Origin of the sequence: Stutzerimonas tarimensis, from assembly GCF_042648805.1 — a bacterium.
GTDB classification, from domain to species: Bacteria; Pseudomonadota; Gammaproteobacteria; order Pseudomonadales; family Pseudomonadaceae; genus Azomonas; species Azomonas tarimensis.
In genome coordinates this window covers 57091-110426 of the sequence record NZ_JBHRXZ010000029.1, presented here as the reverse complement: position 1 = coordinate 110426, position 53336 = coordinate 57091, and the positions used below count along the sequence as shown (strand labels likewise).

The window sequence follows — 53336 nt, the reverse complement described above, 5'->3', positions numbered from 1 at the left end:
GTTGCCGGGAAACAGCGAGGCCGTGTGGCCGTCCTCGCCCATCCCCAGGATCACCACATCGAAGGGACGGCGCAGGCTGGCCAGCGCATCCGAGGCCAGCGAAACGGCCTCCTCGATCACATCCGCCGGCTGGTAGAGGCCGACCATCTGCGCCGTCGCGGCCTCGTTCTGCAACAAATGCCGACGTACCAGCCCTTCGTTACTGGCCGGATCGTCGACCGGAACCCAGCGTTCGTCGGCCAGGCAGACCTGCACCCGACTCCAGTCCAGCGTCCGCCGTGACAGGGCCTCGAAGAAGGGAATGGGGCTACGCCCGCCCGACACCGCCAGGCTTGCCGAACCGTCGGTCTGCACAGCAAAGGACAAGGCCTCGGCAACCCTGTCCGCCAGCGCCTCGGCCAGACGCTCGGCGTCGGCCAGGCTGTGCGCGACGACGCCCGTGGGCAGTTCGAGTTCAGAGATCGCCATACCAGGACCTCCCGTCACGGGTGATGAGGGCAATGGAGGCTACCGGCCCCCAGGACCCTGCAGGATAGATCTTGGGGCGATCGCCGAGACGCGACCAGCCCTCTATGAGCTGATCGCACCATTGCCAGGCGTATTCGATTTCGTCCTTACGCACGAACAGGTTCTGGTTGCCCTGCATGACCTCCAGCAATAGCCTTTCGTAGGCATCGGGGATCCGCGAACTCTTGTAGGTTTCGGAAAAGTTGAGCTGCAAGGGCCCGCTGCGCAAATGCATGCCCTTGTCCAGGCCCTGTTCCTTGGTCATCACCTGCAGCGAGATTCCTTCTTGCGGTTGCAGGCGGATGATCAGCCGATTGGTGATCAGCGAGCGTTGCTCGGGGGCGAAAATGTAGAAGGGCGGCTCCTTGAAGTGGATCACGATTTGCGACAGCTTCTGCGCCATGCGCTTGCCGGTCCGCAGATAGAAGGGCACTCCTGCCCAGCGCCAGTTGCAGATGTCTGCACGAAGGGAAATGAAGGTCTCCGTACTGCTCTCGGGATTGGCGTTTTCTTCCTCGAGATAGCCGGGCACCGGCTTGCCACCGCTGTAGCCCGATCCGTACTGGCCGCGCACCACGCGCTGACTGATCTGCTCGCGGGTGATGGGCGCCAGAGCCTTGAGCACCTTGACCTTCTCGTCGCGGATGCTGTCGGCGGCCAGGTCACTGGGCGGGTCCATCGCAGTCAGGCAGAGCAGTTGCAGCAGGTGATTCTGCAGCATGTCGCGCAATTGCCCGGCCTGGTCGAAGTAACCCCAGCGGCCTTCGATACCGACGGTCTCGGCCACGGTGATTTCCACGTGGGAGATATGGTTGTGGTCCCACTGGGTCTCGAAAAGGCTGTTGGCAAAACGCAGGGCGATGAGGTTCTGAACCGTTTCCTTGCCCAGATAGTGGTCGATCCGGTAGACCCGGGTTTCCGGGAAGAAACGTGCCACGGCTTCGTTCACCACCTTCGACGAGGCGAGGTCATGACCGATGGGTTTTTCCAGTACCACACGGCTCTGCTCGGCAAGACCGGCGCCCGCCAGGTTTTCACAGATCGCGCCATAGACCGCCGCGGGGGTGGCGAAATAGGCGATGAGCGGCCGGTCCGGGGCGACCCGCTCGGCCAGGGATGCGTAATCCTCGGCGCGACGGAAATCCATGGCCAGGTAGTCCAGGCGGCCGATGAATCGCTGCATCACGCTTTCGTCGACCTCTTCGGCTGCAATGCGGGCGCGCACCGCCTGCTCGATACGCGCCAGCTGCGCTTCGGGCGGCGCCGCTTCGCGGGCCAGCGCCAGGACACGCGTCTGTTCGTTGAGCAAGCCGGCACGATCGAGCTGGTAGAGGGCCGGAAAGAGCTTTCGGGTCGAGAGGTCACCGGTGGCGCCAAACAGCGCAAAGGTGACGGCTTCTACGATTATGGCGGGCATAGTCTCCACATGTCGCTGTTGGCCATGGCCAGCAATGCCGGCTGGAATGAAAAGATTACCGAACCGCTCGGCGCTGGCAGGCGTGCTCGGGATGGGCACCTCGTTCGACTGTCCCCTGCCAGGGCTGTTCCGGTCAGCCGTCCTCGAGCAGCTGTTCCAGAGCCACTCCCGCACCGGTCAGACCGGGATAGTCCGCGGTGACCAGCCACACCGGGACGGCCTCCAGAAAGCGGCTCATCCTGCCCTTGTCCCTGAAGGCGTCGAGAAATCCGCTGGCCAGGAAAAAATCGACGAAGCGAGGGATCACGCCTCCAACGATGTATACACCACCGCGGGCGCCCAGCGTGAGAACGTTGTCGCCGACGATGCGGCCGAGCCAGGCACAGAACTGCTCCAGCACGCCGGCTGCGTAGGCGTCACCGGCGAGTGCCGCCCCGGTGATCTCGGCAGGGGACTGCAGCACGGGCTCCACGCCGTCCAGCGAACAGCACGCGCGATAAAGCGTCAGTAGTCCGCGACCGCTGAGTACCGACTCGGCCTCCACATGGTCAACCTGCTGACTGAGGTACTGCCACAGCGCCGCTTCGCGGGCCGAGCCCACCGGCACGCAGACATGCCCCCCCTCCCCTGGCAAGGCCCGCCAGCCGCCGCCCTTGAGCGGCAGCAGCCCGGCGACGCCCAATCCGGTACCGGGACCAATGACCAGGCAGGGGCTATCCGGATCGGCCTCACCCTGGGCCACGACTACCCTGTCCGCGAGATCCAGCCGGGTCATGCCCAGTGCCATCGCCGCGAAATCGTTGACCAGTTGCAGGTGCCTGAGTCCCAGCTCTGCCGAGAATGCCCGGCGGCTGATCCGCCAGTGGTTGTTGGTGAAGCGAAACTCGTCATCCTGAACCGGCCCGGCACACGCCAGGCACACCGAGTCCAGCGCTTCGACCGGCTGGTTCAGGCCGGCCAGGTAAGTCCGAATGGCATCGGCCGGGGTCGCATAGTCCACGGTCGGCAGCACCCGTACCGCACTCAACTGGCTGTCCCGCCAGAGCGCCAGGCGAGCATTGGTGCCACCGATATCCCCCACCAGCGCCAGCGTCATTGCAACTCATCCAGCGCTGCGGTGAAGGCGCTGGCCCCAAGCTCAGCCGAGCTGAACGAATGACGCATGAAGGCGAAGAGCTCACGACCGTAACCGATGCCCTGCCCCGGCGGCGGGGAAGCCGGCTCGCGGCGCGCCAGTTCGTCGGCAGCGACCCGCACGGTCAGCTCGCCAGTCTCGCTGTCGACGCGGATCACATCGCCGTCGCGGACCTTGGCGATGACGCCGCCATCAAGCGCTTCCGGCGAGACATGGATGGCGGCGAGCACCTTGCCCGATGCACCGGACATCCGCCCGTCGGTGACCAGCGCGACGCGATAGCCTCGGTCCTGCAGCACACCGAGAAAGGGCGTCAGCTTGTGCAGTTCGGGCATCCCGTTGGCCTTTGGCCCCTGGAAGCGGACGACCGCCACGAAGTCGGTTTCCAGTTCGCCGGCCTTGAAGGCCTCGGCCAGTCCGGCCTGGTCATGGAAAACCCGAGCGGGCGCCTCGACCACCCGCTGGTCCGCGACGACCGCGGAAATCTTGGTCACGCTGCGCCCGAGATTGCCTTGCATCACCCGCAGGCCGCCTTCGGGCGAAAAAGGCCGCTCCACCGGGCGCAGAATACCCTCGTCAAGGCTGTTCATCGGCGCGTCACGCCAGGCCAGGCGGCCATCCTCCAGATAAGGTTCGCGCAGGTAATGGCGCAGCCCCTGCCCCATCACGGTGTAGACGTCCTCATGCAAGAGCCCGGCGTCGAGCAAGGTGCGAACCAGGAAAGGCACCCCGCCGCAGGCATGGAAGTGGTTCACGTCGGCATTCCCGTTGGGATAGACCTTGGCCAGGGTCGGCACCACCGCCGAGATGTCCGCCATGTCCTGCCAGGTCAGCTGGATGCCGGCGGCGCGGGCAAAGGCCGGGATATGCAGGGTGTGGTTGCTCGACCCGCCCGTGGCACACAGCGCCACCACCGAATTGACGATCGTCTTCTCATCGATTACCCGAGAGAGCGGAACGTACTGGCCTGCCTGACGGGTCAGCCTCGTGACCTGCCGGGCCGCCTCCCTGGTCAGCTCGTCACGCAGCGGCGTGTAGGGGTTGACGAAGGACGATCCAGGCAGCTGCAGGCCCATCATCTCCACCACCACTTGATTGGTGTTGGCCGTGCCGTAGAAGGTGCAGGTGCCCGGACTGTGATACGACTTCATCTCCGACTCCAGCAACTCCTCGCGGCTGGCCTTGCCTTCGGCGTAGCGCTGGCGCACCTCGGCCTTTTCCTTGTTCGGGATGCCCGAGGGCATGGGCCCGCCCGGCACGAATACAGTCGGCAAATGGCCGTAGCGCAGCGCCCCGATCAGCAGACCGGGAACGATCTTGTCGCAGATACCCAGACACAGTGCCGCGTCGAACATGTTGTGCGACAGCGCGACGACCGTGCTCATGGCGATCACCTCGCGGCTCGCCAGGCTCATTTCCATTCCAGGCTCGCCCTGGGTAACCCCGTCGCACATGGCCGGGACGCCGCCCGCGAACTGGCCTACCGAGCCCAACTCGCGCAGGGCCTCCTTGAGGATCTCGGGGAAGTGTTCGTAGGGCTGGTGAGCTGAAAGCATGTCGTTGTAGGAGGAGACGATGCCCACGTTGACCTCGTTCATCAGCCGCAGCCGCTGCTTGTCCTCCTCGACGCCGCAACCAGCCACGCCATGGGCGAAATTGGCGCACTGCAGCTTGCCCCGATGAGGCCCGTCGCTGGCCATCGAAGCCATCAGCTCCAGGTAGCGCGCGCGGGTGCTCTGGCTGCGCTCGACCAGTCGCTCGGTGACTTCGAGAATTCGCGGATGCATGTGTTCACTCCTGCTAAAGACCGGATATCGATTAGGTTAGCGCATCAGAACGGGTGGCCAGAGTAGCCTTTCTGGCAGTTTGGTGAGCAAAAGCGCCACTGAAGTTCAGCCCCGCCTTGACGCTCGGCCATTGCCCGTCAGGGTTCGGACGACCGGGGCGGTGGCAGCTCGGTCGGCTCGGGCAGATCGGCGAAATCGGTCTTGAGTCCTCGCTCCATGCCATCGAGTTCCGCCAGCAGACTGCGAAAGCTGGTCTGCTCCGCCGGCTCGGCGGCAGGCTGCGCGACCGGCGCTTGTGGCGAGACGTCCTCCTCCAGGGAGGCCGGGCCGATCTCCAGCTCGCGCAGCACCGCCAGAGGCGGTAACTCATCGAGGCTTTTCAGGTTGAAATGATCGAGGAAGCCACGGGTAGTGGCGAACATCGCCGGCCGTCCCGGAACCTCGCGATGGCCCACGACGCGAATCCACTCGCGCTCCTGCAGGGTCTTGACGATCTGGCTGCTGACCGCGACGCCACGAATCTCCTCGATCTCGCCGCGCGTGATCGGCTGCCGGTAAGCGATCAACGCCAGGGTTTCCAACAACGCCCGCGAATAGCGCTGTGGTCGCTCCTCCCATAGCCGACCCACCCAGGGTGCGAATTCGCGGCGCACCTGCAGGCGATAACCACTGGCCACCTCGCGCAACTCGAAGCCGCGCCCCTCGCAGGACTGCTCCAGCACCGCCAGCGCCTGGCGCAGCAGCGCCGGCTCCGGTCGTTCGGCATCCTCGAACAACTCGGCCATGCGCTCCAGCGGCAGCGGCCGGCCCGCGGCCAGCAGGAAGGCCTCCAGAAGCGCGGCGAGATCACGGGGTTCGGTCAGGTTCATCAGTCGACTCGGGCTCGGACGTGAATCGGCGCAAAGGGCTCATTCTGCACCAGCTCGACCAGGGACTCCTTGATCAGCTCGAGCACCGCCATGAAGGTGACCACCACGCCGAGCCGCCCCTCCTCTGCCTGGAACAGCTCCACGAAGGCCACGAACTCGCCGCCCTTGAGACGCTCCAGCACTTCGCTCATGCGTTCCCGAGTTGACAGTGCCTCGCGGCTGATCTGATGGCGCTCGAACATGTCGGCGCGCCTGAGCACCTCCGCCATCGATAGCAATACCTCTTCCAGGCTCACCACCGGCAACAGCCGCCGCGCTCTCGCCTCTGGCGCCTCCAGTCTCGGCACCTGCAGTTCGCGGCCTACCCGCGGCAAGGCATCAATGTCCTCGGCAGCCTGCTTGAATCTCTCGTATTCCTGCAGCCGGCGAATCAGCTCCGCGCGGGGATCGCCCTCGTCCTCTTCAAGCGCTGTCGAGCGCGGCAGCAGCATGCGCGACTTGATCTCCGCCAGCATCGCGGCCATGACCAGATACTCGGCTGCCAGCTCAAGGCGTACCGCTTTCATCAGCTCGACGTACCCCATGTACTGGCGGGTGATATCAGCCACCGGAATGTCGAGAATGTCGATGTTCTGCTTGCGAATCAGATACAGCAGCAAGTCCAGCGGCCCCTCGAAGGCTTCGAGAAAGACCTCCAGCGCATCTGGCGGGATGTACAGGTCCTGCGGCAGCTCGTTGAACGCCTCGCCATAGACCAGTGCCAGCGGTAATTGCGCTGCGGCTTCCAGGGTGGGCTCCGATGTCATGAGGGCTCGGCTGCGCTCAGCGATATTGCAGGCCCATCGCCTGACGGACCTCCTGCAGCGTCTCACGCGCCTCGTCGCGGGCATGGTCGGCCCCTTCGGCGAGGATGCTGCGCACCAGATCGGGACTCTGCTGGTAATCCTCGGCACGCTCCTGGATCGGCGCCAGCTCGGCCCGGACCGCGTCGATCAGCGGGGCCTTGCACTCCAGACAGCCGATACCGGCACTGCGGCAACCTTCTTCAGCCCAGGCCAACACCGCTACCTCGCTGTGCACCTGATGCATCTGCCAGACCGGGCAACGGGTCGGCTCGCCCGGGTCTTCGCGGCGTACGCGAGCCGGGTCGGTAGGCATGCGCCGGATCTTTTCCTCGATTACCTGCGCAGAGTCACGCAAATGGATGGCGTTGCCCGCCGCATTGGCCATGCGCAAGCCGTCCAGGCCGGTGATCTTCGGCGTGTCGCTGAACAACGCCTGCGGTTCGGGAAGCAACAGCTTGCTGATGCCTTCCAGGTAGCCATAGAGCCGCTCCTGGTCACCAAGGGTGATGGTCTGCTGCTCCTTGACCAGCGCCTGCGCCGTACTCAGCGCTTCGAGGTCGCCCTGCTCCTGATAGGCCTTGCGCAAGCTCACGTAGAGCTTGCCGGTCTTGCGCCCGAGCTTGCGCACGGCCGCTTCGGCCTTTTGCTCGAAGCCCGGCTCGCGGCCATAGAGGTGATTGAAGCGCCTGGAGATGTCCCGCGCGAACTCGACGTGCAGCATCTGATCAGCCCCCACGGGTACCAGGCCGGCACGATAGAGCAGGATGTCGGCTGCCTGCAGCAGCGGATAGCCGAGAAAGCCGTAGGTGTTGAGGTCGCGGGTCTGCTGCTCCTGCTGCTCGCGAAACGAGGGCACTCGCTCGAGCCAGTTGAGCGGGCAGATCATCGAGAGCAGCAGGTGCATCTCGGCATGCTCGGGAACCTGGGATTGCACGAACAGCGTTGCCGAGCTCGGACTCACGCCGGCGGCCAGCCAGTCGACCGCCATGTCCATGACATGCTGCTCGATATTCCCGCTCGACTCGTAGTGGGTGGTCAGCGCATGCCAGTCGACAATGCAGAAATAACATTCGTGCTCGTGCTGCAGGCGGATCCAGTGCCTCAGCACGCCATGATAATGCCCGAGGTGCAGCGGCCCGCTCGGCCGCATCCCCGAAACGACACGGCGCTGGGAGTCGAAAGCGCTCAAAGGGGGTGTCCTTGCTTGGCTGTCCTGGACGTGACACGGCTCATGCCGACGCACCGAAAGGCGCCGGGTCGCCACAGCCGACCCGGACGATTTCCGGATCACCTTCCACCAGGCTGATCACGGTCGAGGCCTCCATGCCGCCATAACCACCATCGACGATCAGATCGACATGGTGTTCCAGCGCATCGCGCATCTCGTAAGGGTCACTCAGCGGAAGCGTCTCGCCTGGCAGGATGAGACTGACACTGAGCAGCGGCTCGCCGAGTTCGGCGAGCAGCGCCTGGGCGATGGGCTGCTCCGGCACACGGATTCCGATGGTTCGCCGTTTCGGATGCAACATGACCCGTGGCACATCACGCGTGGCGTTGAGAATGAAGGTGTAGGGCCCTGGCAGATAGGTGCGCAGCAGGCGGAAGGTCGCGGTATCGACCTTGGCGAAAGCCCCCAGCTGTGACAAATCGCGGCAGACCAGGGTGAAGTTGTGCTTGTCGTCCAGTTGCCGCAGCCGCCGTATGCGCTCCAGCCCCGCCTTGTTACCCATCGCGCAGCCCACAGCGTAGGACGAATCGGTCGGGTAGACGATGATGCCGCCGCCCCGGATGATCTCGACCGCCTGCTTGATCAGTCTTGGTTGCGGGTTATCGGGGTGGATCTGGAAAAACTGGCTCATGCAGGGCCTTCGGCATTGCGGATGGTGGGGTCATTCTGCCGGAAGTGCCGCCAGACTGGCGACAAATCCTCGGGTAACGCGCGGTACAAGCCAAGCTCGGACCACTCGGCAGGCGCATGGAAGTCGCTGCCGGCACTGACCATCAGGCCGAATTCCCGCGCAAGAATCGCCAGGGAGCCGACCTGCTCGGCGGGCTGCATACCGTTGACCACCTCCAGCGCATGGCCCCCGCCCTGGGCAAAGGCGGCAACGAGCTTGCGGCGTTTGCTGCGGGTGAAATCGTAATACCAGGGATGCGCCAGGCTGATCCAGGCACCAGCCTCGCGAAGCGTGGCCAGAGTGTCGTCGAGCTCGGGCCAGTGCTGCTTGACGTCGCCAAGCTTGCCCGCGCCCAGCCACTTGCGGAACGCTTCCGAACGATCCCGGACGTACCCGGCCTGGACCAAATAATCGGCGAAGTGCGGTCGGGCAGGGGCGTTCTCGCTGCTGCCCAGTGCGCGCTGAATCGACAGAGCGCCTTCGAGCGCATCGCCAATGCCCTTGGCGGCCAGCCGTTCGGCGATGGTCTCGGCGCGTCGCCAGCGCCCTTCGTGCAGTCGCTCAATCGCTTTGCCAAGGGCCTCGGAGGCAAGCGGAAAACCGTAACCCAGCACGTGGATGGTCGTTCCACCCCAGACACAGGACAACTCGACGCCGTTGACCAGTTGCACACCCAGCCGGGTCGCGGCGGCATGCGCCTCCTGCAGCCCCTCGAGGGTGTCGTGATCGGTCAGCGCCAGCAGGGTGACGCCTCGCTCGTAGGCACGCTCCACCAATAGCGTCGGCGTCAGGGCGCCATCGGATGCTGTGCTGTGGCAGTGCAGGTCAACCTTCAATCTTTGGCTCTCTTTAGCTGGGTCATGGCTTTCAGACCGTGGGCAGGCTCCTCGGTGCCTGCCGTTCAAGCCACGGCCCGGTTTGATATTATGCCTGTCTCCACCAACCTCGCGCCCGACAATCGTAAGCGCGGGACGGTCACGCCACCATGAGGTCTGCATGCTCTACGCCATCATTGCCACCGACGCCGCCAACTCCCTCGAAGCCCGCCTGGCCGCCCGCCCGGACCACATCGCCCGCCTCGAAAAACTCAAGGACGAGGGTCGGCTGGTGCTCGCCGGCCCCCATCCTGCGGTCGACAGCAACGACCCCGGCACGGCCGGCTTCACCGGCAGCCTCATCGTCGCGGAATTCGAGTCGCTGCAAGCCGCCGAGGCATGGGCAGCGGCCGACCCCTACCGCGCCGCCGGGGTCTACAGCGACGTGCTGGTCAAGCCATTCAAGCGCGTTCTTCCCTGACCTCCAGCGAGCGAAACCAAGGAATGTCGAGGCCTATCACCGTTGCGCCGCTCACCCTGAGCCTGCAGGCATCGCCCGGCTGGCTCGATCAGCAACAACGCTGGTCCGTGCCCGGCGCGGGCATCGCCCTGTCGAGCTGCATGGCCGGGCTGCTCTTTTCACGCGGGCAACGCTGCCGCCAATGGCTGAACTGACGACATGAGTAAGCTGCTACTGATCGACGACGACCAGGAACTCTGCGAATTGCTGGGCGCCTGGCTCGGCCAGGAAGGTTTTACCGTCCAGGCCGCGCACGACGGGCAGTCTGCCCGCCAGCTGCTCGCCGAGGCGCGCCCGGACGCGATCATTCTCGATGTGATGCTGCCGGACGGCAGCGGCCTGGAGCTGCTGCGGCAGCTGCGCCAGGACTACCGCGACTTGCCCGTACTGATGCTGTCGGCGCGCGGCGAGCCGCTCGACCGCATCCTCGGGCTGGAGCTCGGTGCCGACGACTACCTGGCCAAACCCTGCGATCCACGGGAACTCACCGCCCGGCTGCGCGCCGTACTCCGGCGCAGCCAGCCTGCTGCCGCCACGGGCCAGCTCGAAGCGGGCGATCTCCAGTTCAGCCCCGGCCGCGGCGTGGTCAACGTCGACGAGGTCGAGGTGGCACTGACCCTTACCGAAGGGCGCATTCTCGAAGCGCTGCTGGCACAGCCGGGCGATCCGGTCGACAAGCAGGCCCTGGCCGAGCTGGCGCTGGGGCGCAAGCTGACGCTGTACGACCGCAGCCTCGACATGCATGTCAGCAACCTGCGTCGCAAACTCGGCCCCCACGCCGACGGGCGCCCACGCATCGTCGCGCTGCGCGGCCGTGGCTACCTCTATCAGCCACAGTGACGGCTGCTTCCCGGTGCTTTACGGAACCTTTACCAGGGGCTGACTGCACTTGACCTTGCGCTGCCTAGACTTTCACTCATCCGGTCACCGACCGATAGACGAGAGGAAAAGCTCATGATTCGCAAGACCCTTACTGCTCTGGTATTCGCCGCCTCGCTGCCTGTCCTGGCATTTGCCATGCCCGGCCCAGGCGGGATGGAAGGCCACGACGGACATGGCAAGCGGGGCGGACAGCACCACCAGATGTTCCACAAGGATCTCGACCTGACCAAGGAGCAGCGCAGCGAGATGCGCAAGCTGATGAGCGAACAGTTCAAGGCCCAGCACGAGATCACCCAGCGCTACCTGGACAAATTGCCGGAAGCCGAGCGCAACGCCCTGACGGAGGAGCGCAAGGCCAGCCAGGAGAAGACTCATCAGGCCATGCGCGGGCTGCTCAAGCCCGAGCAGCAGGTCAAGTTTGACGAAGCCATGGAAAAAATGAAGGAAAAACGCGCCGAGCGAGCCGAGTTCGAAAAGTGGAAAGCCGATCGCGCCCAGCAGTAACGCTCATCTGATCAGCAGCCCGAACCCGGCCGCTCTGCGCGCCGGGTTTCGCTTGTGGAGACAACCTTGCGCTCATTGTTCTGGCGAATACTGGCGATGTTCTGGCTGGCTATCGCCCTGGTGGCCGGCCTCGCCGCCCTGCTCGGCAACATTCTCCAGCAGGATGCCTGGATCCTTCATCGCCACCCCGCGGTGCGGCATCTGGCGGAAAACTGGACGCGGCTCTACGAAACCGCTGGGCCAAGTACCGCCCAACGAGCGCTGGAAGAACACAAGCGCCATTTTCGTGTGGATGTCCAGGTCCTCGGCGAAACAGGTCAGCCGATCATCCGCGGCACTTTCCCACCCCGCGCCGCGGTGTTCGAAGCCCAGGAACGAACCCATTCACGGCGACTACCCTGGCGCCGCCTGACCCAGGAATACACCAGCCCAAATACGGGCGAAAGCTACCTCTTCATCTACCGGATCCCCCAGACCGAGCTGGTCGCCTGGCAGCGCGGCGGGCTGGTCTGGCCGCTGAGTGCCGCTGCCATTGCGCTGGTGGTGCTTACAGGTTTCAGCCTGCTGCTGACGCTTTCGATCGTCCGGCCGCTGGGGCGTCTGCGGTCAGCGGTACACGACCTTGGGCGCACAGCGTATCAGCAGCATTCGCTGGCACGCCTGGCCCGTCGACGGGACGAATTCGGCGTACTGGCAAATGACTTCAATCGAATGGGCGATCGTCTGCAAGGGCTGATTCACAGCCAGCGACAACTGTTGCGTGACGTTTCCCATGAATTGCGCTCGCCGCTGGCTCGTCTGCGCATCGCTCTGGCCTTGGCCGAACGGGCATCGCCGGCCGAGCGCGAAGCGATCTGGCCACGGCTGGTGCAGGAGTGCGACCGCCTCGAAGCGCTGATCAGCGAAATCCTCGCCTTGGCTCGCCTGGATGCCGAACCTGGAGCTGCCCGGCCCATTCATCTCGCCAGCCTGCTGCGCCAGCTGCGCGCCAATGCGCAACTCACGGCGCCAGAGCAGCGCATCGACATCAGCGTGCCCGAAGACCTGGTGCTTGATGGATGGCCGGACATGCTCGAACGCGCCTTGGAAAATCTGCTGGCCAATGCCCTGCGCTTCAGCCCGGCCGACAGGCCGATCGAGGTCGAGGCGGGACCACTCGACGGCCGCTGGTGCATCAGCGTCCGCGATCACGGCCCGGGTGCCGAGCCGGACGACCTGCCCCGACTGGGCACGCCATTTTTCCGCGCCGCTCGCCAGACCGCTCCCGGCCACGGTCTCGGTCTGGCCATCGCCCGGCGCGCAGTCGAACGACACGGGGGCACGCTGCAGCTGGGCAATCACCCCGACGGTGGCTTCCTGGCCGTTATCGACCTGCCCCCTTCGCCGTTGCAAAACCCCGAGGCGACGCCAGTAACGTCCTGATCAAGGCCAGGCGCGAACGAAATCCGCCACCTCGACCACCGGTGGAGTTCGCAAGGCGCCTTCGGGTGTGCCGAGGTAGAGAAAACCCAGTATCTGCTCATGCTCGGCTAGACCGAGCCCGGCGGCGACATGCACATCGTAGGCCAGCGGGCCGGTTCGCCAGATGCCGCCCAGGCCAATCGCCTGCGCGGCGAGCAGCATGCCGTGCACGGCGCAGCCCACTGTCAGCAATTGCTCGCCCGGCGGGATCTTGGCGTGGACCTGCGGACAGCCGATGGCAATGACCACCAGTGGTGCGCGCAACGGCATCTTGCGCGCCTTGGCCTCGGCCTCGGACTTGGCCTCTGGCTGCCGCCCGACCGCTTCGGCCAGCAGCTCGCCGAGCCGTTCGCGGGCATCACCCTGCACCGTCAGAAAACGCCATGGCCGCAACTGCCCATGGTCCGGCGCGCGGAAGGCCGCCTTGAACAGCGTTTCCAGTTGCGCCGTATCGGGCGCTGGCTCACCGAGCCGACTGACCGACACACGCCCGAGTAACAGTTCGAGAGCTTCCATCGAATTCCTCCTGGTACAGGCAGGCCATTCTAGACGCTCGAGCGATCCCGCGCGCCCCCGTCAGGCCACCCGGCCAGGGCTGAGATCAGGTTGCAGCGGCGGGCTCAGGGGCGGCAGTCCGTGGGCCGCTCGCGCCGCATCGCAATGGGGGTTCGGCTGCCCCTCGCTCCAGGAGGCGGCGAAGTCGCGGCAGGTCGTGGAGCGTTGCTCGTAGACCGTGCAGCGAACGCCACAGCCCACTTCGCCCAGCAGCGCGGCGCAGCGCGCCGGCTTCGCTTCGGTGCCAAGCATGGCGACGTGGTAGGGGCTGACCTGAACGGTCAGTGCATCGGGGACGGAGCCACCGTTACCGGCGCATTCGCCCCAAAAGAAAGACACACGGAAATGCGCGCAGCAAGCGCCACAGGACAGACAGGCATTGGCAGAGGACATGATGGGAAGAACACCCAGAAACCGGAGGGGCCGGCACCCGAGTGGCTATTCTAGCTATCGGCCGGTCTTTGGGAAGAGGTGCCGAGCTTCCATTCAACCCCATCTTCGAGCTACTCGACGAAGCGCCCGTGACCAGGGCTTTTCAGCGGGGATCCGCTGGCGAGCGGCGCGGCCCGGAGACGCCGGAGGCGCATGGTTTACAGCCCGCTCAGCGCGCGTAAAATCGTCGCCTCGTTTTTCAGCCGAGTGGAACCATGGCACTGCCAACGCTGCGCATCATCGGATTCATTCTCGGCATCTTTCTCATCACGCTCGCCGTCAGCATGCTCATTCCCATGCTGACCCTCTGGCTGTACGGGCGCAGCGACGACCTGTCCGCGTTCGGCTGGGCGGCGCTGCTCACCGGGGGTGTAGGCGCGGCACTGGTCATTCCCGGACGTCCGGCCAACGTCCAACTGCGGCCTCGCGACATGTACTTTCTCACCACCATGAGTTGGCTGGTGGTGTGCTTCTTCGCCGCGCTGCCGCTGATGATGATTCATCACATCAGCTACACCGACGCCTTCTTCGAAACCATGTCGGGCATCACCACCACCGGCGCGACGGTGCTCTCGGGCCTGGACGACAGTTCCCCGGGACTGCTCATATGGCGCTCGCTGCTGCAGTGGCTCGGCGGCATCGGCTTCATCGGCATGGCCATCGCGATCCTGCCGTTGCTGCGCGTCGGCGGCATGCGGCTGTTTCAGACCGAATCATCGGACTGGTCGGAAAAGATCATGCCCCGCTCACATGTGGTGGGCAGATATCTGCTGGCCATATACGTCGGCTTCACCGCCATGGCCATTCCCGCGTTCCTGTTCGCCGGGATGAACCTGTTCGACGCGATCAATCACGCCTTCACCTCGGTGGCCACCGGTGGCTTTTCCACCTCCGATGCCTCGATGGGCAATTTCAGCCCGGCATCGCATTGGGTGGCCATGTTCTTCATGATCCTCGGCAGCCTGCCGTTCACCCTGTACGTCGCCACCCTGCGCGGCAATCACCTGGCCCTGGCCAGCGACGCCCAGGTCCGCGGTTTTCTCAAGATCATCGTTGGCACCAGCCTGCTGTTCAGCCTCTGGTACGCCCTGACCAATGACGTGGCGCCGCTCGATGCCTTGCGCATCGTCAGCTTCAGCGTGATCTCGGTCGTTTCCACCACCGGATTCGCTGTAAGCGACTACACCCTGTGGGGCGATTTCGCTTTCATGGCGTTCTTCTACCTGACCTTCATCGGTGGCTGCTCCGGCTCGACCGCCGGCGGGCTCAAGGTGTTCCGCTTCCAGGTCGCCTATTCCCTGCTGCGCGCCAACCTCAAGCAGATGGTCCACCCGCGTGCGGTGATCCGCCAGCAGTACAACGGCCACACCCTGGATGAGGAAATCGTCCGCTCGATCCTTACCTTTTCGTTCTTTTTCACCATGACGATCGCCCTGCTCGCGCTGTCACTGTCGCTGCTCGGGCTCGATCCCATCACTGCGCTCACGGGCGCTGCCACCGCCGTGTGTAACGTCGGCCCAGGCCTGGGGCAGATCATCGGGCCCGCAGGCACTTTCGGGCCACTTCCCGATGCCGCCAAATGGCTGCTGGCAATCGGAATGCTGCTCGGTCGCCTGGAGATCATCACCGTGCTCGTGCTGCTGACGAGCACCTTCTGGAAACACTGATCTGGTAGGCCAGGCTTGATATGATGCCGGCATTAATCCGCAAGGACTGGGCACCAGGGTGCCCATGCAATGCCGAGCCCCATCAAGGACCTGCCGATCATCATGACATCCGTTCTTCCTGAGCGACGTGGCGGGCTGGCTACCCGGCCACTGCGCGAGTACTACGCGCGGGTGTTCGCCTATCTGGTCTGCGCCGCGACGCTTGCGGCAGGCACATTCAGTGGCGTACTGCCCGAGCAGCACCTGTGGATGGTCCCCTACACCCTGTTCTACCCGCACATCGTCTATTTCACTGCCGCCCGATTCAAACGCACCCAGCCGGAGCTGACCAGCCGCGTCTTGCTCTGTCTCGATGCCCTGCATACCGGGGCAGCCATTGTCCTGCTGCAGTTCTCGGCGACGCCCAGTCTGATGTTCCTGCTTATCCTGTTCGTCAGCGCGCTGATCACCGGAGGACTCCGCCATTTCAGCCTGGCGGCGCTTGCCGCGGTGGCCGGACTGGCCCTTTGCGCTCCCCTGGTGCCGCTGCAGTTCAACCTCACCACACCGCCGCTGATGGCGGTGCTGAGCATCGTCGCCACCATGGCCTACGTCTGCGTGGCCGCCTATTTCGTCCATGAGCAGGGGCTGCGCCTCGCCCAGGCGCGCAGCGAAATCAAGGCGGAGCAGGAAAAGGCCGCGCGCCTTGCCCGTAATCTGGCCAAGTACCTGTCCCCACAGGTCTGGGAATCGATTTTCCATGGCAAACGCCATGTTCGTCTGGAAACCCAGCGCAAGAAGCTCTCGGTATTCTTCTCTGACATCAAGGGGTTCACCGAACTGTCGGAAGAGCTTGAAGCGGAGGCGTTGACCGATCTGCTCAACAACTACCTGAACGACATGGCCAAGATCGCCCTCAAGCACGGCGGCACCATCGACAAGTTCATCGGTGACGCGGTGATGATCTTCTTTGGCGACCCCACCACGAACGGGGCCAAGCGTGACGCGGTGGCAGCGGTGTCCATGGCCATTGCCATGCGCAAGCACATGAAGGTGCTGCGTCAACAGTGGCGCAGCCAGGGCATCACCAAACCGATGGAGATCCGCATGGGAGTCAGCACTGGTTATTGCACGGTCGGCAATTTTGGCGCCGACACCCGCATGGACTACACCATCATCGGCCGCGACGTGAATCTCGCCAGCCGCCTCGAGAGCGCGGCCAACGCCGGCGAGATCCTCATTGCCCACGAGACCTATTCGCTGGTAAAGGATGTGATCATGTGCCGAGACCGCGGCCAGATCAGCGTCAAAGGCTTTTCCAAACCCGTGCAGATCTACGAGGTAGTGGATTTTCGCCGCGACCTGGGGGCGACCTCGAGCTACATGGAGCATGAGATGCCCGGTTTCTCGATGTACCTGGACACCAACAATATCGAGAACTTCGACAAGGAGCGGGTCATCAAGGCCCTGCAGCAGGCGGCGCAGAAGCTTCGTGACAAGGTGATCTACTGAGGTTCAGCGATCATTGTGACCGAGCGAACGACCGGGCTCGATCCGGTCGCGCACTCGTTGCTTGAGGATCTTCGCTTCAGGAAAGCCACCGTCGGTCTTGCGCTCCCAGATCTCTACCCCGTCGCAGGTGATGCGAAACACACCGCCCGTGCCCGGCTCGAGCGTCACCCTCGCCAGCTCCTCGGAAAAGGTGCTCAACAACTCCTGGGCCAGCCAGGCTGCTCGCAGCAGCCATTGGCACTGACGGCAGTAGGTGATGACCACCTCAGGTCCTGTCGCCTGCATGCGATGCCCCGCTCAGGATGGCTCTTTGGGCAACTGCCGCTTGTGCTCGGTCTTGTCGTAGGCGTCGACGATCGTCGCCGCCGCGTCCTCGGAGACCTCCTTGCCCTGCAGGAAAGCGTCGATGTCGCGGTAGGTCACGCCATGGGCCATTTCATCAGGCTTGCCGGGATGCAGCTCTTCAAGGTCGGCGGTGGGCACCTTGTGCGCCAACTGCTGCGGGGCACCCAGCGCCAGGGCCAGCTCTCGGACCTGATGCTTGACCAGCCCGGTGAGCGGGGCGATATCGCAGGCACCGTCGCCAAACTTGGTGAAGAAGCCCATCACCGCCTCCGCGGCGTGGTCAGTCCCGATCACCAGCCCGCCGCGAGCATTGGCGATGGTGTACTGGGCGACCATGCGCATGCGCGCCTTGGTGTTGCCCAGCACGAAATCCCGCGCCGCCGGAGAAAGTCCTTCGAGCGACTCGGTGGCCGAAGCCAGACCCCGTACCGCCTCACCAATGTTCACGGTGTGGCATTCGTCGGGCTGGATGGTGTCGACGGCGAGCTGCGCCTCGTCTTCATCGTGCTGAACGTCGTAGGGCAGTCGCACGGCGATGAAGCGGTAGCTGTCTCCCTCCCCAGCCTCGCGCATCTGCTTGACCGCCTTTTGCGCCAGCAGTCCGGCGGTGGTGGAGTCCACCCCGCCGCTGATCCCCAGCACCAGAGTCTTGAGGCCGGACTCGCGCAGGCATTGCTGGATGAATCCGACTCGGCGTTCGATCTCTGCCTTGATCGAGTCGTCCCCGTCAAAGGGCGCAATGACATTCAAGGCTGAGGCGATTTCGGGCTGACGGCTGTGCATGGAGGTCTCCTGGAATCATGGCCGGATGTTCTTGGCTAAATTGGACCAACACCCGGCCGGAATGTCATCACTGGCCCTAATCGTCGCGCGATGATGGCCCTAGGGCAAGCTTGATGCAGGTCAAGATCGCCAGTTTGGGCCGACCCTAGAATCCCGGACATCACCCGATCATTCCGAGGCCGTCATGCTCGACGCCATCCGCTGGGACACCGATCTGATCCGTCGCTACGATGGTGCCGGGCCCCGCTACACCTCCTATCCCACGGCGGTGCAGTTCAACGGCAAGATCGGCTCTTTCGACCTGCTGCATGCCCTGCGCGACAGCCGCCAGGCGCACCGGCCGCTGTCGCTGTACATCCACGTACCGTTCTGCGCCAACATCTGCTATTTCTGTGGCTGCAACAAGGTGGTCACTCGCGACCGCGGACGCGCCCTGCCCTATCTCGAGCGCCTGGAAAAGGAGATCGAGATGATCGCCTGCCACCTGGGCCCCGAGCAGCGGGTCGAGCAATTGCATTTCGGCGGCGGAACCCCCACCTTTCTCAGCCACGGCCAGCTGCGTCGGCTGATGAGTCACTTGCGCAGGCACTTCCAGTTCGCCGAGGGCAGCAGCTGCGACTACAGCATCGAGATAGATCCCCGCGAGGCCGACTGGCCGACCATGGGTCTGCTGCGCGAACTGGGCTTCAACCGAATCAGCATCGGCGTCCAGGACCTCGACCCCGAGGTGCAGAAGGCCATCAATCGCGTGCAGAGCCTGGACCAGACCCGCGCGGTCATCGATGCCGCACGAACCCTGCAGTTTCGCTCGGTCAGCATCGACCTCATCTACGGCCTGCCCCTGCAGACTCCCGAGCGCTTCGACAAGACCTTGCAGGCCATCATCGAACTGCAGCCGGATCGCCTGTCGCTGTTCAACTACGCCCACCTGCCCGAACGTTTCGCTCCGCAGCGGCGCATCGAGGCCGCGCAACTGCCCGCACCGGCCGCAAAGCTCAGCATGCTGCAGCAGAGCATCGAAACACTGGCCGAGGCCGGCTACCGCTACATTGGCATGGACCACTTCGCCCTGCCCGACGACGACCTGGCCATCGCCCAGGAAGACGGCACCCTGCATCGGAATTTCCAGGGCTACACCACCCACGGCCACTGCGACCTGATCGGCCTGGGCGTGTCGGCCATCAGCCAGATCGGCGATCTCTACTGCCAGAACAGCACCGACCTGGCGACCTACCAGAGTGCCCTCAACAGCGCTCAACTGGCAACTCAACGCGGGCTGCGCTGCAACGACGACGACCGCATACGGCGGTTGGTGATCCAGAACCTCATGTGCGATTTCGAACTGGACATGACTCAGATCGAGCGGACATTCGGAATCGTCTTTCGCGACTACTTCGCCGATACCTGGCCAACCCTCGAACAGATGGCTCGCGATGGGCTGATCGAGCTGGGCGAGACCCGCCTCGACGTCCTGCCGGTGGGCCGCTTGCTGGTGCGGGCGCTGTGCATGCAATTCGACCACTACCTCTCGCAACAGACCGAACAGCGCTTCTCGCGGGTGGTCTGATCGCGGTCAGGATCCAGACCGACCTTTGCACAATTGGCCAGATCAGACGGTGTGAGTTAATCTTTCCCGCTGTGAATGTGCCTTCAGGTGTATCGGTATGTCCGAGACAAACAAAGTTCGAACGCAGCGTCAGGCGCACTGCAGGGAGTGCAGCCTGGCCCCGCTCTGCCTGCCGCTCTCGCTGAACATGCAGGACATGGATGCGCTCGACGAAATCGTCAAACGTGGGCGACCACTCAAGAAAGGCGAGACGCTCTTTCGCCAGGGTGATCGTTTCTCTTCGGTATTTGCCGTTCGCTCGGGCGCATTGCGCACCTTCAGCGTGACCGACCATGGCGAGGAGCAGCTGACCGGCTTTCACCTCCCAAGCGAGCTTGTCGGTTTGTCGGGCATGGATACCGAGACCTACCCGGTCACTGCCCAGGCACTGGAAACGACCTCGGTCTGCGAGATTCCGTTCGAGCGACTCGATGAGTTGAGCGTGATGCTGCCGCAACTGCGTCGCCAGTTGATGCGCATCATGAGCCGGGAAATCCGTGACGATCAGCAGATGATGCTTTTGCTGTCGAAAAAAACTGCGGACGAGCGTATCGCCACCTTCCTGATCAACCTGTCGGCGCGCTTCAGCGCACGGGGTTTTTCCGCCAATCAGTTCCGTCTGGCGATGTCCCGCAACGAAATAGGAAATTTCCTCGGGCTCGCGGTGGAAACCGTTTCCCGGGTCTTCACCCGCTTTCAGCAGAACGGCCTCATCGAAGCGGAAGGCAAGGAAATACGAATCGTCGACTACATTGCCCTGTGCGCACTCGCCGGAGGCACAGTGGAACAGCGCTGAGCGCGCGGCTTCGCCGTTCAGTGACAGTCTAGCCTGGCGTCCAGGGCGCAGGCGGCAAGCCGCACTTTTTGCGCCCAGGCGCTTGTCAGTTCGCGCGTCAGGTTTTCCCGTTCGACCACAGGCTGCAATTCGGACAACAGCTCGGCGTCGTCGGCACTCACCCTCAACGTCACCGCCAACTCCGGCAGTGACGTCAGCACTCTGGCGAAGCCATCCCACTCGGGTTGTGCAGCGATTTCTTCCAGCAGTACCCGGTCCTCGATCAGTACCGCGCAGTTCCCCGCAGCGAGCCCGGCCAGCGCCTGCGCCGCGCTGGAATAGCGCTTGGCGGAAGCCGCGAAACGTTCGCTGAAGTGTTCGATGTGCGGACTGCCAGCGACGACGCAGAAGCTCTTGCCTTCCAAGCCGTTCAGGTCAGCGAGCCCCCCTTCACGCAGCGTCAGGGCGGCCGGCTCGCTCTGGTAATAGGCAATACCCGCTTCGCCCAGCCCCATGCGCAAGTCAGCCTGTCCGCCAGTCTCGGCGACCTGCACCGTACGACCCATGCTCTCGGCCCAGCGGTCGATCAGCTCGCGTTCGAAGCTGCCCGCACCTGTCCGGGGCTCAGCGGCAAGCAATGGCCGGTAGTCACCGGCCAGTTCGACACGAAGCGGTTGCGCCCAGACCGGCATGGCGAGCAAAGCGCACAGCGCCAGGCTCAATGAAGGAATTCTCATGGATTTCTCTCCCACCCGACGCCTGGCGTCTCAGAGCGAAATGGGTTTGCGCCCCGCCATTGCATGCGCCAGCGTGCCGCCATCGACCAGCTCGAGCTCGCCGCCCAGGGGCACCCCGTGAGCGATCCGACTCACCGCGAGCCCGTTCGGCACCAGCATCTGGGCGATATAGTGCGCGGTGGCCTCACCCTCCACCGTCGGATTGGTGGCCAATATGACCTCGCTGAAACCACCCGCCTCGACTCGCTCGAGCAGCGCAGGGATACCAATGGCCTCGGGCCCCAGACCATCCAGGGGCGAGAGATGCCCCTTGAGCACGAAATAGCGCCCTCGGAATCCGGTCTGCTCGACCGCAAACACATCCATGGGGCTTTGCACCACGCACAAGAGCGAGTCATCTCGCTGCGGATCGGCACACTGCTGGCAGAGTTCGTCCTCGCTCAAAGTTCGACAGCGCTTGCAGTAGCCGACGCCCTCCATGGCGGCCGCCAAAGCCTGCGCCAGGCGCAGCCCGCCGCTGCGATCACGCTCGAGCAATTGCAGCGCCATGCGCTGGGCGCTCTTCTGGCCCACCCCCGGGAGGATACGCAGTGCGTCGATCAGTTGGCGGATAAGGGGGGAGAAAGACATCGATGGCTCGTGATTACCAGGAAAGGGTGTCAGGTCGAATGGCGCTTGTTCAAGCTGGAGGCTGAACGATGGCTACAGGGCTACCCAGGAGGGGAGCTCTGCAGGCAGCCTCCGCGGTTTGATTCACTGGCTCGACGGGAGGCGGCGGGTGCGCCGCATCTCCGTCGAGCCTCCGGCCCAGCATCCGTTGCCTTAGAACGGCATCTTGAAACCCGGCGGCAGCTGCATGCCCGCAGTCATGCCGGCCATTTTTTCCTGGCTGTTCTGTTCAACCTTGCGCACTGCGTCGTTCACCGCGGCAGCGATCAGGTCTTCGAGAATTTCCTTGTCCTCCTGCATCAGGCTGTCGTCGAGCGTGACACGCTTGACGTCGTGGCGACCGGTCATCACCACACTGACCAGCCCCGCGCCGGCCTGGCCAGTGACCTCGGCGTTGGCCAGCTCTTCCTGCATCTTCTGCATTTTTTCCTGCATCTGTTGCGCCTGTTTCATCAGGCCAGCCATGCCACCTTTCATCATGGAATCATCCTCAGGGTTCGATGTGTTCTATCGGTTCGATGGTGCCTTCGCGTATGACAGCGGAAAATTGCGTCATGAGCTGCTGCACCAGCGGGTCGCCTTGAATCGAGGCTTCGGCCGACCGCTGGCGCTCGAGCCGCTTGCGCGCCGCGGCCTGGGCCGGGGTTTCCTGCTGCGGCTTGACCAGTTGAATGTCCAACTGCAACGAGCGGCCATGATACCCGTTCAGGGCCTCGCCAATTCGCCGCTGCTGGGTCGCATTGAACAAGGCGCTGTGGTCCGGATCCAGATGCAGCAACCAGTGATCGCCGTCGACAGCGGCCAGCGTACAGTTGGCGGCGATGCTGCCGGTCAGACCGCCAAGCCCCAACTGGGACAGCAAGGCGATCCACTCGGCAGCCAGGCCACTGGCGGGTTGGGCAGCCAGGGCAGGTTCAGCTTGCACATCAGGATCGAGCCGCTCCTCCTGGAAGGCGTCGAGGTAGGCCTCGGCCTGTGTCTCGACCTGGAAATAGTCTTCATCGGTAAGCGGCGGCTCTTCGTCGTCGGGCTCCTCGACCAGCACCACCGATGCCTGATGATCGGCAGCGATAACGGGTTCAAGCGGGCGCTCCGCGGCCACCGGCGCTGAAACTGGCGGCTCGTGCCAGGGCAGATCGATCTTCTCGACCACCTCCCCGCCAGTAGCGACCGCAGCGGGCGGCGTGTCCGCACTCGGCGTTGCCGGCTCAGGCTCAGGCTCAGGCTGAGAATCCCGCAGTGGCTGTACAGACGCAAGCCTTGCCGGCTCCCGCTCGGGCTGCGTGCTGGCCACCGGGCGGGCTGGGGAGTCAGGCGTGGCCGGGCTGATCCCTGAGAGCTTTAACGGTGTTCGTGGCGCCGCCGTGCTGTCGGCGGGGCGGAAGGCGAGCATCCTTAGCATCACCATCTCGAAGCCGCTACGCGGGTCCGGCGCCAGCGGCAAGTCGCGTCGACCCACCAGGCCCATCTGATAGTAGAACTGCACGTCCTCGGCAGGCAGCGCCTGGGCCAAGGCCAGCACAGGCTCTCGGTCGCCCTGTCCGTTGTCGACCGCATCAGGCAGCAACTGCGCGATGGCGACCCGGTGCAGGACATTGAGCATTTCCGCCAACACCCCGCCCCAGTCCGGACCCTGCGCAGCCAATTGGCGTATAGCGTCGAGCAGCGCCCTGGCGTCAGCGTCAAGCAGCGCCTCGAGGATCTCGTAGACCTGGCCATGGTCCAGCGTGCCCAGCATCGAGCGCACGTCCGCCGCGCTCACCTTGCCGTCGCCAAAGGCGATGGCTTGGTCGGTCAGGCTCATGGCATCGCGCATGGAACCGTCGGCGGCGCGCCCCAGCAGCCAGAGCGCATCTTCGTCAAAGGGGATCTGTTCCTGCCCCAGCACATGGGCCAGGTGCTCGACGACCCGCTCCGGCGGCATGTTCTTCAGGGCGAACTGCAGGCAGCGCGAAAGAATCGTGACCGGCAGCTTCTGCGGATCGGTGGTCGCGAGGAGGAATTTCACGTGAGGCGGCGGTTCTTCCAGCGTCTTCAGCAGGGCATTGAAGGAATGACTGGAAAGCATGTGCACCTCATCGATGAGGTACACCTTGAAGCGGCCGCGGGTCGGCGCGTACTGCACGTTGTCGAGCAGTTCGCGGGTGTCCTCGACCTTGGTGCGGCTGGCCGCGTCCACCTCGATCAGGTCGACGAAACGCCCCTCGTCGATCTCCCGGCATACCGAGCACTGGCCACACGGCGTCGAACTGATGCCCGTTTCGCAATTGAGGCACTTGGCGATGATGCGCGCGATGGTGGTCTTGCCCACCCCCCGGGTACCGGTGAACAGGTAGGCATGGTGCAGCCGCTGGTTGTCCAGAGCATTGATCAGGGCTCTGAGCACATGGGTCTGCCCGACCATTTCGCGGAACGAGCGCGGACGCCACTTTCGAGCGAGAACCTGATAACTCATATCACCGTCGCGGCTGAAGCAAGGAAGGGGGTAATCCTAGCGAAGCAGCCACCAAATTGCATCCGCCGCCCTTCAGCCGAGGCCAGCCCCGAGCGCCCGCACCACCGCGACGAGCCGGGGATCGGCCTTTTCCAGATGCACCTGGAGACCGGTGATCTCGCGGCGGACCGGATAATCCCGACGCAATGCATCGAAGCCCAGGCGCCTGGCAGCGGGATCCCCGCCCAACGTCCGGCGAAAATCGGCATCGTCCCGGCGAGGGTCATACACGGCTCGACACAGCGTGGCGAACAGCTCGTCGGGGCGAACGTTACCGCCGAAGGTCAGCCCCCGGAGAGCAGGCGCCGGCATCAGCTGATCCAGCGAAACCGCGGGCGACAGGCCCTGAGCTCGACAGAAGGCCGCGTAGACCTGGGCAGTGCCGCGCAGCTTGCCCTCGAGGCTGTAGCCGGCAATGTGCGGTGTCACCAACTGACAGAGTGCCGCCAGGCCAGGGTCCACCTCCGGCTCGCCCTCCCAGACATCGAGCACAGCGCAGAGATCAGGCCGCTGCGGCAACAGATGTCGCAGCGCGGCGTTGTCGACCACCGCGCCACGGCTGGCATTGATCAGCCAGGCGCCAGGCGGCAGCTGCGCCAGCCTGGCCTCGTCGAGCAGATGGTAGGTGGCGTGCCCGCCCAGCTGGGTCAGCGGCGTGTGCAAGCTGATGACGTCACAGCAGGTGAGGATTTCCGAGAGCTCGACGAAGTCGCCCGCCTCCCTCGCCTGGCGGGGCGGATCACAGACCCGGACGTTCCAGCCCAACCCTTGCAGCACCGCCACCAGCCGCCCTCCGACCTGCCCGGCGCCGACGATGCCATAGCGGCGCGACGCCAGCGCCTGGCCGGTGCGTTCCGAAAGCGCCAGCAGGCTGCCGAGCACATAGTCGACCACACCGCGGGCGTTGCACCCTGGTGCGCTGGACCAGGCGATGCCGGCCTCTTCCAGGTACCCCAGGTCCAGGTGATCGGTGCCAATGGTGCAGGTGCCGACAAAGCGCACCGGGGTGCCTTCAAGCAGGGCGCGATCGACCTGGGTCACCGAACGCACAAGCAGTGCGTCGCAGCCCTCGAGCGCCGCATGATCGATCGCCCGTCCCGCCATTCGACGGATCTCGCCGAAGCCGCCAAAAAAGGCCTCGACCAACGGGATGTTTTCATCAGCCAGGATTCGCATGGGACACTCCACTCCAGTTGCGCACAGTGTATCGGCCTGCCATGGCCCGCCGCGACCCTGACGCATCGATCAGCTTTCCGATCGGGACGTCAGGCACCGTCGAGCTTCCAGGTCCCTTTCGAACGCCTCTGCACGAGCGTAGACTTGCCGGCTTTTTCAGGACAGGAATAACGCCGATGCTCACCGAGGCCCGCCTCGGACGGGTTCGCGCCGAGCTGCGCGCCCTCTTCCTGCTTGCCCTGCCGATCATGATCGCCCAGCTGGCCCATACTGCCATGGGCTTTGTCGACACCCTGATGGCCGGGCGCGTCGGGCCGCACGATCTGGCCGCGGTGGCGTTGGGCAATTCGCTCTGGGTGCCAATATTCCTGTTGATGACAGGCGTGGTGCTGGCGACCACGCCAAAAGTCGCCCAGCGCTACGGTGCCGCGCAGCATGAGGCCATCGGCCCGCTGGTGCGCCAGGCATTGTGGATGGGCCTGGGCATCGGCTCGCTGTGCGCCGCCCTGCTGTGGAACGCCGAGCCGGTGCTGGACCTGATGGGCGTCGAGCAATCGCTGGTCGAGCCCACCATGGCCTACCTGAGAGCGGTGGCCCTGGGCTTTCCCGCCGTTGCGCTGTACCAGGTCTTGCGCAGTTACAGCGACGGGCTGGGACACTCCAGGCCAAGCATGGTGCTGGGGCTGCTGGGATTGTTGCTGAACATTCCGCTCAACTACATATTCATCTATGGCAAGCTCGGGGTTCCCGCCATGGGCGGCGTCGGCTGTGGCTGGGCCACGGCACTGGTCATGCTGTTCATGTTGCTGGGCATGCTGTTCTGGACGCGCCGGGCCGCCTACTACAAGCCCAGCCGCCTGTTCGCCCGCTTCGACTGGCCGCATTTGCCGACCCTGAGGTCATTGTTGGCGATCGGCCTGCCCATCGGCATCGCGGTCTTCGCTGAAGTCAGCATCTTTTCGGTGATCGCCCTACTGATCGCCGGCCTTGGCGCTACGGTAGTGGCAGGTCATCAGATCGCCCTCAACTTCACCTCGCTGATCTTCATGATTCCGCTGTCGCTGGGCATGGCGGTCACGGTTCGCGTCGGGCAGGCACTGGGACGCCAGAAGCCCCGCGATGCTCGCTTCGTGTCCGGACTGGGCATGGTGCTGGCGCTGGGTTACGCGTGCTGTTCGGCCAGCCTCATCTTGTTGTTCAGCGAACCCATTGCACGCATCTACACCACGGATCTGGAAGTGATCGCGATCGCCGCGACGCTGCTCTTCTATGCGGCGCTGTTTCAGTTCTCCGACGGCGTGCAGGTTATCGCCGCGGCGGCCTTGCGCGGCTTCCAGGACACCCGGGTGACGATGCTGCTCACCCTGCTGGCGTACTGGGGCGTCGGCCTGCCTCTTGGCTACGTCCTCGGTCTTACCGACTGGCTGGGCGAGGCCAGCGGGCCGCGTGGCCTGTGGCAAGGCTTGATCGGCGGCCTGACCTGCGCGGCGCTCATGCTCAGCGTTCGGCTGGCGCGCAGTGCCCGCCGTGAGATTCGCCTGCATGAACGTGGCGAACGCCAGCACCGGCCGAGATTCATCGCAGAAGAAACGCGCTGACCAGCAGGAAGGCACTGAACAGACATTTCAACACCGCCTCGGGCATCGCATGCGCCAGGCGCACGCCCAGGCTGATGCTCAGCAGGCCGCCGACCGCCAGCGCCAGGCCAACCGACCACAGCACCTCGCCGTGCAGGCCGTAAGTCACCAAGGCCACCGTGGTGCTTGGCGCTGCCAGGGACAGCGCAAGCCCCTGGGCGACCACCTGGCTGGCGCCGAACAATGACGTCAACAAGGGAGTGGCAATCACCGAGCCCCCGACGGCGAACAGCCCGCCGAAAAACCCTGAGCCGGCACCCACCAGAGTCAGCCAGGGCCAGCGTTCAGCCAGCCCCGTCGCCCGCCGCGGCGCCTGCCAGAACACGCGGAACAGGTTGTAGGCCGCCAGAGCCACGAGAAAGACCACAAAACCGCTGCGCATCCGCTCGGCATCCAGCGATACCGCAACCAGCGAGCCCAGGATCGCCAGCAAAAACCCTGGCAACGCCAGGGCCAGGACATGCCGCAGATCGATACGATTGCGCTGGTGGTAGCGCCACAGCGCCAGCATCACATTGGGCACCACCATCACCAGTGCAGTGCCCTGCGCGATCTGCTGGTCCAGACCAAAGAAAACACCGAGCACCGGGATGGCAATCAAGCCACCGCCAATGCCAAACATTCCCCCGAGCGCCCCCAGACACAGGCCGAGCAATACATAGAGAAGTTCCAAGAGCGCACACCCTGTGATATCGAGGCTGCACTCTAGCCAGCGACGTCTCGCGGCGAAACGCAAAACCAAGCAAAATGGTTTTGCCTGATCTGCACAAGCGAGACCTTTCATGCAACCTGATGCACTGGGTGACCAGCTGGAACTGTTCCTGAGTGTCGTCGAACTCGGCAGCTTTTCGGCCGCGGCTCGTCGTCTTGGCATCACCCCCTCATCCGTGGCCCGCCGCGTTGCCGCGCTGGAGGACGCGCTGGACTGTCAACTGTTCAGCCGCACCACCCACCAGGTACGCGCCACTCCCGCTGGGCAGGCCTTTGCCAGCCGCGCGCGGCGCATCGTCGGCGAGCTGCGTCTGGCACGTGCGGAGATCGGGTCCCAGACGCAGGCCATGGAAGGCAGCCTGCGCATCGATGCGCCGACACCCTTTGGCCGACGTCATCTGGCACCCGTGCTCGCCGAGTTTCTCGGACTGTACCCGGGGATCGACATCCAGCTGCGGCTGATCGACAGTTTTGTCGACCTGCGCGGCGATCATCTGGGAGAAGTGGACCTGGTGCTGCGTATCGGACCTCTGGCGGACACCCGACTCTTCGCCACGCCACTGGCCCCCATGGTTCGCATCGTCTGCGCCAGCCCGGACTACCTTGCCCGGCGTGGCCGGCCCGCCGATCCTGGCGAACTGCCCGGACATGACGGACTGGACTGGGACACCCTGGCGCCTCCCCACGCCTGGCGCTTCGAGGTGGCAGGACGCGAGCGGATGGTCAGGCCCCATCGCCTGCGCCTGGTGGCCAACAATGCCGAGGCGCTGCTCGCCGGTACCCTGGCAGGCCTGGGCATCGCTCACCTGCCGACCTGGTTGATCAGCGACGCCTTGTGCGAAGGAAAGTTGCTGGCGTTGTTTTGCGAGAAGGGCCTGCCGCCGCCTGAGCCCAGCGGCATTCATGCCCTGCGCCTGACGCGGGAAGCCGACCCGCGCATCAGGGTACTGCTGGATTTCCTCAAGAAGCGTTTCGGCCCTACGCCGCCCTGGGACGAAGCCCTGCAGGGCGGCCTGGCGATGGGTTAGAAATCCCCGGCGAGTTCCTGTGTCACGCCCCAGCCATCGATGACGCCGCCGAGCGGCTCTACCAACTCTTCGAGGTCATGCTCGAATTCGCCGATTCCATTGTAGGTGGCATACATGATCTTGCTGACCTGCAGATTCCAACCGCCTTCCTCACGAGGAAATACCTGGGCATTGGTGGATTCGCCGCGAAACTGGCTGGCGGCCTCGCGTGCGCAGTCCTCATCGGGAAGGATGGCGTAAAAATCGATGGGATGAGCTCGCGCGAAATCGAAACCACCTTCCTTCATCCGGCGTAGAACGGTGCTGCTGACATCGTCCGTCAGGGTGGTAGCCATCGTGAACCTCCTCACGTGAGATGAATGGAGTCCTGATCATTAGATTAGAAACCCTCCAAGCTCGCTCTGGTTCGGTGCCGTGCATCGGCACGTCCAGCATAAGCCCAGCGCGCAGCCGAACGCCAGGCCAGAGGAAGCCACCCGAGAGGCCTAGGTCATATAGGCGTCTGGGGTACCCGGCAGTTGCGAGAGCAGATCACGCAGGCCGTTGCACCACTGCTCGCGCACGCCGGCGAAATAGGGATCGCCTTCCTGGACTCGATAACCGGCCGGCACCAGCAGGCTGTCCTTGCGGTAGACCAGTAGATCCAGCGGCATGCCAACCGACAGGTTGCTGCGAATCGTGGAATCGAAAGAGATCAGTGCGCAGCGTAGGGCCTGTTCCAGGTCCGAGTCATGGCGCAGCGCCCGGTCCAGGATCGGCTTGCCGTACTTGCTCTCGCCAATCTGGAAGTACGGCGTGTCCGGCGTGGATGAAATGAAATTGCCCTGGGGATAGACGTTGAACAGGGCCGTGGATTCCCCCTTGATCTGCCCTCCGACGAGAAAGGAGCAGCTGAGGTCAATGCCTGTGCCGGCCGCCTGGGTGCCGTCATGGTGAGTGATCTCCCGTATCGTGTCGCCCACCACGCGCGCCGCCTCGAACAGCGTCTGCACGCTGAGCAGATTCGGATGGTCGGTATGCAGTCGCTGCCTCAGCAGGTTCACGACCGACTGCGAAGACGCCAGGTTACCGGCCGTCTGCAGGACGATGAGACGCTCACCGGGCGTTCCGAAAACATAGAGCTTGCGAAACGTGGCGATGTGGTCGACGCCCGCGTTGGTGCGGGAATCAGAGACGAAGACCAGTCCATCGGTCAGGTTCATGGCGACGCAGTAAGTCATGACACGTGTCGTTCTCTTGGAGGGGGAGAATTAAGCAGGCAGACCATACTGTACTCACCCAGCGCCGTCGATATGGCGTCAATGAAAACCGTATTCCGGTCGTCTGCCGGCCTCACCCGCGAAACCTGCCCTGCTACTGCTCCTGGATATGCACTTCTCCAGGCGACACCAGCACCTTCGCATGCATTCGCTCGACCCCGCCGCCACGCCGCACCCCACGGATCGGGCAGGCATCCAGATAATCCTGGCCCACCGCCAGCTTGAGGTGCCGCTCCGGTCTGGCGAGGCCGTTGGTCACGTCAAAGCTGTACCAGGCATCCTCAACCCAGGCCTCGACCCAGGCGTGGCTGGCCAGATGCTCCGCATCGTCGGTGAACAGGTAGCCGGAAATGTAGCGCGCCGGAATGCCGAGGCTGCGGGCGCAGGCGAGGAAGGCATGGCTGTGATCCTGGCAGACCCCGGCGCGGCCAGCAAAGGCCTCGGCGGCAGTACTCTCGACGCCGGTGGAGCCAGGCGTGTAGGACATGTGCTCGCGCAGCGCCATCATCAGGTCGATCAGCGCGCCGCGAGTTCGCTTGCCAGCGGTATTGCGCGCGGCAAACAGGCGCAGGGCATCGTCCGGCTGAGTCAGCGGCGTGAAGCGCAGGAAGGGCAGCGGTGAGCCATCGTAGCCCTCGGCCTCGCAGTTGACGTCGATCTCCACCAACCCGCGGGCATGGATGAGGATCTGGTTGTGCGGCTCGTCCATGGACAGCACATGCAGAATGTTTCCATAGGCGTCCAACTGCGGCCGCACCGGGCGCGGCAGGTCCAGGTCCCACTGGATCACATGCTGACGGGTGCTTTCGTGCGGCGTGAGGCGCAGGTACTGGATGCTGCCGCGAACCTTGTGCTCGTAGAGGTAGGTGGTGTCATGGCTGATCGAGATTCTCATGCGATCTCCAGGTAGGAACTGTGGATAGCGTTACCCAACCGCCCGAGGGTATCGATCTGCTCGGTGATCCAGTCATGCATGCCCTGCTCGAATACCTCGTTGATCACGGTATAGCGAACCCGCGCTTCCATTTCCGCCGCCAGCCGCTGGGCAGGCCGACCGTTGTCGCCAGGCAGACTGGCGAGAATCGAATGCAACTCCTCCAGGCAGGCGCGCAGTGAGCGCGGGACCTCTTCACGCAGCAAGAGCATCTCGGCCACCTTGCGCGCGCGCGGCGAGCCCCGGTAGAGCTCGGCGAAGGCCTCGAACGAGGAAAGAGCCCGCAGCAAGGCGCTCCACTGGTAGTAAGCGCGGGCGGAACGGTCATCCGGGTCTTCGCTGTCCTCGCCGAGCAGCTCGTAGCGCGCATCCAGCAGCCGCAGGGTGTTATCGGCGCGCTCGATGAAGGTGCCCAGGCGAATGAACCGCGAGGCGTCGCTGCGCATGATGGTGCCGACCGTGGCGCCGCGGAATAGATGGGAACGCTCCTTGACCCACTCGCAGAAGCGGGTGGTGCCGTAGCGGCCAAGTCCCTGTTCGGAGATGGTGCGGATCTCCAGCCAACTGGCGTTGATGTTTTCCCACATGTCGGCAGTGATACGCCCACGCACGGCATGGGCGCTGACCCGGGCCGCCCCGAGGCAGTTGAAGACGCTCGCCGGATTCTCGGCGTCCAAGGCGAAGAAGTGCAGCATCCGGTCGGCATGCAGCTGGCCATGACGGCGCAGGTATTCATCCTGGGTACCGGTGATGAGCAGGGGCATGGCCAGTTCGTCGAGCCCGTCGCCGCGGCCGCTCTGCGGCATCAGCGACAGTGAATAGCTCACGTCCAGCATCCGCGCGAGGTTTTCCGCCCGCTCCAGGTAACGCGACATCCAGTAGAGGTCGTCGGCAGTACGGCTCAGCATTCGCTGTCCTCCACAATCCATGTATCTTTGGTTCCGCCGCCCTGCGACGAATTCACCACCAGCGAGCCTTCACGCAGCGCCACGCGGGTCAGACCGCCGGGGACCAGCCGGGTTTCCTTGCCGGTGAGTACGAAGGGCCGAAGGTCGATGTGCCGCGGCGCGATGCCGCTCTCGACAAAGGTCGGGCAGGTCGACAGGCACAGGGTGGGCTGGGCGATATACAGCTCCGGGCGTGCCTGCAAGCGGGCGCGAAAACTCTCGAGCTCCGCCTGGGTCGCGGCCGGACCGACGAGCATGCCGTAGCCGCCGGAGCCTTGGGTTTCCTTGACCACCAGCTCGGGCAGGTGGGCCAGCACATGGGACAGGTCCTCCGGCTTGCGGCACTGCCAGGTGGGCACGTTGGCCAGGATCGGCTCCTCGCTCAGGTAGAAGCGGATCATGTCCGGCACGTAGGGGTAGATCGATTTGTCGTCGGCCACGCCGGTACCGATGGCGTTGGCCAGCACCAGATTGCCACTGCGGTAGGCGGCCAGCAGGCCTGGGACACCCAGCATGGAGTCGGGGTTGAATGCGAGAGGGTCGAGGAAGGCGTCATCCACGCGGCGGTAGATCACGTCCACCTGGCGCGCACCGGCAGTGGTACGCATGTAGATGCGGTTGTCGCGGGCGAAGAGGTCAGCCCCTTCCACAAGCTCCACCCCCATTTCGCGCGCCAGGAAGGCGTGCTCGAAATAGGCGCTGTTGTAGCGGCCCGGGGTCAGCACCACGACGCATGGATTATCCATCGGGCTGGCGCTCTTGAGTGTTTCGAGCAACAGCGCCGGGTAATGGTTGATCGGCGCGATGCGCTGGGCAGCGAACAGCTCGGGGAACAGCCGCATCATCATCTTGCGGTCTTCGAGCATGTAGCTGACGCCACTGGGCGTGCGCAGGTTGTCTTCGAGCACGTAGTAGGTGCCGTCGCCGTCGCGCACCAGGTCGACGCCGGCAATGTGGGCATAGACGTTGCGATGAAGATCCAGCCCCTGCATGGCGAGCTGGTAGCAATCGTTGGCCAGGACCTGCTCTGGTGGGATCAGTCCGGATTTGAGGATGCGCTGGTCGTGGTAGAGGTCGTCGAGAAACATGTTCAGCGCTTGCACGCGCTGCAGGCAACCCGCCTCGACCATGCGCCACTCACTGACCGGAATGCTGCGCGGAATGATGTCGAAGGGGATCAGGCGCTCGGTGCCCTGCTCGTCACCGTAAAGCGTGAAGGTGATACCGGCGCGGTGAAACAGCAGGTCGGCCTCGCGGCGACGCTGAGCCAGCAATTCCGGTGGTGTTTCGGCCAACCATTGAGCGAATGCCCGATAATGGGGGCGGCACTCCCCGTTCGCGTCGTACATCTCATTGTAAAAACTGCGACTCATGCCCAACTCCTAGCCCTCGGAATCCCTTAGTCGACGCAAGGAATATGCCATTCGCATGCTTCTTCCTGCGCCCGGCGGAGCGTTGTCGTGAAAGGGACAGCGCACAGCTTTGTAGCACTAACCTTCAGGAAGGTGCACAAGGCTGCACCAAACCGGAGCGCCTCGACCGCTCGGTCCGGCGAGATGTCGAGGCTGACAGTACTGACATTGAGACCATGCCAGCCTTGAGGGCGTTCGTGCTGACCTGAGACAGGATCAGCCAGCGCAGCACGCCCGGCAGGGGCGCGCTCGGTCAGTCGTTGGATGCCTTGCGAATGGCCTGCAGGACATATTGCGGCAGCGCAAAGGCGCCCTGATGCACTTCGGGATTGTAGTACCGGGTGAGGATTCCGCTACCCGCATAGCGCTGGCGCAGCGTGCTCAGTGGCAACTTGCGGCTTTCGCTGTCGCAGGCGCCCCAGGCAAAAGTCATGGCGCCGCCAATGTAGGTGGGCACTGCCGCCTGGTAGAAATGCCAGTCAGCGAAAAGTCCGTTCATGCGCTGCGCAGTGCTCTGCACCCCGCCGAGCTGCATGAAAGGCGTGCCGTTCTGGGTCACCAGAATCCCGCCCACGTTCAGGCAACGACGGCAGGCCTGGTAGAAGTTTTCCGAGAACAGCACCTCCCCCGGACCGATGGGATCGGTGGAGTCGGAAATGATGACGTCGAAGGTTTCCTCGGTACTGGTGAGGAAGCGCATGCCGTCGTCGATCACCAGATTCAATCGTGGATCGTCGAAGGCACCCTTGGAGTGGTTGGGCAGGAATTCCCTGCACATCTCAACCACGGTGCCATCGATCTCCACCATGGTGATGCTTTCGACGTCGCGATGCTTGGCCACTTCACGCAGAATGCCGCCATCGCCGCCACCGATGATGAGCACCCGCCGCGCCAACCCATGGGTGAACAGCGGTACGTGGGTGAGCATCTCGTGATAGATGAATTCGTCGGCCTCGGTGGTCTGTATCACCCCATCCAGCGCCATGACGCGGCCCATGCGGGCATTTTCGAATATCACCAGATGCTGATGTCCGGTGCGTACCTCATGCAGCATCTTGTCGACCTGAAACCGCTGGCCGTATCCCTCGTAGAGGGTTTCCTGATAGTCACGCATGCTATATCCCGTCTTGGAAGGTCCAAAGCGCATCGAAGCGCCCACGCAAAGGCCCGGCATTCTACGACGAGCTGGATGACAGGAACCACCGGCGGGCCGCCATTCCACCTTGGGTAAACAGATGAGTCGCCTGATCCACCTCCCCTATCAACCGCCCTGGGACTGGGGACAATTCCAGCAACATTTCGCCCTGCGCCTGCTGCCTGGCGTCGAGAAGCTCGACGAGACCGCCTACAGCCGCACCCTGCATGTCAACGGCAATCCGGGTTGGCTCGCGGTGCAGCCCCTGGCCGAGCGTCCAGCACTGATCCTACGGCTCAGCGATTCGGTACGTGCCGAGGAACTGGTCATCAGTGCGCGCGTGCGCAAGATGTTCGATCTGGACCGGGACCCGGCGGAGCTGGTGCGACACTTCTCTGCCGACCCGGCGCTCGGGGCCCAGGTGGCGGCCCATCCGGGGCTGCGCCTGCCGGCTGCGTTCGATCCGTTCGAGCAGGCAGTTCGTGCCATCATCGGGCAGCAGGTTTCGGTCAAGGCCGCGGTCACCATCACCCGCCGACTGGTGGATCGCCTGGGCGAACCGCTGAGCGATCCCCAGATGCCTTTGCTGACCCGGCTGTTCCCCACGGCACAGGCGATCGCCGGCGCCACCCTGGACAAGATCGGCATGCCCGCCAAGCGACTTGCCGCCCTGCAGGGCCTGGCCGCAGCAGTGGCCGATGGCGCCCTGGAGCTGCACGCCGATGAAGGACACGAGGCCTTTGTCAGGCGCCTGTGCGAACTGCCTGGCATCGGGCCCTGGACCGCCGAGTACATCGCCTTGCGCGGATTTGGCGAAGCGGACGCCTTCCCCGCGTCCGACCTGGGGCTGATCAAGGCGCCGCTATGGGGGCCGCGGGGGCTCAGCGTCCGCGAACTGACCAGCCGCGCCGAATCATGGAGACCCTACCGGGGGTATGCTGCCATCCATCTCTGGCATGCCTATGCCAGAGGCGGCTAGGGCGTCGGCACCCTGGCCAGCACCCTTGGAGGGCGGAGCCAGGGCAACGCGCAAAGGGGCGCGCTCGATGCCCTTTGTCCGCGGCAGCTCACCCCAGCGCTAGAGCCCGGCAACCGCCAGAGCCCGCAGGAAACACAAGAACAGTCGCCTGCCCCTTCACAGGCGGACCTTCTTGTAATGCATCGCCGCCATGACCCACATCACCAACCCCACCACCGGCAAGAGGATGATGACCAGGCTCCAGACCACCTTGCGACCGGTGCCTATCCGGCTCATGCAGACATGCACGATGGCCAGCACGTCCAGCACGATCACCAGATATGCCAGCCACTCGCTTGCAAGCCCCATGGCTGTCAGCTGACGCGGTCGCGGTCATCCACATTGATCCCTCGTGGCCCCATGAATCCCCAGATGATCAGGCCAATGACCGGCATGATCAGGATCAGCAGTACCCACAGGACCTTCTTGCCGGTGTCGGTGGAGCTGCGCACCACATTGGCAATCGCCCAGATGTTCAAAGCGAGAATGAGCAGGCCGAAAAATCCGCCAAACGCTTCCATAACCTTTACCTCTCTTGTGCAGGAATGCCCGGTGCAAAGCGGATCAACCGCAGTTTCACACCGGGCTTATGGGTACGATGCACAGGAACGGAACGGGTTCAGGAATTCAGAAGCTCGCCGGATAGATGGTGTCGAAGGCTGTCACCGTCGGATGGCCTGCCAACTCGCCGCCCTGGCGCGCCAGGCCACAGGTCTTCATGCCGGTCTCGGCTGCGGCGTCGAGTTCCTCGACCACGTCCGAGAGAAACAGCACATCCCCGGGCGGCACCCCGATCGTCTCGGCGATACGCCGGTAGGAAGCGGCCTCGCGCTTGTGGCCGGAGGTGGTGTCGAAATAGCCTGAAAACAGCGATGTGAGATCGCCGGCTTCCGAACAGCCAAAGATCAGCTTCTGCGCCTGGATCGAACCAGAGGAATACACATAAAGCCCGTATCCCTCGCCATGCCAGGCCTGCAGGGCCTTCACCGCGTCGGGGTAGACATGCCCCTTGAGTTCGCCGGCCTCGTAGCCCTGCTGCCAGATCATGCCCTGCAACGCTTTCAGGGGGGTCGCCTTGCGGTCGCTGTCGATCCATTGCAGCAGAATGTCGATCGCCCGATCGAGGTCGACGCCGGGCTCGCCACTTTCGCCCAGCACAGCATCCAGCTGCGCCGCTACTTCCGGGGTCCCGGCCCGTTCGCGAACAAAACCCGGAAGATGTCGCCGGGCATAGGGAAACAGGACGTCGAAGACGAAACTCACGGCGCTGGTGGTGCCCTCGATGTCGGTCAGGATCGCCTTTACCGCCATTTGCTCAGTCCTCCAGCCGCGGGAAACGGCCTGCGATGTCCTCGCCGGTAAACTGGGCGACCCAACCCTCGGGGTTGTTGAACAGGCGGATGGCGACGAAATGGGGGTTCTCTCCCATGTCGAACCAGTGTGGCGTACCCGCCGGCACCGAGATCAGGTCGTTCTTCTCGCACAGCACGCTATAGACGTAGTCCCCGATGTGCAGGGTGAACAAGCCGCGCCCTGCCACGAAAAAACGTACTTCGTCCTCGGCATGGCGGTGCTCCTCGAGAAACTTGGCGCGTAGTTCAGCCTTTTGCGGGTGATCGCGATCCAGACTGATCACATCTACCGTGACATAGCCGCGCTCGCTCATCAGCTTGTCGATCTCGTGACGGTAAGCGCCAATCACCTCTTCCGGGCTCGCACCCGGAGCAATCGGTGCGGCCGCCTGCCAACGCTCGAAGCGCACACCGACCTCAGCCAGGGTCGAGGCGATGTCTTCGACATGGGTGAGCACCTTGCTCGGCTGCTCGGGGGACGATTGGTGATAGACGCTGAGATAGCTCATGTAAGGTCTCCGCCACTGCAACTGCAGGGCTTGTAGGTCTCTAGCGGGCCTGCAGGGCTCGCATTTTCAGTTCGCATTCGAAAAGAAATTCGAACGCCTCGATCTGTCGCAGCGTGTCCTGCATGCCCTGCCCCCAGGTATAGAGCCCGTGCCCGCGAATCAGGTAGCCGACGCAGTCGGGATGACTGTCGAGCCAGGGTTGCACCCGGGCGGCCAAACGCACGATGTCCTGATCGTTGTCGAAAACGGGCACTTCGACCTGGCTTTCATGGGTAGTGATGCCTCTGAAGGCCTTTTGCAGCTCATAGTCGGCAAACACCAGCGAATCGCTCAGGCACAGGCGCGACAGCACCGTCGCGTTGACCGAATGGGTATGCAGGACCGCGCCGATTTCCGGCTTCCAGCGATACAGCTGGGTATGCAACAGGGTTTCGGCGGAAGGCGTCTTGCCCTCTTCGAGACTCTGGCCGGCCATGTCCACCGCGAGCAGATCGTCCATGCCCAGCTCGCCCTTGTGCTTGCCCGAGACGGTCAGCAGCACCTCGGCACTGGTCAGGCGGGCGGAATAGTTGCTGCTGGTGGCTGGCGACCAGCCACGGCCATAGAGAAAGCGTCCGGCGTTGATGATCGCCTGCGACAAGTGTTCACGTGTGGCAGTCATGCCCGTTCCTCGCTCAATCGAGTGGCAATGATAACGGCTGCGACCAGCGCCGCCAGACTGGCCAGGGCAAAAGTCCACGAGGGACCGAGGCGCGTCCAGCTGTAGCCGGCATAAAGTGCACCCAGCGCCCCGCCGATGCCCGAGAGGGTGGCGTACAGTGCCTGTCCCTGGCCCTGTTGACCGGCAGCGAAGCTGCGCTGGATGAAATGAATCGATGCCACGTGAAAGGCACCGAAAGTCGCGGCGTGCATCAGTTGCGCCAGCAGCAGGATGGCCAACTCGTCGGCGAGGTGCCCCAGCAGCAGCCAGCGCACCACGGCGATCACGAAACTGGCGGAGAGGATCGCCCGCAGGCTGAAACGCGCCAGTACCTTGCTCATCACCATGAACAGCAGGATCTCGGCGAGTACACCCAGCGACCAGAGCAATCCGATGACACCACGGCCATAGCCCAGCGCTTCGAGATGGATGCTCATGAAGGTGTAGTAAGGGCCATGGGACAGCTGCATCAGCGCGACACAGGCAAAAAAAGCCAGCACGCCCGGCTGGCGCAGTTGGCGAATGAAGCCGCCGCGCGCGCGCCGGTCGGAACGCGCCTCGGGCTGGGCGTTGGGCACCCAGAGGCTGGCCAGAAGGATACCGCTCATGATCGCCACGATAGCCCAGGGCCAGGCCTGCATGCCAAGCCGCTCGAACAGCATGCCAAGCCCGGACACCGCGAGGATGAAGCCGACACTCCCCCATAGCCTCAACTGGCTGTAACGCGCCGCCTGCTCGCGCAGATGGGCCAGGGTGATCACCTCGAACTGCGGCAGCACCGCATGCCAGAAAAACGCATGCAGCGCCATCACCAGGGCCAGCCAGGCAAAGCTGCGTTCGACAAAGATCAGTGCAAAGGACAGCAGGGTGCAGAGCGCACCAAAACGAACGATGGCCAGGCGTCGCCCACTGACGTCACCCAGCCAGCCCCAGAGGTTCGGCGCCACGCAGCGCATCAGCATGGGAATCGCCAGCAGCTCGCCGATGCGTTCGGGGGAAAACCCCAGGTGCGCGAAATACAGGCCGAAGAATGGCGCCGTCGCACCCAGCAGGGCGAAGTAGAAGAGATAGAAGCCGGAGAGGCGCCAATACGGAAGCCGGTCAGTCATGGTCGACGCGGGAAAGCCGGACGCCCAGGGCCGGAGGCTGGACGAAAAAGCGGTCCATAATCGTCCAGCCTCCAGCGTTCAGCCTCGCGCTGCAGGCGCGGTGTTTCAGAGCTGCCCCAGCACCGGTGTTTCCACCCGCACGTCGGCATTCTGTCCGCGGTGGCGGAGCAACTGGTCCATCAGCACGATGGCCATCATCGCCTCGGCGATGGGCGTGGCACGGATGCCTACGCAGGGATCGTGGCGGCCCTTGGTGATCAACTCCACCGGCTGGCCACCCATGTCGATCGAGCGTCCCGGCGTGGTGATGCTGGAGGTGGGCTTGAGCGCCAGGTGGGCAACGATGGGCTGCCCCGAGGAGATGCCCCCAAGGACGCCGCCGGCGTTGTTCGAGAGAAAGCCTTCGGGGGTGAGCTCGTCACGGTGCTCGGTGCCGCGCTGGGCCACGCTGGCGAAGCCGGCGCCAATCTCGACACCCTTCACCGCGTTGATGCTCATCAGCCCATGGGCCAGGTCGGCGTCCAGTCGGTCGAAGATCGGCTCGCCAAGCCCGGGCGGGACGCCCTCGGCCACCACGGTGATCTTCGCCCCGACCGAGTCCTGGTCACGGCGCAGCTGGTCCATATAGGTTTCCAGTTCAGCGACCTTGTCCGGATCAGGCGAAAAAAAGGCGTTCTGTTCGACGCTGTCCCAGCTCTTGAAGGAGATTTCGATCGGACCGAGCTGGCTCATGTAGCCACGCACCTGGATGCCGAGACGGGCCAGGTACTTCTTGGCGATGGCCCCGGCCGCCACACGCATGGCGGTCTCGCGCGCCGAGCTACGCCCACCGCCGCGGTAGTCGCGAATCCCGTACTTGTGGTGATAGCTGTAGTCGGCGTGCGCCGGGCGAAACAGATCCTTGATTGCCGAGTAGTCCTTGGACTTCTGATCGGTGTTGCGAATCAGCAGGCCGATGGGGCAGCCGGTGGTCTTGCCCTCGAACACACCGGACAGGATCTCGACCTCGTCGGCTTCCTGGCGCTGGGTGGTGTGGCGGCTGGTGCCCGGCTTGCGCCGGTCCAGGTCGCGCTGCAGGTCGGCCACGGACAGCTCCAGGCCCGGCGGACAGCCGTCGACGATGGCGACCAGCGCCGGACCATGGCTTTCGCCCGCGGTGGTGACGGTGAACAGCTTGCCGTAGGTATTGCCGGACATGCAGGACGCTCCACGAGGACCTCATCGAAAGGCCCGGCAGTATACTCGACTCATCCCGTGCTGGCCGCTTCCTTCAATGGGCAGCCCCTCACGGGCCACCGAGTCTTCCATCAGAGGCTCAGGACAGCCGGCCTGCGGCCGATACCCCCCGAAAGGACCCGACAAGACCGACATCATGACCGAAGCCACTCCCGCCGTCGAAGCGACCGAAACCGCCCCGCATCCCTGGGCCGACCTGCCTGCGGAACGCCTGACCCTGCTGCGCCTGGCACCCCTGCAGACCACCGCCAGCGAAGGTCCTCGTCCCTTGCGCTTCGTCGAGTTCGGCCAGGTGGAGCGGCATGCCGAAACCGAAAGCCTGCTGCGCCTGAGCATCCGCATCCCCGGAAACCCCGGCATACGCGGCCATGACCTGCTTGAACTGTGGATCGACCATCGGACGCGCAGCGTACGCTTCGGCCTCGAACGGGGGTTGCAGCTGAGCCTGCCCAACCGTGGGCTGGCCAGGTTCCTGCTGGGTCAGGCCGCCGGCTGGGCCCAGCAACGCTGGCCTCACTACCGGGTGGAGCCTTGCCCCCTTGCAGTGCTGCCGCTGCAGGGCCAGGCGCGCCAACGTCGCGACCACTGCCTGCTTGCCCAGGGTTTCGAGCTGGAAGTACCAACCGAGGCGAACCAGCCCCCGTTTTGCCAGGCTCGCTCGGTGGCCGCCCTCCTTGCCGGGTGGAACAAGGAAAAGGTCCAGATGATCAGCCAGCAGGACGCTGCCCTCATGCTGGAACAGGCTAACCAGCAGCTCCTCGAGCAGGATGCGCAGATACGTCGACAGCAAGAGCGGGTGACTCGCTTTCAGCAGCAAGACGGTACGCTGCGCTTCACCATCCTCTGCCTGATTGCCTTTGCGCTATTCCAGGCCGGGTTACTGATCTGGATCGCCACCCGCTGAGGCCTCCGCCCCGTCCGGCGTTACCCGCGAGGCAAACAATGCCTGATGCTGCCGGCACTGGGCGGCGCCGAGCAGGAATACCCCGTGCCCGCCTTCGCTGAAGGCCATCCAGGTAAAATCCACTTCCGGATACAGCGCCTCGACATGTACCTGGCTATTGCCTACCTCGACGAACAGCAGGCCCTGTTCGGTCAGGTGGTCGGCCGCCTCGGCCAGGATTCTGCGGACCAGGTCAAGCCCGTCGTCGCCACAGGCCAGCGCGATGGCCGGCTCATGCACGAATTCGCCCGGCATGTCGGCAAAATCCTCGGCATCCACGTAAGGCGGATTGCACAGGATCAGGTCGAAACGCTGGCCCGGCAGACCGTCGAAACCATCGCTCTGCACGGTATGCACACGCTCTTCAAGCCCATGCTGCTCGATGTTGTGATTGGCCACTTCCAGCGCATCGAAGGAAATATCGGCCAACAGCACCTCGGCGTTCTCGAAACGGTAGGCGCTGGCGATACCGATGCAGCCCGAGCCGGTGCACAGATCCAGGATTCGCCTGGGTCTGACGGGAAGCCAGGGATCGAAGCGATGGCCGATCAATTCGGCGAAGGGCGAGCGCGGAATCAGTACCCGCTCGTCCACCAGGAACGGCAGACCACAGAACCACGCCTGGCCGATCAGGTAGGCCGTCGGCACGCGCTCCTCGATACGCCGTCGCAGCAGCTCCTGCAGATGCTCGCATTCGTCCGTTTCGAGACGGCAATCCAGATAGCTGTCGGCAATCTCCCAGGGCAGGTGCAGCGCGCCGAGCACCAGTTGTCGGGCGTCGTCCCAGGCATTGTCGGTGCCATGGCCGAAAAACAGCTGTTCGGCCTCGAAGCGGCTTACAGCCCAGCGGATGTAGTCACGCAAGGTACGCAATCGAGAATCAGAGGAGATCAAGGCGGTCGCTCCGGCGAAAATCGGCAAGTCTAGCCGATGAATCGCCAGCTTTCCTGCGCGGTCCAAGCACACGGATGCACGGGAACGCTCTGGAAGGTTCACAAGCCGACAAAGTGGAGCCACAATCAGCCCCCGTAACGCATCAAGGAGCGAGTAATGTCCCAGCCACAGACCATGCTTCAGCTCAGCGGCCGAGCCTACGCACCGGCACATCTGGCGAACGCCACGCTGCTGATCATCGACGTTCAAGAGGAATACCGGGGCGGGGTACTCGAACTGCCAGGACTGGCGGCTTCGCTCGATGAAATCGCGGCGTTGCTGGAGTCGGCTCGCCAGGTCGGAGCGCCTGTCGTGCACGTCCACCACCTGGGCATCACTGGCGGCCTGTTCGACCCCCAGGGCCAGCGAGGCCAGATCATGCCTGAAGCAGCACCCCGGCCTGGAGAGATCGTGATTGGCAAGCGACTGCCGAATGCCTTCGCCGGTACCGACCTGCACGACCAGCTGCAGGCCCTAGGCCGCCTCGACCTGATCGTTTGCGGGTTCATGACCCACTCGAGCATCAGCACCACGGTTCGCGCGGCGAAGGACTATGGTTACCGTTGTACCCTGGTGGACCGCGCCTGCGCCACGCGCGACCTTCCCTTCGAAGGTGGCACCCTTGCCGCGGATGAAGTCCACCGCATTGAAATGGCGATACTCGCCGACAACTTCGCCGCCTGCGTCACCGACACCAACGCGGTACGCTGACAGGCGCAGGCCTGCGGCAGACGCACACTCGCCAATGACGGCTTCACCAGGCACGACCGCCGCCGGCCCGGTCAAGCCCGAGATCATCGCGAGGTAACCGGTATGAAATCTTCCGAGGGCTTCGACGCCCGTCGTCTTCGCAACCGGGAACGCAAGAACTGGCGACTGCGGCTGGGCGTCCTGCTTGGTGTGCTGATGCTGCTTGCCGGCGTCCTGCTTGCGCTCGTCGGCGCCTTGGTACTGCTGGGACAGGGCGCCGCACTGGGCGAATTCGGCGCCGAACGCGACGGCGGCATCGTCATGCTGGTGGCAGGCCTTCTGCTGGCCTGGGTGGGACGCCTCTGCTGGCGTCGCTGTCGGCGCATCCAGCGCCAGCCCAACAGGCTCAGCATGTCTCCGCACCTGATGAAAAAGCGCAACTGATCCTTGCTAAACTGCCGTCCTCACGGCCGGAGGCAGCATGCAAGACGACGATGATTTTTCCCTGTTCAAGGCCGCGACCGCGGGCATCAAGCCCATCCGCACCGAACGCGCCGACACGGGAAAGCCACGCCAGGACAACCAGCGCCTGGCGGGACGGCGGGCGAATGCCACCACCCGGGTTGAGCAGACCCGTATCGACGGATTATCCGATCAGTTCGTGATCGATGTGGGCGCCGAGGATGAACTCTACTGGGCGCGTGATGGCGTGCAGGACAGTCAGATGCGCAAGCTCAAGGCGGGCCAGATATCCTTTGAGGGCAGTCTCGACCTGCATGGGATGACCGTCGAGCGTGCCCGCGAGACACTATGGGATTTTCTCGCCGAAGCGGCGAAGTACGAAATCCGCTGCGTTCGGGTGACCCACGGCAAGGCGGCGCGCCTCGATGGCAAGCGCCCCCTGATCAAGAGTCACGTCAATACCTGGCTGCGCCAGCACCCCCAGGTGCTCAGTTTCAGCTCATGCCAACCCCGCCACGGCGGAACCGGGGCGCTCTACGTGATGCTCAAGCGCACCATGCTCGAAGGGCGCGAAGAGTAGCGCCCGTGCGGATGAGGCTTGCCAGAGAAGCGCAGTGACCCTACCCTTCTCGCTCGCAATTACCGGCACATTGACAGGACTCCCTACATGTCCCTCGAACAACACTACACTGCGATCCTCGAGCAGCTCGGCGAGGACGTTGGCCGCGAGGGGCTGCTTGACACCCCCAAGCGTGCGGCCAAAGCCATGCAGTATCTCTGCAAGGGATACGATCAGACCCTCGAAGAAGTGACCAACGGTGCCTTGTTCAGCTCCGACAACAGCGAGATGGTGCTGGTTAAAAACATCGAGCTGTATTCGCTGTGCGAACACCACATGCTGCCCTTCATCGGCAAGGCGCACGTGGCCTACCTGCCGGCCGGCAAGGTGCTCGGTCTGTCGAAGGTCGCACGGATCGTCGAGATGTATGCTCGCCGCTTGCAGATCCAGGAAAACCTGACCCGGGAGATCGCCGACGCGGTTCAGCAGGTCACCGGTGCTGCCGGGGTCGCCGTGGTGATCGAGGCCCAGCACATGTGCATGATGATGCGGGGAGTAGAAAAGCAGAACTCATCGATGGTCACCTCGGTCATGCTGGGCCAGTTCCGCGACAACCCCGCGACCCGCAGCGAATTCCTCGGCCTGGTGCGCTGAGGCAACAGGCCGCGACGGGGCCGGATCAGTCCCCGTCGTTGTCGTCGTCCCGGCGGTTCATGCCGTACTTGCGCATCTTTTCCACCAGGGTGGTGCGACGGATGCGCAGGCGCTCGGCAGCCCGGGCCACCACACCCCCGGCATCGTCCAGTGCCTGCTGGATCAGCGCCTGCTCCAGATTGCCGAGATACTCCTTGAGGTCCAGACCGTCCTCAGGCAGCAGCGCGTTGGCCTCGTGGCTCGAGACCGGCGCGGCGATCGCGGCACGCTCTTCCATCTCCTCATGGATGCTGCTGGCGTAGCGCTCGTCTTCGTCGTCGACGTGGCGAAACTTCTTGGGCAACTCCATCACGCCGATCACGCCATAGGGATGCATGATCGCCATGCGTTCGACCAGGTTCGCCAGCTCGCGCACATTGCCAGGCCAGTCGTGCCTGCACAGCGACATGATCGCCGCGGAATTGAAACGAATCGAACCACGTTTCTCGTGCTCCATGCGCGAGATGAGCTCGTTGATCAGCAGCGGGATATCCTCGACTCGCTCGCGCAGCGGCGGCATGTCGATTGGAAAGACGTTGAGACGATAATAGAGGTCCTCGCGAAAGGTCCCCTCTTCGATCATCTTCTCGAGATCTTTGTGGGTGGCCGCGATGATTCGCACATCCGCCGCCTGCATGCGATTGCTGCCGACCCGCTCGAAGGTGCGCTCCTGCAACACCCGTAGCAGCTTGACCTGCATGTTGAGCGGCATGTCGCCGATCTCATCGAGAAACAGGGTCCCGCCATTGGCAAGCTCGAAACGACCGGCGCGCGAGGTGATGGCACCGGTAAAGGCGCCCTTCTCGTGGCCGAACAGTTCGCTTTCCAGCAGTTCTGCCGGGATGGCACCACAATTGACCGGCACGAAAGGCCCGCTGCGGCGCTTGGAGTGATAGTGCAGGTTGCGCGCCACCACCTCCTTGCCCGTTCCCGACTCGCCGAGTATGAGCACGCTGGCCTCGGTATCGGCGACCTGCTGCATCATCTGCCGTACATGCTGAATGGTGCGGCTGGTGCCCACCAGGCTACGGAACAGGTCGGGCTCACGCTGGACACCACGCGAGCGCGCCTGGTCATAGACTTCGCGGTAGACCTGTGCACGATGCAGGGAATCGAGCAGTTTGTTGTAGCTCGGCGGCATCTCCAGGCTGGCCAGCACCTTGCGGCGAATATCGTCAGGCCAATCGCCGGGAACGCTCTCACCAAGCAACAGCAGCGGAAGGTTTTCGTCCCACTTGTTCAGCTGCTTGACCAGATCGACACAACCGCCGTTGCGGTCGATCTGGCCGAGCAATACGCCCAGCACGCTGGTACTGGCCAGGCCATCGACGACCTGCTGCCACTCGGCGCTGGAGCACACCAGGTGTTCTTCACCGAGAAAGGTCAGGATGACCGCCATGTCCCGGCGCCGCTCGCCATGATCGTCGATCAACAGGATCTTGTTTTCACGCCACATCTATTCAATCCGTAATCAGGCTGAACGAACCTTTGCTCACGCCAACAAGACGACCGCAACGGGCAATGCCGCCTAGTTAAGACCAAAAAGGAAGTGGGGTCAATTTTATGACGTAGGCCTTGTCAGAGCCAGCCGAACAACGCCCCGAGGAGACAGACGGAGTGATCACGGCGCTGCTCAACCGAACAGCTGGTAGACCTTGGCTCCCTGGCGGGACTGGTTCAGGTGCAGCAGCTCAGCGGCGACGCGCTGCTGCTCGGCCTGGCACTGGGCAACCATCTCGTTGTACAGCGAGAGCAACTCCTCGAGGCTCTGGCGCATGCTCTCCTCGTCACGCAGCGGCTCACGCATAGCGTCTTCCACGGCCCGTCGGCAGTGCAGGTCCAGCGCGCCAATCGCCGTCCAGTCCTGGCGCTGCAGCGCGTCGCGCAGCGCACTGCCGGTTTCCACGAGTTGTTGGACAGTTGTGTTCATTGACTACCACTCCGGGGATGAGCCCGCCGTGCGACGGATGTCACTGGTGACCGCTCACCAGCTGTCGATACGCATGTATCGGCCTGAACACGGCGGACTTTAACTCGGCAGACATTATCGGTTGCGCAACCCCGGCGGTACGCTCGGCAGCGCGACGGGCTCCCAGGGACCGTCCGGGTGCGGCGCGCAGAGCCAACCATTCTGATGACGGTAGTACAGCCGCTCACGATAGAAGAGATCGCGCCCGGGGACGACATAGACACCCAGCGTATTGTCCCAGTGAGCCGCGACATGTGGCGGAGGTGCATACCGTGGGTGGCTGGGCTGGGTCGTCGGGCGAGAGGGTGCAGGCGGCCTTTCCACCGGCGGCGGGGCGATCACCGGACCTGGCCTTGCAGGCGGCACCTTCTCCGGCGCCGGCGCGGGCACCGGCACCGGTTCATAAGCTGGGCGGTGTGGCGTGGCACAGGCAGTGAGCAGCGCGGCCAGCGCCAGGATGGCACCGGCACGCAGGGCAGCACGGCCAGGGAGATTAGGGGTCAGCATGACCATGGCCGGCCTCATGGGGTATCCGCTGTATCAATGGACAGTTCCAGGGTATCGCCGGCAGACGGCGTGACGGCGTCACTTTCGCCGCGCCATTCCCCACGCGTGGCGTCACCCGCCCGCGAAATCCGAGCCGCAAGGCGGATCTGGTCGAAATTGGACAGCCGCAGCTCGGGCATCATCGCGTCGCGATCACTCAGGGTCACGGTCGTCGGCAGCTCGGCGACTGTCAAGCGCTTGACCGCCAGCGGCATCGGCGGCCCGGCAGCGCCCCGGGCAAAGACGAACACGGTGTCATCCGACCTGACTTCCTTCAGGACTTCCGGTGCCAGCGACAGCTGGACCTCCAGTTCCAGTACCGGGGTTTCGGTAGCCACGGTTTCGTCCGAATCATCCGCTCGCGCTTCGCCCATTTCCGCACGGGCCCGTTCGATTCCACCCTGGATGGCGGCGCGCGAGGGGTCCTGTTCCGGCAGCAGGGCCACCAGTCGCCCCCAGTACTCCATCGCATCGGCAAAACGGCGCTCCTCGAAGGCGGCAATGCCCATCAATCCGAGGGTGGTGGTTTCGTTGCGGTCGCCATGCAGTGCCTCGCGAGTGATCTCCTGCAGTTGCTCGGTCCACTGGCGGCCGCCGCCAAAGTACAAGGCCTGGGCCCACTGCCCGAGCAGATCCGGCTGGCGACCCGCCAGTCGCACGGTCTGCTCGAACGCCTGGGCAGCCTCCTCCGGCCGCTCCTGGGACATGTATGTACGGCCCAGGAAGTACCAGGCTTCGGCATTGTCCGGCTGGACCTCCACCGCGCGCTCCAGGCGGGCGAGCATCTCCTGCATGGTCTGCGGCTGGGTGGAGAACTCACGCGCGAGCTGAACGCGGTCCAGCGCTCCCCAATGCCAGTACATCGCAATGCCCGCCACCGGCACCAGCAGCGCCGCAATCAGCGGCAATCCACGACCCAGCGCACCGAACCGCTTGAGTTCACCGCCCTCGGTGTCATCGAGCAGCTCGCGGGCCGCCTCTGCACGGGCCACATCGAATTGTCCGGTTTCCAGACTGCCCGCTTCGCGCTGCGCGGACAATTCCTGCACGCGCTCTTCATAGAGCGCGACGTTCAGGGCGGTACGGTCTTCTTCGGTCTGTGCGCGACGACCGCGCACCACGGGCAGCAGGAGAAACGCCAGGGCCACCAACAACAGGGCGGCGGCTCCGAACCAGAAATCGATCATGAGTCTTTGTTATCCAGCAGATTGGCGAGGCGCTGACGCTCAGCCTCGGTCAGGGTTTTGCCAGCGGGCTCGGCCGAGGCGCGGCGCTTGCGGATGACGATACCGGCAACTACACCAAAGCCGACCAGCAGCAGTACTGCCGGACCAAACCAGAGCAGGATGGTCTGCGCATTGATGGGCGGGCGATAGCGAACGAATTCGCCGTAACGATCAACCAGATACTCGACGATCTCGCTGTTGCTGCGGCCGTCTTCGAGCATGCGAAAGATTTCCTGGCGCAGGTCCATGGCGATCGGCGCGTTGGAGTCGGCGATGTTCTGGTTCTGGCACTTGGGACAACGCAGTTCCTCGGTCAAGGTCCGATAGCGTTCGCGCTCGGCCTCGCTCTGGAATTCGTAGGTATCAATGGCCGCGTAGGCCCCCAAAGAGCAGGCCAGCAACAGCAGGGCGATCAGCGCTTTCATTCATCCACCATCTGCTGGTAGAGCGGCGCCAGCTGTTCGCGCCAGATACGCTCATCGATCACGCCAACGAACCTGTGACGGATGACGCCATGACGGTCGATGAAGAACGTCTCCGGCGCGCCATATACGCCCAGGTCCAGCCCAAGGCTGCCGGCGTCGTCACGGATGTTCAGCTGGTACGGATCGAGAAAATCCACCAGCCATTTCTTCGCCGCGGCATTGTCGTCCTTGTAGTTCACCCCGTGGATGTTCACGCCCTGGCTGGCCAGTTTGTTCAGCACCGGATGTTCCACCTTGCACGCCACGCACCAGGTCGCCCAGACATTGAGCAGCGCAGGCTGCCCCTTGAGGTTCTCCTGGCTGAGCAGTTGTTGTTCGTCCTGCACCGAAGGCAGGGAGAATGCCGGGACCGGCTTGCCGATCAGCGCCGACGGCAGCTCCGACGGGTCAAGAAACAGGCCGCGGTAGAGAAACAGGCTGATGGCCAGAAACAACGCCAGTGGCAGCAGGAAGAGCAGTCGTTTCATGTCAGGCCCCCTGCCCCGCCATGCCCAGCGCTTCACGCACGCGCGTCTTGACCTTGACCCGGTAACGGCGATCCGCAGCGGCCATGAATCCACCGAGTCCCATCATCAGCGAGCCCAGCCAGATCCAGCGAACAAAGGCCTTGATGTGCACGCGCACCGCCCAGTCGCCGTCTTCCAGCGGTTCACCCAGGGCGACATAGAGGTCGCGTGTGAAGCCTGCATGGATACCGGCCTCGGTCATGGGCATCTGTTGCACCACATACAGGCGCTTTTCAGGATGCAGCACGGTTATCTCGCGGCCATTGGCGTTGAGCACGCGCACGGTGCCCTTGTCGGAGATGTAGTTCGGACCTTCGAAGTGATGGGTTCCCTCGAAGAAGAAGTGATAGCCGCCCAGCTCCAGCGAGTCACCCGGCGACATGCGCAGGTCCCGCTCGACACTCAGGTGGCTGGTGAGCACCACGCCCAGCGCGCATACCGCCAGACCCAGGTGCGCCATGTGCATGCCCCAGTAGCTTGGCGACAGGCTGCGGATTCCGCGCCACAAGCCCTTGTGGCGGGTCTTGTCCAGCAGATCCCGCACGCCTGCCAGGGTTACCCAGGCGGCGAGCAGGCAGACCGCGAGAATCGCCCAGTTGAAATCGCCAAACAGCATCGAGGCGACCCCGGCGAGTACGGCACTGGCGATCAGCACCGGCGTCAGCATGCTCTTGAGCCATTTGACCGGGGTGTCCTTCCAGCGCACCAGCACACCGACGCCGAGGGTTGCCATCAACAATGCCATCAACGGGTTGAAGAGCGCATTGAAATAAGGCGGCCCCACCGACAGCTTGGCGCCGGTCAAGGCGTCCAGCAACAGCGGGTAGAGGGTGCCGAGCAGGATGGTGGCGGTGGCCACGACGAGGATCAGGTTATTGACCAGCAGCAGGGTTTCCCGGGACCAGAGCGCGAAACTGACCTGACTCTTGACCATCGGCGCACGCAGGGCGAAGAGCGCCAGCGAACCGCCAACCACCAGCAGCAGGAACGCCAGGATGAACACACCCCGCTCCGGATCGGTGGCGAAGGCGTGGACCGAAGTGAGGACGCCGGAGCGGACCAGGAAGGTACCGAGCAGGCTCAGGGAGAACGCAGCGATTGCCAGCAGCACGGTCCATGCCTTGAACACACCACGCTTCTCGGTGACCGCCAGCGAATGGATCAGCGCAGTACCCACCAGCCACGGCATGAACGAGGCGTTTTCCACCGGATCCCAGAACCACCAGCCGCCCCAGCCCAGCTCGTAGTAGGCCCACCAGGAGCCCAGGGCGATGCCGATGCCGAGAAAGGCCCAGGCGACCAGCGTCCAGGGACGCGACCAGCGCGCCCAGGCGGCATCCAGGCGACCGCCCAGCAGGGCGGCAATGGCAAAGGAGAAGGCGACGGAGAAACCGACGTAACCCATGTAGAGCATCGGCGGATGCACGATCAGGCCGAAGTCCTGCAGCAGCGGGTTGAGGTCGCGGCCATCGGCCGGCGGCTGCGGCAGCAGGCGCTCGAAAGGGTTCGAGGTCACGATCAGAAACAGCAGGAAGCCGATACTGATCAGACCCATGATCCCCAGCACCCGCGCCAGCATTTCCTCCGGCAGCTGGCGCGACAGCACCGCAACGGCAAAGGTCCAGCCAGCCAGAATCATCGCCCAGAGCAGCAGGGAGCCCTCGTGGGCGCCCCATACGGCGCTGAACTTGTAATACCAGGGCAGTGCGCTGTTGGAGTTGTTGGCCACATAGGCTACCGAGAAGTCGTCCACCATGAACGCGTAGGTCAGGCAGGCGAAGGAGATGATGAGGAAGGCGAACTGCCCCCAGGCAGCCGGTTGCGCCAGCCCCATCCATTGGCGGTCACCGCGCCAGGCACCGACCAGCGGCAGGGTGCCCTGCACCACCGCCAGGCACAGCGCCAGAATCATCGCCAGATGGCCAAGTTCGGGAATCATTGGATGCTCTCCTCGACGGCTGCATTCTCGAAGTGCTTGAGCATGCCGCTCTTGGCCAGCGCCTCGGCGACCTCCGGAGGCATGTAGTTCTCGTCATGCTTGGCCAGCACTTCGTCCGCGATCAGCACGCCCTCGCCGTTGACCCGGCCGAGTGCAACGATGCCCTGCCCCTCACGGAACAGGTCGGGCAGGATGCCCTGGAAGCGGATGGTCACGCTCTCTGCATTGTCGGTCACCCTGAACGACACATTCAGCGCATCGCGGTCACGGGCCACCGAGCCCTGCTCCACCAGCCCACCGGCACGAATGCGAGTCCCCTCGGGTGCCTCCCCGGCCGCGATCTGGGACGGGGTGTAGAACAGATTGATGTTCTGCTGCAATGCGGAAAGCGCGAGGGTGACGGCCACGCCGACCCCGGCGAGGATCGCCAGCACAACATAAAGACGCTTCTTGCGCACCGGATTCACTTGCCTTCCTCCCGGCGCATACGACGCGCCTCATCATGCAGATAACGGCGACGCGCCAGGCTTGGCAGCGCCACGTTCAAGAGCAGGACAGCCAGGCTGAGCCCGAAGGATGTCCAGACATACAGGCCATGGTTGCCCATCGCCAGGAACTCGGAAAAGGACGCGAAGCTCATCGGCGTTTCTCCACCAGCGTCTTCACTTCCGCCTTGACCCAACTGCTTCGCGATTCACGCTTGAGTACCTCCAGTCGCATTCGCATCAACAACACGGCCCCGAAGAAACAATAGAAACCGATCACCATCACCAGCAGAGGCAGCCACATCTCGACTGGCATGGCCGGCTTCTCGGTGAGCCTGAAGGTTGCCGGCTGGTGCAGGGTGTTCCACCAGTCCACCGAGTACTTGATGATCGGGATGTTCACCACCCCTACCAGAGCCAGTACCGCGCAGGCCTTGGCGGCACTGTCGCGATTGCTGATCGCCTGGCCCAGCGCAATGATCCCGAAGTACAGGAAAAGGAGGATCAGCATGGACGTGAGGCGGGCATCCCAGACCCAGTAGGTGCCCCAGGTCGGCTTGCCCCAGATGGCCCCGGTCGCCAGTGCGATCACGGCCATCCAGGCCCCGATGGGAGCCGCCTGTTGCAGCGCCACGTCGGCGAGCTTCATCTTCCACACCAGGCCGACCAGGCCCGCGACGGCGAGCATTATGTAGATCGACTGGGCGAGGAAGGCAGCCGGCACATGTATATAAATGATGCGAAAGCTGTTGCCTTGCTGGTAATCGGCAGGCGCAAAGGCCAGGCCCCAGACCAGACCGACCAGCAGGCAGGCACCGGCCAGCCACGCCAGCCAGGGTAGCCAGCGGCCGCTGATTCCGTAGAACCACTTGGGCGAGCCAAGCTTGTGAAACCAGGTCCAGTTCATCGAAACGCCTCTGCTCGTACTGCGCGGCATGCGCATCGCTCGAAGATGTTCATTCGCCTACGCCGATGGTGAGCCCGGCGGCGATGGCGAAGGGTGTCAGCGTGACCGCAAGGGCCGTCAGGCTGGCCAGCCACAACAGATGGCCGGCGGTGGGCAATCCTTGCAAGGCCGCCTGCAGCGCACCGCTGCCGAGAATCAGCACCGGGATGTACAGGGGCAGAATCAGCAGCGCGAGCAGCAAGCCACCACGCTTGAGGCCGACGGTGAGCGCGGCTCCGACCGCGCCCAGCAGACTCAGCACCGGCGTGCCGAGCAACAGCGACAACAACAGGACGGGCAGCACCGCCACCGGCAAGCCCAGCATCAGCCCCAGCAAGGGAGCGAGCAGAACCAGGGCCAGTCCAGAGAACGCCCAGTGTGCCAGTACCTTGGCGAGCACCAGAAGCGCCAACGGGTGCGGCGAAACGACCCACTGCTCCAGGGAACCATCCTCGAAATCGCTGCGAAACAGGCCGTCCAGCGACAGCAGCACCGAAAGCAGCGCCGCCACCCAGAGGACACCAGGCGCGATGGTCCGCAGCAGTTGGGTCTCCGGCCCCACCGCCAGCGGAAACAGGGCAATCACGATGGCAAAGA

Annotated in this window: 61 protein-coding genes (2 of these 61 only partly in view); 17 read left to right on the top strand and 44 right to left on the bottom strand. The window is 64.0% G+C overall.

Translation table 11 applies throughout. From position 1 onward, the window contains the following. The 9 genes from pgl to ACFOMF_RS17735 all read right to left on the bottom strand — a co-directional run. Positions 1–468: the 5' portion of a 6-phosphogluconolactonase gene (gene pgl / locus ACFOMF_RS17775; protein ID WP_386367391.1), read on the bottom strand. Its footprint begins 246 nt before the window's first position; only the first 468 of its 714 coding nucleotides appear in the window; the start codon lies at positions 466–468; its stop codon lies off the left edge, out of view. Beyond that, complete coding sequence (zwf, locus tag ACFOMF_RS17770) at positions 455–1924, bottom strand: glucose-6-phosphate dehydrogenase (protein WP_386367389.1); 1470 nt, start codon at positions 1922–1924, stop codon at positions 455–457. The genes pgl and zwf overlap by 14 nt, the downstream gene beginning before the upstream one ends. Before the next feature lie 133 nt (positions 1925–2057). Next, entirely contained in the window at positions 2058–3020 is a 963-nt protein-coding gene (locus ACFOMF_RS17765; RefSeq protein WP_386367387.1) for a glucokinase, read from the bottom strand. Further along, positions 3017–4846: a phosphogluconate dehydratase gene (edd, locus tag ACFOMF_RS17760; protein WP_386367385.1), complete on the bottom strand. Its 1830-nt coding sequence runs from the start codon at positions 4844–4846 to the stop codon at positions 3017–3019. Before edd ends, ACFOMF_RS17765 begins: the two co-directional genes overlap by 4 nt. 137 nt (positions 4847–4983) lie before the next feature. Then, positions 4984–5715: an SMC-Scp complex subunit ScpB gene (gene scpB / locus ACFOMF_RS17755; protein ID WP_386367383.1), complete on the bottom strand. Its 732-nt coding sequence runs from the start codon at positions 5713–5715 to the stop codon at positions 4984–4986. Next, complete coding sequence (locus tag ACFOMF_RS17750; protein WP_386367381.1) at positions 5715–6521, bottom strand: segregation and condensation protein A; 807 nt, start codon at positions 6519–6521, stop codon at positions 5715–5717. Before ACFOMF_RS17750 ends, scpB begins: the two co-directional genes overlap by 1 nt. Positions 6522–6537: 16 nt before the next feature. Further along, entirely contained in the window at positions 6538–7749 is a 1212-nt protein-coding gene (locus ACFOMF_RS17745; RefSeq protein ID WP_386367379.1) for a tryptophan--tRNA ligase, read from the bottom strand. Positions 7750–7789: 40 nt separating this feature from the next. After that, the gene (locus ACFOMF_RS17740) at positions 7790–8419 is read right to left on the bottom strand and encodes an L-threonylcarbamoyladenylate synthase (protein WP_386367377.1); all 630 of its coding nucleotides are present in this window, start codon (positions 8417–8419) and stop codon (positions 7790–7792) included. Further along, the gene (locus tag ACFOMF_RS17735; RefSeq protein ID WP_386367375.1) at positions 8416–9294 is read right to left on the bottom strand and encodes a PHP domain-containing protein; all 879 of its coding nucleotides are present in this window, start codon (positions 9292–9294) and stop codon (positions 8416–8418) included. Before ACFOMF_RS17735 ends, ACFOMF_RS17740 begins: the two co-directional genes overlap by 4 nt. A gap of 160 nt (positions 9295–9454) precedes the next feature. On the opposite strand from ACFOMF_RS17735, the gene ACFOMF_RS17730 reads away from it, so the two are divergent. The 5 genes from ACFOMF_RS17730 (at position 9455) to ACFOMF_RS17710 (ending at position 12601) form a co-directional block, all read left to right on the top strand. Continuing rightward, positions 9455–9754: a YciI family protein gene (locus ACFOMF_RS17730; RefSeq protein WP_386367373.1), complete on the top strand. Its 300-nt coding sequence runs from the start codon at positions 9455–9457 to the stop codon at positions 9752–9754. A 23-nt stretch (positions 9755–9777) separates the two neighbouring features. After that, entirely contained in the window at positions 9778–9948 is a 171-nt protein-coding gene (locus tag ACFOMF_RS17725) for a hypothetical protein (protein ID WP_386367371.1), read from the top strand. 4 nt (positions 9949–9952) lie between these two features. Then, complete coding sequence (locus tag ACFOMF_RS17720) at positions 9953–10633, top strand: response regulator transcription factor (protein WP_386367369.1); 681 nt, start codon at positions 9953–9955, stop codon at positions 10631–10633. A gap of 117 nt (positions 10634–10750) precedes the next feature. Further along, on the top strand, positions 10751–11179 hold the full coding sequence (locus tag ACFOMF_RS17715; protein WP_386367561.1) for a Spy/CpxP family protein refolding chaperone: 429 nt from the start codon (positions 10751–10753) through the stop codon (positions 11177–11179). A 66-nt stretch (positions 11180–11245) separates the two neighbouring features. Continuing rightward, positions 11246–12601: a sensor histidine kinase gene (locus ACFOMF_RS17710; RefSeq protein WP_386367367.1), complete on the top strand. Its 1356-nt coding sequence runs from the start codon at positions 11246–11248 to the stop codon at positions 12599–12601. Here ACFOMF_RS17710 and ACFOMF_RS17705 read toward each other — a convergent pair whose 3' ends face one another. Both ACFOMF_RS17705 and ACFOMF_RS17700 read right to left on the bottom strand, forming a co-directional pair. Beyond that, positions 12602–13156, bottom strand: a complete 555-nt coding sequence (locus ACFOMF_RS17705) for a nitroreductase family protein (RefSeq protein WP_386367365.1) — start codon at positions 13154–13156, stop codon at positions 12602–12604. 60 nt (positions 13157–13216) lie between these two features. Further along, positions 13217–13588 (bottom strand): YkgJ family cysteine cluster protein, encoded by a 372-nt coding sequence (locus ACFOMF_RS17700; RefSeq protein ID WP_386367363.1) that lies wholly within the window; start codon positions 13586–13588, stop codon positions 13217–13219. Positions 13589–13842: 254 nt separating this feature from the next. Here ACFOMF_RS17700 and ACFOMF_RS17695 point away from each other — a divergent pair, with 254 nt between their 5' ends. Both ACFOMF_RS17695 and ACFOMF_RS17690 read left to right on the top strand, forming a co-directional pair. Then, positions 13843–15294: a TrkH family potassium uptake protein gene (locus tag ACFOMF_RS17695; RefSeq protein ID WP_386367361.1), complete on the top strand. Its 1452-nt coding sequence runs from the start codon at positions 13843–13845 to the stop codon at positions 15292–15294. Between the two features lie 102 nt (positions 15295–15396). Beyond that, on the top strand, positions 15397–16785 hold the full coding sequence (locus tag ACFOMF_RS17690; protein ID WP_386367559.1) for an adenylate/guanylate cyclase domain-containing protein: 1389 nt from the start codon (positions 15397–15399) through the stop codon (positions 16783–16785). 3 nt (positions 16786–16788) lie between these two features. Here ACFOMF_RS17690 and ACFOMF_RS17685 read toward each other — a convergent pair whose 3' ends face one another. Both ACFOMF_RS17685 and nadE read right to left on the bottom strand, forming a co-directional pair. Further along, on the bottom strand, positions 16789–17070 hold the full coding sequence (locus ACFOMF_RS17685; RefSeq protein WP_386367359.1) for a SelT/SelW/SelH family protein: 282 nt from the start codon (positions 17068–17070) through the stop codon (positions 16789–16791). A gap of 12 nt (positions 17071–17082) precedes the next feature. Beyond that, positions 17083–17913 carry an ammonia-dependent NAD(+) synthetase gene (gene nadE / locus ACFOMF_RS17680; RefSeq protein WP_386367357.1) on the bottom strand — a complete coding sequence of 277 codons (831 nt, stop codon included), beginning with the start codon at positions 17911–17913 and terminating at the stop codon, positions 17083–17085. A gap of 184 nt (positions 17914–18097) precedes the next feature. On the opposite strand from nadE, the gene hemN reads away from it, so the two are divergent. After that, positions 18098–19480 (top strand): oxygen-independent coproporphyrinogen III oxidase, encoded by a 1383-nt coding sequence (hemN, locus tag ACFOMF_RS17675; RefSeq protein ID WP_386367355.1) that lies wholly within the window; start codon positions 18098–18100, stop codon positions 19478–19480. Positions 19481–19577: 97 nt separating this feature from the next. After that, positions 19578–20315 (top strand): fumarate/nitrate reduction transcriptional regulator Fnr, encoded by a 738-nt coding sequence (gene fnr / locus ACFOMF_RS17670; protein WP_386367353.1) that lies wholly within the window; start codon positions 19578–19580, stop codon positions 20313–20315. Between the two features lie 17 nt (positions 20316–20332). Here the strand turns inward: fnr and ACFOMF_RS17665 are convergent, their stop codons facing one another. The 5 genes from ACFOMF_RS17665 to pdxB all read right to left on the bottom strand — a co-directional run bounded on the left by ACFOMF_RS17665 (position 20333) and on the right by pdxB (position 25370). Beyond that, on the bottom strand, positions 20333–21031 hold the full coding sequence (locus ACFOMF_RS17665) for a hypothetical protein (protein WP_386367351.1): 699 nt from the start codon (positions 21029–21031) through the stop codon (positions 20333–20335). Positions 21032–21061: 30 nt separating this feature from the next. Next, entirely contained in the window at positions 21062–21661 is a 600-nt protein-coding gene (recR, locus tag ACFOMF_RS17660; RefSeq protein ID WP_386367349.1) for a recombination mediator RecR, read from the bottom strand. A 192-nt stretch (positions 21662–21853) separates the two neighbouring features. Then, positions 21854–22180 carry a YbaB/EbfC family nucleoid-associated protein gene (locus tag ACFOMF_RS17655; RefSeq protein ID WP_386367347.1) on the bottom strand — a complete coding sequence of 109 codons (327 nt, stop codon included), beginning with the start codon at positions 22178–22180 and terminating at the stop codon, positions 21854–21856. 10 nt (positions 22181–22190) lie between these two features. Continuing rightward, on the bottom strand, positions 22191–24155 hold the full coding sequence (gene dnaX / locus ACFOMF_RS17650; protein ID WP_386367345.1) for a DNA polymerase III subunit gamma/tau: 1965 nt from the start codon (positions 24153–24155) through the stop codon (positions 22191–22193). A gap of 72 nt (positions 24156–24227) precedes the next feature. After that, entirely contained in the window at positions 24228–25370 is a 1143-nt protein-coding gene (pdxB, locus tag ACFOMF_RS17645) for a 4-phosphoerythronate dehydrogenase PdxB (protein WP_386367343.1), read from the bottom strand. A 176-nt stretch (positions 25371–25546) separates the two neighbouring features. Between pdxB and ACFOMF_RS17640 the strand changes: the two genes are divergently transcribed. Then, positions 25547–26968 (top strand): MATE family efflux transporter, encoded by a 1422-nt coding sequence (locus tag ACFOMF_RS17640; protein WP_386367341.1) that lies wholly within the window; start codon positions 25547–25549, stop codon positions 26966–26968. On the opposite strand, the gene ACFOMF_RS17635 is transcribed toward ACFOMF_RS17640, so the two are convergent. Beyond that, the gene (locus ACFOMF_RS17635; RefSeq protein WP_386367557.1) at positions 26946–27629 is read right to left on the bottom strand and encodes a sulfite exporter TauE/SafE family protein; all 684 of its coding nucleotides are present in this window, start codon (positions 27627–27629) and stop codon (positions 26946–26948) included. The two genes, ACFOMF_RS17640 and ACFOMF_RS17635, sit on opposite strands and share 23 nt — an antisense overlap. A 160-nt stretch (positions 27630–27789) precedes the next feature. On the opposite strand from ACFOMF_RS17635, the gene ACFOMF_RS17630 reads away from it, so the two are divergent. Further along, a complete protein-coding gene (locus tag ACFOMF_RS17630) occupies positions 27790–28746 on the top strand; it encodes a LysR family transcriptional regulator (RefSeq protein ID WP_386367339.1) in 957 nt (318 codons plus the stop codon). Here the strand turns inward: ACFOMF_RS17630 and ACFOMF_RS17625 are convergent. The 6 genes from ACFOMF_RS17625 to speE all read right to left on the bottom strand — a co-directional run bounded on the left by ACFOMF_RS17625 (position 28743) and on the right by speE (position 34412). Further along, the gene (locus tag ACFOMF_RS17625) at positions 28743–29081 is read right to left on the bottom strand and encodes a ribonuclease E inhibitor RraB (RefSeq protein ID WP_386367337.1); all 339 of its coding nucleotides are present in this window, start codon (positions 29079–29081) and stop codon (positions 28743–28745) included. The genes ACFOMF_RS17630 and ACFOMF_RS17625 overlap by 4 nt on opposite strands. Before the next feature lie 150 nt (positions 29082–29231). Next, complete coding sequence (locus ACFOMF_RS17620) at positions 29232–29966, bottom strand: peptidase (protein WP_386367335.1); 735 nt, start codon at positions 29964–29966, stop codon at positions 29232–29234. A 133-nt stretch (positions 29967–30099) separates the two neighbouring features. After that, positions 30100–30900 carry a transglutaminase family protein gene (locus ACFOMF_RS17615; protein WP_386367333.1) on the bottom strand — a complete coding sequence of 267 codons (801 nt, stop codon included), beginning with the start codon at positions 30898–30900 and terminating at the stop codon, positions 30100–30102. Further along, a complete protein-coding gene (locus ACFOMF_RS17610; RefSeq protein WP_386367331.1) occupies positions 30897–31847 on the bottom strand; it encodes an alpha-E domain-containing protein in 951 nt (316 codons plus the stop codon). The genes ACFOMF_RS17615 and ACFOMF_RS17610 overlap by 4 nt, the downstream gene beginning before the upstream one ends. Then, positions 31841–33259 (bottom strand): circularly permuted type 2 ATP-grasp protein, encoded by a 1419-nt coding sequence (locus tag ACFOMF_RS17605; protein ID WP_386367329.1) that lies wholly within the window; start codon positions 33257–33259, stop codon positions 31841–31843. Before ACFOMF_RS17605 ends, ACFOMF_RS17610 begins: the two co-directional genes overlap by 7 nt. Before the next feature lie 292 nt (positions 33260–33551). Further along, positions 33552–34412, bottom strand: a complete 861-nt coding sequence (gene speE / locus ACFOMF_RS17600) for a polyamine aminopropyltransferase (RefSeq protein ID WP_386367327.1) — start codon at positions 34410–34412, stop codon at positions 33552–33554. Positions 34413–34533: 121 nt separating this feature from the next. On the opposite strand from speE, the gene ACFOMF_RS17595 reads away from it, so the two are divergent. Next, positions 34534–35412 carry a DNA-3-methyladenine glycosylase family protein gene (locus ACFOMF_RS17595; protein ID WP_386367325.1) on the top strand — a complete coding sequence of 293 codons (879 nt, stop codon included), beginning with the start codon at positions 34534–34536 and terminating at the stop codon, positions 35410–35412. A 156-nt stretch (positions 35413–35568) separates the two neighbouring features. Here ACFOMF_RS17595 and ACFOMF_RS17590 read toward each other — a convergent pair whose 3' ends face one another. From ACFOMF_RS17590 to aroC, 7 genes are all read right to left on the bottom strand, one after another. Continuing rightward, on the bottom strand, positions 35569–35760 hold the full coding sequence (locus ACFOMF_RS17590; protein WP_386367323.1) for a PLDc N-terminal domain-containing protein: 192 nt from the start codon (positions 35758–35760) through the stop codon (positions 35569–35571). Positions 35761–35765: 5 nt separating this feature from the next. Continuing rightward, positions 35766–35972: a PLD nuclease N-terminal domain-containing protein gene (locus ACFOMF_RS17585; protein WP_386367321.1), complete on the bottom strand. Its 207-nt coding sequence runs from the start codon at positions 35970–35972 to the stop codon at positions 35766–35768. A 106-nt stretch (positions 35973–36078) separates the two neighbouring features. Continuing rightward, positions 36079–36762 carry an acireductone synthase gene (gene mtnC / locus ACFOMF_RS17580; RefSeq protein WP_386367319.1) on the bottom strand — a complete coding sequence of 228 codons (684 nt, stop codon included), beginning with the start codon at positions 36760–36762 and terminating at the stop codon, positions 36079–36081. A 4-nt stretch (positions 36763–36766) separates the two neighbouring features. After that, on the bottom strand, positions 36767–37312 hold the full coding sequence (locus ACFOMF_RS17575; protein WP_386367317.1) for a 1,2-dihydroxy-3-keto-5-methylthiopentene dioxygenase: 546 nt from the start codon (positions 37310–37312) through the stop codon (positions 36767–36769). Positions 37313–37352: 40 nt separating this feature from the next. Continuing rightward, the gene (locus tag ACFOMF_RS17570; RefSeq protein WP_386367315.1) at positions 37353–37973 is read right to left on the bottom strand and encodes a methylthioribulose 1-phosphate dehydratase; all 621 of its coding nucleotides are present in this window, start codon (positions 37971–37973) and stop codon (positions 37353–37355) included. Beyond that, entirely contained in the window at positions 37970–39121 is a 1152-nt protein-coding gene (locus ACFOMF_RS17565; protein WP_386367313.1) for an MFS transporter, read from the bottom strand. The genes ACFOMF_RS17570 and ACFOMF_RS17565 overlap by 4 nt, the downstream gene beginning before the upstream one ends. Positions 39122–39226: 105 nt before the next feature. After that, positions 39227–40318, bottom strand: coding sequence for a chorismate synthase (gene aroC, locus ACFOMF_RS17560; protein ID WP_386367311.1), 1092 nt, complete (start codon positions 40316–40318; stop codon positions 39227–39229). A gap of 175 nt (positions 40319–40493) precedes the next feature. On the opposite strand from aroC, the gene ACFOMF_RS17555 reads away from it, so the two are divergent. After that, a complete protein-coding gene (locus ACFOMF_RS17555; protein WP_386367309.1) occupies positions 40494–41261 on the top strand; it encodes a hypothetical protein in 768 nt (255 codons plus the stop codon). Here ACFOMF_RS17555 and prmB read toward each other — a convergent pair. Continuing rightward, on the bottom strand, positions 41235–42194 hold the full coding sequence (gene prmB / locus ACFOMF_RS17550; RefSeq protein WP_386367307.1) for a 50S ribosomal protein L3 N(5)-glutamine methyltransferase: 960 nt from the start codon (positions 42192–42194) through the stop codon (positions 41235–41237). The two genes, ACFOMF_RS17555 and prmB, sit on opposite strands and share 27 nt — an antisense overlap. A gap of 156 nt (positions 42195–42350) precedes the next feature. On the opposite strand from prmB, the gene ACFOMF_RS17545 reads away from it, so the two are divergent. The 4 genes from ACFOMF_RS17545 to folE all read left to right on the top strand — a co-directional run bounded on the left by ACFOMF_RS17545 (position 42351) and on the right by folE (position 44598). After that, a complete protein-coding gene (locus tag ACFOMF_RS17545; protein ID WP_386367305.1) occupies positions 42351–42944 on the top strand; it encodes a cysteine hydrolase family protein in 594 nt (197 codons plus the stop codon). Positions 42945–43046: 102 nt separating this feature from the next. Beyond that, positions 43047–43367 carry a hypothetical protein gene (locus ACFOMF_RS17540; protein WP_386367303.1) on the top strand — a complete coding sequence of 107 codons (321 nt, stop codon included), beginning with the start codon at positions 43047–43049 and terminating at the stop codon, positions 43365–43367. Positions 43368–43404: 37 nt separating this feature from the next. Next, complete coding sequence (locus ACFOMF_RS17535) at positions 43405–43965, top strand: Smr/MutS family protein (protein WP_386367300.1); 561 nt, start codon at positions 43405–43407, stop codon at positions 43963–43965. Between the two features lie 87 nt (positions 43966–44052). Next, positions 44053–44598 (top strand): GTP cyclohydrolase I FolE, encoded by a 546-nt coding sequence (gene folE, locus ACFOMF_RS17530; RefSeq protein ID WP_386367298.1) that lies wholly within the window; start codon positions 44053–44055, stop codon positions 44596–44598. Positions 44599–44623: 25 nt separating this feature from the next. Here folE and ACFOMF_RS17525 read toward each other — a convergent pair whose 3' ends face one another. The 11 genes from ACFOMF_RS17525 to ccmB all read right to left on the bottom strand — a co-directional run. Beyond that, on the bottom strand, positions 44624–46093 hold the full coding sequence (locus tag ACFOMF_RS17525) for a sigma-54 dependent transcriptional regulator (RefSeq protein ID WP_386367296.1): 1470 nt from the start codon (positions 46091–46093) through the stop codon (positions 44624–44626). 177 nt (positions 46094–46270) lie between these two features. Then, positions 46271–46567: a flagellar protein FliT gene (locus tag ACFOMF_RS17520; protein WP_386367294.1), complete on the bottom strand. Its 297-nt coding sequence runs from the start codon at positions 46565–46567 to the stop codon at positions 46271–46273. Positions 46568–46681: 114 nt separating this feature from the next. Then, positions 46682–47119 (bottom strand): hypothetical protein, encoded by a 438-nt coding sequence (locus ACFOMF_RS17515; RefSeq protein WP_386367292.1) that lies wholly within the window; start codon positions 47117–47119, stop codon positions 46682–46684. Between the two features lie 8 nt (positions 47120–47127). After that, positions 47128–48339: a c-type cytochrome biogenesis protein CcmI gene (gene ccmI / locus ACFOMF_RS17510; protein ID WP_386367290.1), complete on the bottom strand. Its 1212-nt coding sequence runs from the start codon at positions 48337–48339 to the stop codon at positions 47128–47130. Beyond that, a complete protein-coding gene (locus ACFOMF_RS17505; RefSeq protein ID WP_386367288.1) occupies positions 48336–48803 on the bottom strand; it encodes a cytochrome c-type biogenesis protein in 468 nt (155 codons plus the stop codon). Before ACFOMF_RS17505 ends, ccmI begins: the two co-directional genes overlap by 4 nt. After that, positions 48800–49330, bottom strand: a complete 531-nt coding sequence (locus ACFOMF_RS17500; RefSeq protein ID WP_386367286.1) for a DsbE family thiol:disulfide interchange protein — start codon at positions 49328–49330, stop codon at positions 48800–48802. Before ACFOMF_RS17500 ends, ACFOMF_RS17505 begins: the two co-directional genes overlap by 4 nt. 1 nt (position 49331) lies before the next feature. Beyond that, positions 49332–51308 (bottom strand): heme lyase CcmF/NrfE family subunit, encoded by a 1977-nt coding sequence (locus ACFOMF_RS17495; protein ID WP_386367284.1) that lies wholly within the window; start codon positions 51306–51308, stop codon positions 49332–49334. Next, entirely contained in the window at positions 51305–51775 is a 471-nt protein-coding gene (gene ccmE / locus ACFOMF_RS17490) for a cytochrome c maturation protein CcmE (RefSeq protein ID WP_386367282.1), read from the bottom strand. The genes ACFOMF_RS17495 and ccmE overlap by 4 nt, the downstream gene beginning before the upstream one ends. After that, the gene (ccmD, locus tag ACFOMF_RS17485; protein ID WP_386367280.1) at positions 51772–51948 is read right to left on the bottom strand and encodes a heme exporter protein CcmD; all 177 of its coding nucleotides are present in this window, start codon (positions 51946–51948) and stop codon (positions 51772–51774) included. The genes ccmE and ccmD overlap by 4 nt, the downstream gene beginning before the upstream one ends. Then, complete coding sequence (locus ACFOMF_RS17480; RefSeq protein WP_386367278.1) at positions 51945–52700, bottom strand: heme ABC transporter permease; 756 nt, start codon at positions 52698–52700, stop codon at positions 51945–51947. The genes ccmD and ACFOMF_RS17480 overlap by 4 nt, the downstream gene beginning before the upstream one ends. A gap of 49 nt (positions 52701–52749) precedes the next feature. Continuing rightward, positions 52750–53336, bottom strand: the 3' portion of a protein-coding gene (gene ccmB, locus ACFOMF_RS17475) for a heme exporter protein CcmB (RefSeq protein WP_386367276.1). 85 nt of this gene lie beyond the right edge of the window; the window shows 587 of its 672 coding nt (coding positions 86–672); its start codon lies beyond the right edge, outside the window; the stop codon is at positions 52750–52752.

What these genes read in the sequence shown, in the direction of transcription:
- zwf (WP_386367389.1), bottom strand. Translation starts at nt 1,924, where the DNA reads ATGCCCGCCATAATCGTAGAAGCCGTCACCTTTGCGCTGTTTGGCGCC.
- ACFOMF_RS17765 (WP_386367387.1), bottom strand. Translation starts at nt 3,020, where the DNA reads ATGACGCTGGCGCTGGTGGGGGATATCGGTGGCACCAATGCTCGCCTG.
- edd (WP_386367385.1), bottom strand. Translation starts at nt 4,846, where the DNA reads ATGCATCCGCGAATTCTCGAAGTCACCGAGCGACTGGTCGAGCGCAGC.
- scpB (WP_386367383.1), bottom strand. Translation starts at nt 5,715, where the DNA reads ATGAACCTGACCGAACCCCGTGATCTCGCCGCGCTTCTGGAGGCCTTC.
- ACFOMF_RS17750 (WP_386367381.1), bottom strand. Translation starts at nt 6,521, where the DNA reads ATGACATCGGAGCCCACCCTGGAAGCCGCAGCGCAATTACCGCTGGCA.
- ACFOMF_RS17740 (WP_386367377.1), bottom strand. Translation starts at nt 8,419, where the DNA reads ATGAGCCAGTTTTTCCAGATCCACCCCGATAACCCGCAACCAAGACTG.
- ACFOMF_RS17730 (WP_386367373.1), top strand. Translation starts at nt 9,455, where the DNA reads ATGCTCTACGCCATCATTGCCACCGACGCCGCCAACTCCCTCGAAGCC.
- ACFOMF_RS17725 (WP_386367371.1), top strand. Translation starts at nt 9,778, where the DNA reads ATGTCGAGGCCTATCACCGTTGCGCCGCTCACCCTGAGCCTGCAGGCA.
- ACFOMF_RS17720 (WP_386367369.1), top strand. Translation starts at nt 9,953, where the DNA reads ATGAGTAAGCTGCTACTGATCGACGACGACCAGGAACTCTGCGAATTG.
- ACFOMF_RS17705 (WP_386367365.1), bottom strand. Translation starts at nt 13,156, where the DNA reads ATGGAAGCTCTCGAACTGTTACTCGGGCGTGTGTCGGTCAGTCGGCTC.
- ACFOMF_RS17700 (WP_386367363.1), bottom strand. Translation starts at nt 13,588, where the DNA reads ATGTCCTCTGCCAATGCCTGTCTGTCCTGTGGCGCTTGCTGCGCGCAT.
- ACFOMF_RS17695 (WP_386367361.1), top strand. Translation starts at nt 13,843, where the DNA reads ATGGCACTGCCAACGCTGCGCATCATCGGATTCATTCTCGGCATCTTT.
- ACFOMF_RS17690 (WP_386367559.1), top strand. Translation starts at nt 15,397, where the DNA reads ATGACATCCGTTCTTCCTGAGCGACGTGGCGGGCTGGCTACCCGGCCA.
- ACFOMF_RS17685 (WP_386367359.1), bottom strand. Translation starts at nt 17,070, where the DNA reads ATGCAGGCGACAGGACCTGAGGTGGTCATCACCTACTGCCGTCAGTGC.
- nadE (WP_386367357.1), bottom strand. Translation starts at nt 17,913, where the DNA reads ATGCACAGCCGTCAGCCCGAAATCGCCTCAGCCTTGAATGTCATTGCG.
- hemN (WP_386367355.1), top strand. Translation starts at nt 18,098, where the DNA reads ATGCTCGACGCCATCCGCTGGGACACCGATCTGATCCGTCGCTACGAT.
- fnr (WP_386367353.1), top strand. Translation starts at nt 19,578, where the DNA reads ATGTCCGAGACAAACAAAGTTCGAACGCAGCGTCAGGCGCACTGCAGG.
- ACFOMF_RS17665 (WP_386367351.1), bottom strand. Translation starts at nt 21,031, where the DNA reads ATGAGAATTCCTTCATTGAGCCTGGCGCTGTGCGCTTTGCTCGCCATG.
- recR (WP_386367349.1), bottom strand. Translation starts at nt 21,661, where the DNA reads ATGTCTTTCTCCCCCCTTATCCGCCAACTGATCGACGCACTGCGTATC.
- ACFOMF_RS17655 (WP_386367347.1), bottom strand. Translation starts at nt 22,180, where the DNA reads ATGATGAAAGGTGGCATGGCTGGCCTGATGAAACAGGCGCAACAGATG.
- dnaX (WP_386367345.1), bottom strand. Translation starts at nt 24,155, where the DNA reads ATGAGTTATCAGGTTCTCGCTCGAAAGTGGCGTCCGCGCTCGTTCCGC.
- pdxB (WP_386367343.1), bottom strand. Translation starts at nt 25,370, where the DNA reads ATGCGAATCCTGGCTGATGAAAACATCCCGTTGGTCGAGGCCTTTTTT.
- ACFOMF_RS17640 (WP_386367341.1), top strand. Translation starts at nt 25,547, where the DNA reads ATGCTCACCGAGGCCCGCCTCGGACGGGTTCGCGCCGAGCTGCGCGCC.
- ACFOMF_RS17635 (WP_386367557.1), bottom strand. Translation starts at nt 27,629, where the DNA reads ATGTTTGGCATTGGCGGTGGCTTGATTGCCATCCCGGTGCTCGGTGTT.
- ACFOMF_RS17630 (WP_386367339.1), top strand. Translation starts at nt 27,790, where the DNA reads ATGCAACCTGATGCACTGGGTGACCAGCTGGAACTGTTCCTGAGTGTC.
- ACFOMF_RS17625 (WP_386367337.1), bottom strand. Translation starts at nt 29,081, where the DNA reads ATGGCTACCACCCTGACGGACGATGTCAGCAGCACCGTTCTACGCCGG.
- ACFOMF_RS17620 (WP_386367335.1), bottom strand. Translation starts at nt 29,966, where the DNA reads ATGACTTACTGCGTCGCCATGAACCTGACCGATGGACTGGTCTTCGTC.
- ACFOMF_RS17615 (WP_386367333.1), bottom strand. Translation starts at nt 30,900, where the DNA reads ATGAGAATCTCGATCAGCCATGACACCACCTACCTCTACGAGCACAAG.
- ACFOMF_RS17610 (WP_386367331.1), bottom strand. Translation starts at nt 31,847, where the DNA reads ATGCTGAGCCGTACTGCCGACGACCTCTACTGGATGTCGCGTTACCTG.
- ACFOMF_RS17605 (WP_386367329.1), bottom strand. Translation starts at nt 33,259, where the DNA reads ATGAGTCGCAGTTTTTACAATGAGATGTACGACGCGAACGGGGAGTGC.
- speE (WP_386367327.1), bottom strand. Translation starts at nt 34,412, where the DNA reads ATGCGTGACTATCAGGAAACCCTCTACGAGGGATACGGCCAGCGGTTT.
- ACFOMF_RS17595 (WP_386367325.1), top strand. Translation starts at nt 34,534, where the DNA reads ATGAGTCGCCTGATCCACCTCCCCTATCAACCGCCCTGGGACTGGGGA.
- ACFOMF_RS17590 (WP_386367323.1), bottom strand. Translation starts at nt 35,760, where the DNA reads ATGGGGCTTGCAAGCGAGTGGCTGGCATATCTGGTGATCGTGCTGGAC.
- ACFOMF_RS17585 (WP_386367321.1), bottom strand. Translation starts at nt 35,972, where the DNA reads ATGGAAGCGTTTGGCGGATTTTTCGGCCTGCTCATTCTCGCTTTGAAC.
- mtnC (WP_386367319.1), bottom strand. Translation starts at nt 36,762, where the DNA reads ATGGCGGTAAAGGCGATCCTGACCGACATCGAGGGCACCACCAGCGCC.
- ACFOMF_RS17575 (WP_386367317.1), bottom strand. Translation starts at nt 37,312, where the DNA reads ATGAGCTATCTCAGCGTCTATCACCAATCGTCCCCCGAGCAGCCGAGC.
- ACFOMF_RS17570 (WP_386367315.1), bottom strand. Translation starts at nt 37,973, where the DNA reads ATGACTGCCACACGTGAACACTTGTCGCAGGCGATCATCAACGCCGGA.
- ACFOMF_RS17565 (WP_386367313.1), bottom strand. Translation starts at nt 39,121, where the DNA reads ATGACTGACCGGCTTCCGTATTGGCGCCTCTCCGGCTTCTATCTCTTC.
- aroC (WP_386367311.1), bottom strand. Translation starts at nt 40,318, where the DNA reads ATGTCCGGCAATACCTACGGCAAGCTGTTCACCGTCACCACCGCGGGC.
- ACFOMF_RS17555 (WP_386367309.1), top strand. Translation starts at nt 40,494, where the DNA reads ATGACCGAAGCCACTCCCGCCGTCGAAGCGACCGAAACCGCCCCGCAT.
- ACFOMF_RS17545 (WP_386367305.1), top strand. Translation starts at nt 42,351, where the DNA reads ATGTCCCAGCCACAGACCATGCTTCAGCTCAGCGGCCGAGCCTACGCA.
- ACFOMF_RS17540 (WP_386367303.1), top strand. Translation starts at nt 43,047, where the DNA reads ATGAAATCTTCCGAGGGCTTCGACGCCCGTCGTCTTCGCAACCGGGAA.
- ACFOMF_RS17535 (WP_386367300.1), top strand. Translation starts at nt 43,405, where the DNA reads ATGCAAGACGACGATGATTTTTCCCTGTTCAAGGCCGCGACCGCGGGC.
- folE (WP_386367298.1), top strand. Translation starts at nt 44,053, where the DNA reads ATGTCCCTCGAACAACACTACACTGCGATCCTCGAGCAGCTCGGCGAG.
- ACFOMF_RS17525 (WP_386367296.1), bottom strand. Translation starts at nt 46,093, where the DNA reads ATGTGGCGTGAAAACAAGATCCTGTTGATCGACGATCATGGCGAGCGG.
- ACFOMF_RS17520 (WP_386367294.1), bottom strand. Translation starts at nt 46,567, where the DNA reads ATGAACACAACTGTCCAACAACTCGTGGAAACCGGCAGTGCGCTGCGC.
- ACFOMF_RS17515 (WP_386367292.1), bottom strand. Translation starts at nt 47,119, where the DNA reads ATGGTCATGCTGACCCCTAATCTCCCTGGCCGTGCTGCCCTGCGTGCC.
- ccmI (WP_386367290.1), bottom strand. Translation starts at nt 48,339, where the DNA reads ATGATCGATTTCTGGTTCGGAGCCGCCGCCCTGTTGTTGGTGGCCCTG.
- ACFOMF_RS17505 (WP_386367288.1), bottom strand. Translation starts at nt 48,803, where the DNA reads ATGAAAGCGCTGATCGCCCTGCTGTTGCTGGCCTGCTCTTTGGGGGCC.
- ACFOMF_RS17500 (WP_386367286.1), bottom strand. Translation starts at nt 49,330, where the DNA reads ATGAAACGACTGCTCTTCCTGCTGCCACTGGCGTTGTTTCTGGCCATC.
- ACFOMF_RS17495 (WP_386367284.1), bottom strand. Translation starts at nt 51,308, where the DNA reads ATGATTCCCGAACTTGGCCATCTGGCGATGATTCTGGCGCTGTGCCTG.
- ccmD (WP_386367280.1), bottom strand. Translation starts at nt 51,948, where the DNA reads ATGAGCTTCGCGTCCTTTTCCGAGTTCCTGGCGATGGGCAACCATGGC.
- ACFOMF_RS17480 (WP_386367278.1), bottom strand. Translation starts at nt 52,700, where the DNA reads ATGAACTGGACCTGGTTTCACAAGCTTGGCTCGCCCAAGTGGTTCTAC.